This is a genomic window from Yersinia canariae (genome assembly GCF_009831415.1).
Taxonomy (GTDB): domain Bacteria; phylum Pseudomonadota; class Gammaproteobacteria; order Enterobacterales; family Enterobacteriaceae; genus Yersinia; species Yersinia canariae.
This window is the reverse complement of the sequence record NZ_CP043727.1, coordinates 4,376,311-4,433,981: the sequence shown is the minus strand read 5'-3', so window position 1 is coordinate 4,433,981 and position 57,671 is coordinate 4,376,311. Positions and strand designations below refer to the sequence as shown.

The following is a 57,671-nucleotide window of genomic DNA, read 5'->3' as shown; positions in this document are numbered from 1 at the left end:
ACAAAGCGAACTTGTAGACGGGTATCAGCATTTGCGCCGCAGAATGTATCAACCACAAATAAGCGTTTGCCGGACAGTTGTTGGGTAACCAACCCTTTCAGGTGGGCCCAGGTTTCTTGGCTCAGTGGTTTATTGTCATTCTTGCCTTTGCCCTGATCAGCCCACCACACGGTATCCTGAGTGATAGCATCACGGACAATATATTTATCTTTTGGTGAGCGGCCGGTAAAGATACCGGTATCTACCGCAATTGCTCCTGTGGTGGTGAGGGTTCCGCGCTCGTATCCTTCGAGTGTGGGTTTAGTCTCTTCCTGGAACAGTAAATCATAGCTTGGGTTGTAAACAATCTCGCTGACGTTATGGATGCCATAGGCGGCGAGCTCCTGCGGGGTAATTCCTTTAACACTCATGTCATAACTCCTGGATCGTCAATTTTCTACCAGCGATTGTAATTACTCACCTCTGATTAACAGCGATAGCGTTCAAATATTTTAATATATGGCCTATTTTTCGCTAGGTTATGAGAGATAGGACACGGATTGTCGCAAGTATGAAACGGCAGAAGAAATGGCTGGGCACGAGTCAGCACCCAACCAAGTATTACGAGAATTAATGAATTTGTTCTGGTGACGGGCTATTTCCACTTTTTAATGCCGCAATATCGACCGCATCAAACAGGTAGTGAGTGCCGCAATACTCACAGTTCATATCAATATTACCATCCTGCTCAAGCATCTCTTTAACGTCATCTTCAGATAGCGTGACTAATGCATCGGCACAACGTTCACGAGAACAGGTACAGCGGAAACTGACATTTTGTGGTTCATAAAGTGTCACTTCTTCCTGATGATATAAACGATACAGCACCTCATTGGCCGGCAGGGTAAATAACTCCTCGGCTTTAATGGTGGTCGTCAGTTGTGCCAGATGATTAAACTCATCTTCGTTGCGCTCTTGTGCGGGCAGAACTTGCAGCAGCATACCGCCCGCCGCCGGTTTACCTTCCACATTACCGGTGCGGATAAACAGGCGGGTAGGGAGCTGTTCAGACTGCATAAAGTAATTTTCCAGGCAGGCGGCGATGGTCTCACCTTCCAATGCCACAACGCCTTGATAGCGTTCACCCTGCGCAGGTGTGATGGTTATCACCAGATAACCACTGTTGCCCATCATTTCTTTCAGTGTGCTTTCATCACCGATTTCGCCGGTTAAGCGGGCGACACCGCGCATTTCTTGTTGGTTATTACCATTAATGACCGCCAGTGATAGCGGGCCTTCGCCGCCCTGCAATTGCACAGTGATATCACCATCAAATTTGAGGGTAGCGGTCAGTAGACTGGTCGCGACCAACATTTCGCCCAACAGCTTTTGCACCGCAGGTGGGTAGTCATGATTGGCCAGTACCTGCTGATAGGTTTCATTGACTGAAACCAGTTCGCCGCGCACAGCATGGTTAGCGAACAGATAGCGGTGTAATTGGTCGTGATTAGACATAGGTTTCTCTCATATGGGCAGCCTCCAAACCCGTCATATTTCATGTTGCAGGTGTGCTGGCTGATTTCGTTCATCCCAGTGACTTACCTCTGTAAGCTCCAAGGGATTCGCGCTGTTGCCACCTTCCTACACGTTGAAATTGATAGGTTTTACTCAGACTCGCCTTGTTTAAATTTAATCAGGTTGCGACGCTCTTTTTTATCCGGCCGCCGATCCGGATGTGGCATGGTCAGGGCATTTAGCTTGCGGGCTTGGGCTACTTTCTCGCGGTTAGCCATGCTAGCTTCGGTCTCTTCATACAATGCTTGTGCTTCACTTGCCCCTCGGCGCTGATGGTGTAGCGCCAAAACCCGCACCGTGCGTTCGTCGTTACCTTGGCGCAGACGGATTTCCGCATTGATTTCAACTAGCTTGCTCGGTTTACCTCGCTGCCCGTTGTAATGGACTTTGCCGCCATCCACCATTTCCCGTGCTATTGCTCTGGTCTTGTAAAACCGGGCAGCCCAAAGCCATTTATCCAGCCGAACCGATTCGTCCGAGACTGTTTTATCCTTCATGGAACCTCCTGCCATTCGGCTGATTTATTCCCATGCCATGTGACTTACTTACGTAATTTCAATGCAGGCAATAGCTTACGGTAGTCATTAATTGCAGGGTGGCTGTGAAATACCTTATTAGCACAGCTGGAGTCCGGGTTTTCTATCCCCAAACAGTAGCGGATACCAAAGGTGCGCGCGGCATCCAGAATCTTTTCGCTGTCATCGACAAATAAGGTTCTGGCAGGATTCAGTCCGGTATGCTGCGTGACAGCTTGCCACAGTCGTTGATCTTCCTTGGGATAACCAAATGTATGGGTGGAAAGTAATAAATCAAGGTGTTGGTCGAGAGTGGTATGCTCAATTTTTACCGTCAGGCTGTGCGGGTGGGCGTTGGTAAGCAAAATAGTGTGCAAGCCGCGCTCACGCAAACCGGCTAAAAAGGGCTTGGTATCCTGGCGTAACCGCACCCGATGGCCAGCTTGCGTGGTCATCGCGTAGATATCTAAATCTAGCCGTTCGCTCCAGTAATCGAAGCAATACCAATTCAATGTGTGCTGTACTGCCAGATACTCATCATGGATAATTTTATGCGCTTGATCCAGTGAGATCCCCCGGCGTTGGCTGAGCATTTCTGGCACCTGTTTTAGCCAGAAATGGCTATCGAACTCTAAATCCAGCAAGGTGCCATCCATATCCAGCAGCACAGTATCAATGTCTTGCCAATTAAACTCAGGGGGCATAGTGACTCCACAATCACAATAGTGGTGATAACCCGTCATACGTAGCGCGAATTATTTAGGGTATAAACAATAGTTATAATAAACGAAAAAGGGCTAGCGTAGGAAAGGTGCTGGAGTGAGGGGTTGGTTGAAGCAATTATCATAATAGCGCTGAATGTTATCCATACGGCTACGGTTTTTCAGTATCCGCCGAATTAATAAGGTCGTATTCACCACTAAACACACAATCAGAATCAGCAGTAACAGGCTGGTACCCAAATAGCGCCCGAGCGTCACGATATCCGGCTCACTGTGCAATGCAATGTGGCGAGTACCATTGGCGTCGGTGGTGATATTGGTAATGATCCCTTCCGCCTTAAATGGGGTGTTGAGTAGCAACCCAGAGAGGCGTTGCAATTCTCGCCACTGCTCAAGCGCGCTGTAATCAAACAGAGGGGCTGATGGCGCGGGGTGATTGACCAACTGCTTGCCTTCATCACTGGTTATCAGGAACCCACCTGGTGGCGGGCTGTTTAAAGCTTCTGTCGCCAGATGTGTTTCACGGTAAACAAATGATGACGTTGCCGTTTTAACCAAATTTTCCAGCGTATCGGCACTGACAGGGCGTAGCAACACATTCATGCCTTTCAATGTGCCCGATTGCGCCCGTTTGACCAACCCCGGCCAATTCTTGGCATTACCCAAATTAACCAAGGCATTCTTCAGACGGATACAATCGGCATCACCACCACATAATGCCTGAGTCTTTAGGACTATATCAGCGAAATTATCCAGCAAAATCATGCCCGACTTTTCAATAGCCGTTGCCAACTGTGGGTTAACGTTGGTGTCCGCGCCCTGTGGGTGTAGCTGCTGGTTGACAGTAGCAACCAGGGCGGCGGCTTTTTCAATGGTTTCAGATTCCGGCTGTGGCAAGGGAGCCGCATTATTCCAATAGATTCCGGAGCAATCAAAAGGCGTAAAAACAAAACTGTGTGGCGTTTGGGTATTCGGCGGCACGTAGCACATTCCCATTCCCTGTGCTTTCAGAATATCGCCAATACGCAGGGGCATTTTTTCTAATGCCTCGACACTGGTCACCTGCTGGCTTTGCACACCTTGTAACCACGCGACACTCAGTTTCAGTGGCAACCCCAGTGGGACATAAATCAGTAATAACGCCATCACCAACAGTGAGCCGGCCATTAGCGTCAGGTTTTTCCCCCAGCGCTGTAGAGGAAAGTGCTTCATTTCATCGTGTAATGATAAGAAAGCGCCCTGACGAACAACCTGACGATTGAGGTAGATATCGATATTGGTTTTCTTGCCCAAGTCATGGGCAAAATAAGGCCCCCAATGCGCTGGATAAATCAGATCGACAATTCCGAGCGAAATATTGTTCATTTGCCCCTGATTTGACTCCCCAAACAGGCCCCAGCGTTTTGGTGTGCCACTCAAGCAATGAACTTCCCGCAAATCTTTTTCAGATAGCGGGCGGAATATATTCCAACAGGCCCAGCCGGTTAATACAGCCGCTACAATAACGAGCCAAGGCAGTGTTACCGCAGGGCCTGTCAGGGCGAAGAACAGTAATAATAATGCCAAACAAATAGCCCCAGCTTCTTTTAAGCCATTGGCACCATGCAGAGCATATTCCTCCGGTGTTTCTTTCCGGATATTCAGTAGTTCAATATGTTCACTATCTGCTTTGCGAATTGACGCATTCTGCGCCGCAGAGGGCAAAATCGGCTGGTATGTGTTCTCAGGCTGATGATTTTTAAGCGAATGTCCGTTAAGAGAGATAACCAAGGGCATTGTCTGAGTTTGGATAAGTTCGACATCATTATCCTGAGCAATATATTGCTCCCATGAAGCGGGCAGGTGAACTTCAATGGAATCAAGATAATAGCGCCACTTGTTGGGTTCGTCAGTTGCTACCCCGTAGCGGGTTATCGCGCGGGTAACTGAATAAACATTGTCGCTTTGAGGTACTAGAATAAGCTTCGTTGGTGAAGGGGCACTGTTTGTCAGGGTACGGGTGTCAAAAGTCGACTGGGATTTGAACCCAATTTTATCTTGTTGGTTTAGCAGGTAGTTTTCAATACTGACACGTTCTTCTGGTGTCAGTTTGCGATGAGTTGGTTTCGCGAACGGCAGTGTTGCAGTTACGGGGGCAGAGCGGCGGAATCGGAACCACCACAAGCCGACTGCGATCAGACTGGTCAACAGTAAGGCCAATATTAAGACTATTGTGCTCATCCCATCCCCATCCGAGCGCCCCTGACTTACGCCAACTCTATGAAATAATGCATCATACCCGTAATACTTCAAGCTGCATGTGCGTTGACTGCTTTGATTATTCGGCCATTCCTGAGCCTCGCCTCTACGAGGCCGCTGTCAGCAGTGTTCAAATCTGCTCCCAGCCCATTTGTCACTCCAGTCACTTACTGATGTAAGCTCTTGGGGACTCACTCAATTGCCGCCTTCCTGCAACTCGAGTTATTTTGGGTATATTACGCATAAATACAGTACAGAGGCATATAACAGAGTTATTCATCAAATAACCTAATACAAGTGCTCTTAAGCTACCCGCAGACTGATAAGGATAGCAAGGCTAAAACATCGGTAATATCAGCATAATCCTATTTTCAAACACAAGTTTTTACGTGCATTGCGCTAGGGTAGGGTGAAAATTAACCGGTTGAATCTTGACTAAACTCGCCGCCATGTTAAAAACAGGTAAATTATATCTAACTGACATTGCGATAAAGGTTCTCATTAACGCACAATGTGATCAAGTTCTAATAAATTACACTATAAAGAGTCGGGTTAATCCGCGCGGGTAAAAATTGGCTTATTAAGTAACCATAATATGGGCCTGACTACCCTGATGCGCGTCCGACAAGCGGCGAGTTTTAATTTGGGGCCATTATGAAACACCTGCAAAAACCTAAAATACTTAAAATAGATACAATAGCCCGCTCCCGTTTATTTACTGTTGAAGCTGTGAGCTTGGAGTTCAGCAATGGCGTGCAGCGAGTCTATGAGCGGATGCGGCCATCTAATCGCGAAGCGGTGATGATTGTGCCAATTATTGGCAATGATTTATTGCTGATCCGCGAATATGCCGTGGGCATCGAAGAGTATGAATTGGGCTTTCCTAAAGGGCTGATTGATCCCGGCGAAGGTGTGTTGGACGCGGCGAATCGCGAATTGATGGAAGAAGTTGGATTCGGTGCTGAGCGCTTCGATTACCTCAATAAGCTGACGATGGCACCGTCCTATTTCTCTAGCAAAATGAATATTGTTGTCGCGCAAAATCTTTATCCGCAAAGCCTGGAAGGCGATGAGCCGGAACCGCTACCTCAAGTGCGTTGGCCGATTGCCAATATGATGGCTTTGCTTGATGAGCCGGGTTTTCGCGAAGCCCGGAATGTCAGTGCTCTGTTTTTGGCGCAGGCATTTCTGTCTAAAGCAGGCCTCTATTAATATTGAGTGACTCCATTAAAAAGCCGGGACAATCTTGCGATTTCCCGGCTTTTACTTGGGTTCTGATGCGCTATTGCTTTGCTGCCATCAGTGCTCACTTAACCCACAATCAGAACAACTCGTGCGTCTGACCATTATCCATCAATGTCGTACCCGCCTCATGTACTGAATACTCCGTGGGTTGTGTCCCCTCGATAAAGTATTCTGTGCGGCTGCCAGGCCCACCAGTAGAGAGTTTGCCAGTTTGTTTATCAATCACAACACTGACGATACCTGGTGGCGGTGACACTTGTTTTTCCGGCAAGCCTTCCAGGGCGACTTTCATAAAGTCATCCCAGGCGGGTTGTGCGCTTTTTGCCCCACCCTCAGCGCCAGAGATCTGATCAGGAATGGCGCCTGATGCGGTGCTACGGCCTAAGTCGCGGCGATGATCATCAAAGCCAATCCAGACTGATGTCACGGTATCCGAGCCATAACCGGAGAACCAGGCATCTTTTGAGTTGTTAGTTGTACCGGTTTTGCCGCCGATATCTTTACGTTTCAAGTCGCGCCCTGCTCGCCAGCCTGTCCCCATCCAGCCCGGTTCGCCGAAGATATTGGAGTTCAATGCATCACGAATCAGAAACGCCAGCGGTGTGCTTATCACATGGGGGGCATATTGCTCATCGCTATTGAGCTTCGCCTGGGCTGGCGTGACTTGTTCCAGTTCCGGCATTGGCACATTGCTGGCATTGTTCGTTTGTGATGTCGCGACGTTTTCAGTGTTATCGTCGGACAATACAACAGAACGCTGGGTATCGCCGTAAATGACCGGTAAGTTACATTCTTCACAGACAATCTTCGGCTTCGCTTCAAACAGCACATTGCCGACATCATCGGTAATTTTGGTGATGAAATACGGATCAACCAAATAGCCGCCGTTTGCCAACACGGCATAGCCACGAACCAACTGCAATGGTGTGAATGACGCAGAGCCCAACGCCAGTGATTCCGAATGCACAATGTTTTGTGCCGGGAAACCAAAGCGTTGTAAGTATTCAGCGGCATAATCCACGCCCATGGCACGCATTGCCCGCACCATAACCACGTTTTTCGACTGGCCTAAACCTTGACGTAAACGAATCGGGCCGTCATAAGTCGGTGGCGAGTTCTTTGGCCGCCAATCTGTTCCCGCACCGGCATCCCAACGGGTAATTGGCAAGTCGTTAAGGATGGTTGCCAGTGTCAGGCCTTTGTCCATCGCCGCGGTGTACAGGAATGGTTTGATATTCGAACCTACCTGACGCAGCGCTTGAGTCGCGCGGTTAAATTTACTTTGGTTAAAATCAAAACCGCCAACCAGTGCTTTAATCGCACCATTATTCGGGTCGATAGAAACCAAGGCTGAGTTGACGTCTGGCACTTGAGCCAACCACCAACTGTCATCCACTTTTCTGACCCAAATCTGCTGACCCGGCTGTACAACATCCGTGACTTTTTTAGGTGTTGGTCCCTGAGCATTATCAGATTTATACGGACGCGCCCAACGCATACCGGCCATCGGTAATGTAACGTTGCTGCCATCCGCCAACATCGCCGTCGCTTGGTCGGTATTTGCTTGCGTGACTACCGCAGGCAATAGCGGGCCATAAACAGGCAATGTTTTCAATGAATCAATGATTTTTTCATTACTCCACGCACTTTCACCCACTTTCCATAACACATTGGATGGGCCGCGATAGCCGTGGCGCATGTCATAAGCCAACACATTGGCACGTAAGGAATCAACCGCCGCTAACTGGAGCTTTCTGGTGATGGTGGTATAGACCTGATAGCCGTCGGTATAGGCATTTTCACCATAACGCTTAATCATTTCCTGACGCACCATTTCAGATAGATAAGGTGCTGAGAAAGCAATTTGCGGTGCATGGTAGTTGGCAACCAACTCTTCGCTACGCGCCTGATCGTACTGTGCTTGCGTGATGTATTTTTCATCCAGCATGCGCGTCAGCACAACATTGCGGCGAGCAACCGCCCGGTCATGTGAATAGAGCGGGTTGAAGGTTGATGGCGCTTTCGGCAAACCGGCAATCATCGCCATCTGACTGAGAGTCAACTCATTGACCTCTTTACCAAAATAAACCTGAGCGGCGGCCCCGACACCATAAGCGCGGTAACCCAGATAAATCTTGTTCAGATACAACTCAAGAATTTCATCTTTGGTCAGTAACTGTTCAATGCGAATAGCCAAAAAAGCTTCCTTGATTTTACGCATCAAGGTCCGTTCCGGGCTTAAGAAAAAGTTTCGTGCTAATTGCTGGGTGATGGTACTGGCCCCCTGAGAGGCACGGCCCGAAACCAGTGCAATAGATGCCGCACGTAGAATACCCACCGGATCCACACCGTGATGCTCATAGAATCGGCTATCTTCCGTCGCAATAAACGCATGCACCATTTCTGGTGGAATTTGTTTTAATGTCAACGGGATACGGCGTTTTTCACCGTATTGGGCGATCAATTCGCCTTCGGCGCTATACACCAACATGGGTGTTTGCAGCCGGACATCTTTCAGCGTGGCAACGTCGGGTAGCTGAGGCTCAATATATTTGTACAGGCCAAATATCGAGGCTGCTCCCAGTAAAATGCAACACACTGCAAGGATCAAAAAATACTTTACGAACTTCACCTGAGATTTCCCATTCAATGTCAATTGGGCAGTTTATAAACAACCGCGCCGTAGTATAAAGGCAAGCCCGTAACATGGATACGTTCTTTTATTCTCTCTCGACACGGAGGTCGACAAAGATGTACTCACAATATTGGCAGGTTGGGCTAGATATTCAAATGGAGGCTATACGCGCCTTGGCAGTTGTCAGGCGCCGTTATGGCTGGCAACTGCGCTATTGGTGGCATCAAACCTTACCTTCTGGGGTTTTGCGGGAGGGTATTTTACAACAGCCAGATGTTGTTAGCGACAAACTCAAATTATTACGCAAACAATTACCAAGACATATTTCATTACGTATTGCATTGCCCGCCCAGCGCATATTGCAACAGACCATTCCTGCCCCAGACCGGCGGCTACGCGAACCCGAACGTGAGGGATTTATTCACGCGGTGGCAAGCAAGGTTTTCCCGGTAAACAGTCAGGAATTGGCATTGGATTATCGGGCTGGGGCGATGTCTGGCAGTGAGTTATTAATCACTGCCGCTCGCCAGTCAGAAGTTCGTCAATGGCAAGAATGCTTACAGCAGGCTGACCTGCCAGCGCATATGATTGATATCACCCCTTGTGCCCTGCGCCAGATGGCCACGGCTGCGGGTTTATTGGGGCCTTATTGGTTAGTCCATCGACTGGCTAACGAGTGGTTATGGGTTTCCTCCAGTGATATGCCGTTTATCTTTGGTGTAGTTGCGATTGAAACTAACGATCTACAGGAGGATTGCAGCGCTAATGCACCTAATCCGTTATCTACGCTGCTAGCACAACTTCATGCCCATTATCCCGAGCAGGATGATAAGGCCGCAAAAGTGTATTACAGCAGCACGACGGAAGAGCCCCCACCGGAAGATACTACGCTCTGGTCACCCTTTACGGCGTTTGCCCAATATCAGCCACCGCTGCCCCCATTACCTTCGGCTTTCATCTTAGCCGGAGGGCTGGCATTACGACCGGCAGATTACTGATGTATCAGGTTAATTTCGCATTGTGGCGCATGGAGCGCCAGCTAACCCGTTACCGATTTTGGCGCAACTTAGGGCTATGCCAAGGGGGGGTGTTTATCATCGTTTTGATTGCTATGCAGATGCAATCACACTCAGCCCAAATCAGTCAGCAAAGCAGCCTGGCGGCACTTTTGCACCAACAGACGGTATTAAGTCAGCATCATCAACAAGTACAACAACGCATGGCCCAAAAACAGCATGTAGAGCAGCGAGTGAAAATATATCGGCAAATGCACCAATCCGCCCGTCGCTACGCAACATTATTGCAGTTATTAGCGCAACAAATTCCTGATAATTTCTGGTTAATCAGTTTGATACCTCAAGACGATAAGCTGGTTTTTGAGGCTGTCAGTCAGGACTACGCTGCCATTCATGACTTTTTGGCAAGATTGGGCCAACAGCCTCTGCTGACAGATGTGCGCTTACAAAAAATTGCTCAGCGAGATGATGGCCATTTTCGGTTTATGGTGCAGGCGAATTGGCAGGAAGAAAATATTAATGATGAATAAACAGCTTCAACGTTGGATGGACAGGCCCGGTTGGCAGCTTTGCTTATATCAATGGGGGCTACTGGCGCTGGTTGGTGCCAGTTTTTATAGCATGGTATTGCGGCCCATATGGCAGCAACAACAGCTAGCTGCTCAGGAGATTATTCAACATCAACAACAAATTGAACGCCAACAATTAGCTCTGGCACAGTTGCCATCGCTGCTTTCTCTTCAGCAGCAAATTGTTGTGTTGAGAGCCACAGAGGCATCATGGCAGCAGCCCGATGGCTCAATGGCACATTTAGTCGGCAAATGGATCACGCCGTTTGGTGGGCAGGTTATCAGCTGGCAGCGGCAATCAGGACAGCCAGTGGAGGCCGGAGCGCACTCATTCACATCGCAACAATGGAATGCAACCTTGCGAGTCAATTTTTATGGATTGCTCCATTTACTTCGTCAGTTAGCGGTCACCTCATCACCTGTCCAAATCCAGATAGTTGATATTGCGCGAGATAGTTCTGCGCTGGCAGTAAAACTAAATCTAAAAGAATATCTCGTGGAAGGTGAGCATGAGTAGTCATTGTCGCCATAGAGAATGGATTATCGGAGGGCTGTTGATAACAATATCACTGACTTCGGCCGTCAGCGCAGAACCTGTATGGGCGGTGATTGAGCGCAATCCTTTCCAGCGAATATCAACAGAGTCTTGTGATGATGACCGGAGAGAACTTACTAATTGGCAATTACAGGGCATTGTCCGTGGTGCTGATTACCATTCCGGTTGGGTACAGCGGCCAGAGGGTGAGTGGCGAAAACTGGTCATAGAAACACGCTTATTGCCCCATTGGCAGGTGACCCACATCAGTGAGCGGCAGGTCAGCCTACAGCATGTCAATCCTGACAAACCATGCTCAGGTTTGTCGGGATCGGTAGTGTTATCAATGCGCTAGCGATGAATAATCAGCATTAAAAGGAATTAGTCTGATGGTAATTTATACAATTAAAATGAAAAACAGGTTTTCTTCTGTCTGCCGCGCGACACGAGAGTCATTATATATTCTCTTGTTGTTCAGCATGTTACTGGCCAATCCCTTTTCAGCGAGTGCAAAAGGTGGCGTTCCAGTGACTCTGGAATTTCAAGATGCCCCTGTCTCCATTGTGCTACAAGCATTGGCGGATTATCAGCAATTGAATTTAGTGATTGCAACAGAAGTCAGCGGCAATCTTAGTTTAAAGTTGGTTGATGTCCCTTGGGAGCAAGCGCTTGCTATTGTTTTGCGCATGAGTCGCCTGAAAGTTGAACGTGAAGGTGTGGTGATGATGGTCTTCACTGAGCAGGATATCGAAGACCGGCGACAGCGGGCCGAACAAAAAGCAGCACCGGAATCTCTGAGTAATTTGAGCCTTGCCATGCAATATGCGGATGCTGAACAAGTCGCGGAGAGTTTGAATTTGGCTGAGGGGGGGCTGCTTTCCCCACTGGGCAGTGTTGTGGTAGATAAACGTACAAATACATTATTAATTCGCGATACTCCCGCATCATTAGCATTATTGAAAAGCTGGCTGACAGAGATGGATTTACCTTTACAGCAAGTACAAATTGCTGCGCATATTGTGACCATCAGTCGTGAAAATTTGCAGGAACTTGGCGTGCGTTGGGGAATGGGGGATGCGAAACAAGAGCCATCACTTCGAATGAGTGATTTTAATGTTAACTTGCCGCTGCCCAATAGCGCCGTCAATGTAGGATTTAATGTTGCCCGCATCGGAGGGCGTCTGCTAGAACTGGAGTTGAGCGCACTGGAACAAGAAAATCAGGTCGATATTATTGCCAGCCCGCGTTTAGTGACTTCACATCAGCAAACTGCCAGCATAAAGCAAGGTTCTGATATTCCTTATACCGTTTCGCAGGGTAAAAAAGGGGTTACGACGATTGAGTTCAAAGAGGCAGTATTAGGGATGGAAGTTACCCCCAAAATACTGCGTAATGGCAAAATTACTTTAAACTTAAAAATCAGCCAAAATATGCCAGGAATGGCGATGAAACGTGGCGATAGTGAAACTTTACTAATAGATAAGCAGGAAATAAAAACCCAAATAACCGTAAATGATGGTGAAACTATTGTGTTAGGTGGGATTTTTCAGCAAAAAAGCAGTCAGGGCATTAATAAAGTGCCCATACTGGCCGATATTCCTTGGCTGGGCGGGCTATTTAAACAGGATGCCCAGCAACAAAGTCGTCGGGAGTTAGTTATTTTCATCACACCAAGGTTAATCAGCGCATGAGTCTTATGAGGTGCTGATTTATGAAAACGGGTCAATCTTGGTGACTTTCTGCAACTTTTTGTGTGATAGGAGGCTTCTAAATTTGACGCTGCCTCCGATTTAGCTTACAAGGGTTACCGAATTGAGCTCCGAGGTTTTTAATAACGTTGATACGCCGATAAAAACGTATGGTTTCCCTCCCACGACGTGTACAACGATTTATTCGGTTGCCAAACTACCAGAAGTGCTGAGATAATTTTCCGTCTGATCTCGCACTATCGCTCATGAGGTTTCAGTTTAGGTCCCGTTGCTAATTTGATTGGCGGGGCGGGTTATCATTAACGAATAGTCTTAGTAATACCAAAAACATGGCAGAGAAACGCAATATCTTTCTGGTTGGGCCTATGGGTGCCGGCAAAAGCACTATTGGTCGTCAGTTAGCTCAGCAACTCAATATGGAGTTTTTCGACTCTGATCAAGAAATTGAGCGACGCACCGGAGCTGACGTGGGCTGGGTATTCGACGTGGAAGGCGAAGAAGGTTTCCGCGATCGTGAAGAAAAAGTTATTAATGAACTGACGGAAAAACAAGGCATTGTTCTGGCAACCGGTGGTGGCTCTGTTAAATCCAGAGAAACCCGTAACCGTTTGTCAGCCCGTGGCGTTGTGGTGTACTTGGAAACCACGATCGAAAAGCAGTTGGCCCGTACTCAGCGCGACAAAAAACGTCCGTTGTTGCAGGTTGATTCGCCTCCGCGTGAAGTGTTAGAAGCACTGGCAAAAGAACGTAATCCGTTATACGAAGAAATTGCAGATGTCACCATCCGCACTGACGATCAAAGCGCGAAAGTTGTTGCTAACCAGATTATCAACATGCTGGAAAGTAACTGATTTTAGCATTTTACTAATGCCCACGGGCGTAAGTTAAGAAGGTTACTGGGCGCGACATGGAGCAGATTACTGTCACGTTAGGGGAGCGTAGCTACCCGATTACGATTGCTGCTGGATTGTTCAATGATCCGGCCTCTTTTAAGCCGCTAAAGGCGGGTGACCAGGTTATGTTGGTCACTAACCAAACGCTAGCGCCGCTCTATCTGGATTCGCTCCGGGCAGTGCTGGAGCAAAGCGGCATTAAAGTCGATCAGGTGATTTTACCTGATGGTGAACAGTATAAATCTCTGAGTGTTCTGGAGCAGGTGTTTTCTGCCCTTCTGGAAAAACCGCACGGTCGTGATACTACGCTCGTCGCCTTAGGCGGCGGTGTAGTAGGCGACCTGACCGGTTTTGCCGCTGCTTGCTATCAGCGTGGCGTTCGCTTTATTCAAGTTCCTACCACCTTACTTTCTCAAGTGGATTCCTCTGTTGGTGGTAAAACCGCAGTGAATCACCCCTTGGGTAAAAACATGATTGGTGCTTTCTACCAGCCTGCATCGGTGGTGGTTGACCTTAATTGTCTCAAAACCCTCCCTCCACGTGAGCTTGCTTCCGGGCTGGCTGAAGTTATCAAATACGGCATTATTCTTGACGCCGCTTTCTTTGAGTGGCTGGAAGCTAATATCGACTCACTTCTCGCACTGGATATGTCAGCATTAGCTTACTGCATCCGCTGTTGCTGTGAATTGAAAGCTGATGTTGTTGCCGCCGATGAACGTGAAGAGAACGGGATGCGCGCTTTACTCAATTTGGGTCATACTTATGGCCATGCCATTGAGGCCGAAATGGGTTATGGCGTCTGGCTACATGGGGAAGCAGTTGCCGCCGGTATGGTGATGGCAGCACATACCTCCCGGCGATTGGGCCAGTTCTCCGACAAAGATGTTGAGCGTATTAAGGCACTACTCTTACGTGCTGGTCTGCCAGTTTGCGGGCCGCAGGAAATGACGCCAGAGTCTTATCTGCCGCACATGATGCGAGATAAAAAAGTGCTGGCCGGGGAGCTTCGTCTGGTGCTACCCACTGCGATAGGTAAATCAGAAGTCCGTGGTGGTATTGCACATGATATGGTGCTGGCTTCTATCGCTGATTGCCAGTCATCGAAAATAGCATAAAAGTGATATTTTATGCTTGATACTCAACGTCATTGGCGTTGCTGGTAGGTAGCAAGTGAAGGAAAAATGGGGCTGTAAACCTTTTTGATCAACACTTGTGTTAGCCCGCAGTCTGAGCTTCTGATGGGGCTTATTTCCTAGCTGAACTGATATAATTCAGTGAGTTGAGAGGCAAATCTGGCGGGAGCTGATTTGAACGCTGCTTGCAGCGGCTTTGTCGAGGTAAGGCCCAGGAATGACCGAGTAACAAGAGCGGCTAACTTCCCACAGTTTCAAGTTCGAAGAGTATGCTCATAAGTTCTATGATGTTGTATCATAGAAACATCATATTCCTTTGCTGCGGGCGGTTTAGCCTGTTAGCAGTCAGTAAAATCAATCAGCCGGATCGCAGTGATAAATGTGGTTGGCTTTTGCCTCTAGTTGGAGGGTTTAGATGGATGATTTAAAGCCGGAAGACGATCTGAAACCAGATAGCAGTGACCGTCGTCCTACACGTGCCCGCAAGTCCTCAACTGGGCCTAAGCTGGCTGTTTCACGCCAACATATGATGATTGGTATTGGCATTTTAGTGCTGCTGCTCATTATTATTGCCATCGGTTCAGCTCTCAAAGCCCCGACAGAGCATGAAGCATCACAGCAGAATCCTAATGTGGATGCTGCGAGAAACATTAATCTGTCTGATTCATCTTCATTGACCAGCGGTAATAATACTCAACCCGCCGTGGCGAATAACGCCACTGATGGTCATGATGCTAATGGCGTGAAAAACACGGCTCAGCCACAAGATATTAATGTTCCGCCGATTTCTCCGACACCGACTGAGGCCGCTGTGCAGCCTTCTGCAAACAGCCCAACTCAACGTGTTGAATTACCGGGCAATATGTCTGACGCGCTGTCTCAGACACAAGGCCAGGTCGATACGCTGTCTCAGAATATGAATGACGGCCAGACATCCACTTTACCGACAGCACCTGCTACCGTTTCAACCTCGAAAGGGGCGAAAGCGCCAGTGGCTCGGGAATCAATGACTCACCCGGCTCAGAAGCAGGCCACCGCAGCAACTAAACAACCTGCTGTTAGTCATAAAAATCCGACTACGGCAGTCTCTCCAGCCGCCTCTGCGGTAGTGAAATCAGGTTCGGCTGGCAGCAGCAGTGCATTGAAAAATGCCCCTGGTAGCCACTTCACGTTGCAACTGAGCAGTGCTTCGCGCTCAGATACCTTGAATGCCTATGCTAAGCAGCAAAAATTATCTGACTATCATGTTTATGAAACCAAACGTGATGGTCGGCCTTGGTACATCTTAGTGAGTGGCAACTACGCCTCTTCTGCTGATGCAAAAAGGGCTATAGCAACTTTACCCGCCGATGTTCAGGCGAAAAAACCGTGGGTTAAACCTGTACAACAAGTGCAGCAAGACCTTAAAAAATAAATCATTCTTATTTGTGCGCTGATGTGCTGTCTGAAACAGAGTACAATCTGCGGCTCTGAATTATTAAGTAGCTAACTGACGGCATGAAGAAAAACCGCGCTTTTTTAAAATGGGCTGGTGGGAAATACCCGCTGGTTGATGACATTCGACGCCATCTTCCAGCGGGAGACTGCTTGATAGAGCCATTCGTCGGTGCGGGTTCGGTGTTTCTTAACACTGAGTATGAGTCTTACATACTGGCCGATATCAACAGCGATCTTATCAACCTCTACAATATCGTGAAGGACCGCACTGATGATTTCGTGCGGGATGCTCGCGTTTTATTCACGGGTGATTTCAATAATTCCGAGCATTTTTACCAACTGCGTCAAGAATTTAACTCCAGTACCAATGCTTATCGCCGTGCATTATTGTTTCTCTATTTGAATCGCCATTGTTATAACGGTCTGTGTCGTTATAATTTGAGCGGTGAATTCAATGTGCCTTTTGGTCGTTACAAAAAGCCTTACTTCCCGGAAAATGAGCTGTATTGGTTTGCTGAAAAATCACAAAATGCAGTTTTTGTTTGTGAGCATTATCAGGAAACTTTGCTAAAAGCGGTGCACGGGGCGGTGGTTTACTGCGATCCTCCGTATGCGCCATTGTCAGCGACGGCTAATTTTACGGCATATCACACCAGTAACTTTGGTCTGGCGGATCAACAGAATCTGGCTCGCCTGGCTTATCAGTTGTCAGCAGAAAACCAGATCCCGGTTCTGATTTCTAATCACGACACAGAGCTGACGCGCGATTGGTATTACCAGGCGTCACTGCATGTGGTAAAAGCGCGCCGTACTATCAGCCGTAATATCCTTGGCCGTAGTAAAGTGAATGAGCTTTTGGCGCTGTATAGCTGAGCGGGAATTGCCGCTCGGTAAAGATTCAAACCCAGTGATTTATGAGATAGACAGTTTTCAACAAGGCTGATATCCCATAAAACAAAGAGATACGTTTGGAGAAGCGGATGAAAAAGTTTTTAATTGCCCCGTCTATTCTGTCAGCCGATTTTGCCCGTTTGGGTGAAGATACTGCTAAGGTGCTCGCCGCCGGTGCTGATGTTGTGCATTTTGATGTGATGGACAATCATTACGTTCCTAATCTGACTATCGGGCCGATGGTATGCAAGGCTCTGCGCGATTACGGTATCACTGCCCCTATTGATGTCCATCTGATGGTGAAACCGGTTGACCGCATTGTCCCGGACTTCGCCAAAGCGGGTGCCACCTATATTTCATTCCATCCTGAAGCTTCCGAGCATGTTGACCGCACTTTGCAACTCATTAAAGAAAGTGGTTGTAAAGCGGGCTTGGTGTTCAACCCCGCCACCCCTCTTAGCTACCTTGACTATGTGATGGATAAGCTGGATGTCATTTTGTTGATGTCGGTGAATCCAGGGTTCGGTGGGCAGTCTTTCATTCCCGAAACACTCAATAAATTGCGTCAGGTACGCAAACTGATTGATGACAGCGGCTATGATATTCGTCTGGAAGTGGATGGTGGCGTTAAAGTGGATAATATCCGCGCTATAGCCGCCGCAGGTGCTGATATGTTTGTGGCGGGGTCGGCTATTTTTAATCAGCCGGATTATGCCAAAGTCATTGATGCCATGCGCAGTGAATTGGCGATGTCTGCCAATGACTAAATTTGATTCTATCCGCGGTGTGGCTTTCGATCTCGACGGCACATTAGTTGATAGCGCTCCGGGGCTTGCCAGCGCGATTGATATGGCGTTACAGCATCAAAATTTACCCGCTGCGGGCCAAGATTTGGTGTCAACCTGGATTGGTAATGGTGCGGATGTGCTCGTCGAGCGCGCACTGCGCTGGGCAGGCCGTGAGGCTGATGCCCAATCTGTGGCGCATACCCGCGAACTATTTGACCACTATTATGCCCAGACGGTTGAACAGGGAAGCCAGTTATTCCCGCAAGTAAAAGTGACATTGGCGCAACTGGCCGCCAGTGGTTTGCCGATGGGGCTGATTACCAATAAGCCCACGCCATTTGTTGCCCCGCTGCTGGCGTCACTGGGTATTGCCGATTATTTCTCCGTCATCATTGGCGGTGATGATGTCGTGGTGAAGAAACCGCATCCAGCTCCATTGTATTTATTGTTGGCCAAACTTGGCTTACATGCCCATGAAATGCTGTTTGTTGGTGATTCACGCAATGACATTATGGCCGCGCAGGCGGCGGGTTGCCCCTGTGTTGGGCTGACCTATGGATATAACTACGGCGAAGCTATTGCCACCAGTCATCCCGACTGTGTGCTGGAGCACTTTGCCTGTCTGTTGCCCGCCATCGGGCTACCATCTTTAAAAGATCAGGAAGCATAAAATGAGTAAACCCACTGAATTAACGGCTGTATCCGATAAACCAATAAAACCTATCGTATTTAGCGGCGCGCAGCCGTCCGGCGAATTGACTATTGGCAATTACATGGGTGCGCTGCGTCAGTGGGTACAGATGCAAGATGACTATGATTGCATCTATTGCATTGTTGACCTGCACGCGATTACGGCTCGTCAGGATCCGGCGCTGTTACGTAAAAGAACTCTGGATACCTTAGCGCTGTATCTGGCTTGCGGGATTGATCCGAAGAAAAGCACCATTTTCGTCCAATCCCATGTACCAGAGCACTCTCAACTGGGCTGGGCGCTGAACTGTTACACCTATTTCGGCGAACTGAGCCGAATGACTCAGTTCAAAGACAAATCCGCCCGTTATGCTGAAAATATTAACGCCGGTTTGTTCGATTACCCGGTATTGATGGCAGCAGATATTTTGCTGTATCAGACCAATCAGGTGCCAGTGGGCGAAGATCAGAAGCAACATCTGGAACTGAGTCGCGATATTGCGAGCCGATTCAATAACTTGTATGGCGATATCTTCAAAATCCCTGAGCCGTTTATTCCTAAAGCCGGTGCGCGGGTCATGTCTTTGCAGGACCCGACCAAAAAGATGTCAAAATCGGATGACAATCGTAATAACGTCATTGAGCTGCTGGAAGACCCTAAATCGGTGGTTAAAAAGATTAAGCGCGCAATGACTGACTCTGATGAGCCAGCAGTGATCCGCTATGACACCGAAAAGAAAGCCGGTGTGTCAAACCTGCTGGATATTCTCTCTGGTGTGACAGGCAAATCAGTTCCTGAGCTGGAAGCGCAGTTTGAAGGCCAAATGTATGGCCATCTGAAAGGTGCTGTTGCTGATGCGGTTTCTGGCATGCTGAGTGAGCTGCAAGCGCGTTATCATAAATATCGTGAAGACGAAGCTTTCTTGCAGGAAGTGATGCGTGAGGGCGCGGCTAAAGCGCGTGGCCGCGCGCAAGAGACACTGGCCAAAGTGTATGAAGCAATTGGTTTTGTTGCTCATCCATAAGTGAATCAATAAGTTAGCCGAAGGGGGATTTCTCCCCCTTCAGAGCCAATTCAGTTTAACTCACTCGTTCAATTTGTTCCTTTACCCCAGCCTTGCCATGCTCAGCGCTGGAAAACCAATTCAGTTTTTCGCGCAAACTAACCACACTGCCGACGATGATCAAACTCGGGCTGCTGACCTGCTGGGAAAGTAGCGCCAACTGGCTCAGTTCGCCACTCACCACCTGTTGATGCCGCGAGGTGCCGTTCTCGACCAGAGCCACTGGTGTTGTGGCTGGCATGCCGTGCCGAATCAGTTGCTGTTGAATTTCACCGGCCTGCGATAGCCCCATATAGAATACCAGCGTCTGTTTTTCGGCTGCCAGATTGGCCCAATCTAACTGACTGTCTTGCTTGGCGTGGCCGGTAATCAGCCGTACACTTTGGGCGTGATCGCGGTGAGTCAGCGGAATTCCGCTGTAGGCTGAGCAGCCAGAAGCCGCTGTTATCCCCGGAACGACGGAAAACGGAATGTTGTAGTCTGCCAGTGTTTCCAATTCTTCGCCGCCACGGCCGAAAATAAATGGATCGCCACCTTTCAGACGCACGACACGTTTTCCCTGCCGCGCCTGCTGCAATAGAATCTGATTAATTTGTTCTTGCGGTACTGTGTGGCGGCCAGACTCTTTACCGACAAAAATTCGCTCGGCATCGCGGCGCACCAAATTCATGACTTCATCCGATACTAAGCGGTCATAAACCACTACGTCAGCTTGCTGAATTTGCTGCAAACCTTTCAATGTCAGTAAGCCGGCATCACCTGGCCCTGCGCCCACTAGCACCACTTCACCGCGATCAGCAAGTGGCGCATTGAACAGTTGCTCGACGTGCCGCTCGACTTGTACTCGGTCTTCATTAGCCAGCGATTGCGCCAGACGGTCGTGGGTCAGCAGTTTTTCCCAGAAGCGGCGGCGGTCAGTCATGGCGGCAAAATGCTGTTTCACCCGCTGGCGTAAATCACCCGCCAACTGTGCCAACTGCCCCAAATGCTGTGGCAGCATGGCCTCGAGTTTTTCGCGCAGCAATCGGGCCAAGACCGGGGCTTTACCGCCAGAAGAGATGGCAATCATGATAGGAGAGCGGTCGATGATTGATGGCATGATAAAACTAGTGCGTTTTGGGTCATCAACCACATTGCAAAATACCCGTTGTTGGTTGGCGCTTTGATAGACTAAAGCATTGACGGCCACCTGATCAGTTGCTGCAATCACCAGCCATTTTTCTGCTAACAGTTCCGGTGCGAATTCGCCGCTGACCAATGAAAGTTGCCCCTGTTCCGCCCAATCGTGAAACTGCGGCGTAAATTCACACGCATTGACGGTGACGAGTGCGCCAGCATCGAGCAATAAACGGGCTTTGCGTTCGGCCACTTCACCACCACCGACCAGCAGGCAGGCTTTGTTTTGCAGTTGGCAGAAAATCGGGAAGTAGTCCATGGGGCAATCCTTCAGGTTGAGGCCGCTAGGGGGTAAACCCTTTTGCCATTAATCTTGCAAAAATCACTCTTTTACGGCTTGGGGCGCATTGACTGGCGCAGGCTGTGGGCGTTGCTCCCGTGGCGTGGCATACCAGTAGCCCAGCCCCATAAATACTGCGCCTGACAAGGTATTCCCCAGTGTGACCCACAATAAATTGTGGCCGATGCCACTCAGGGTGTAAGCCTCGCTGTGATGACCAAACCAGGACAAAGCAAACAGCGTCATATTGGCCACGGAGTGCTCATAACCAGAGGCAATAAAGGCCAGTAAACACCACCAGATGGCGATAAACTTCGCCGCACCTTCAACACGAATTGCCATCCAGATCGCCAGACAAACCAGCCAGTTACATAATACACCCTTAAAGAATAAGGTCATAGCGGGCGCAGAGGTTTTTGCCAGCGCGGCGGTGTGTACCAAACTGGTGTCTACGGACAGCAAATTACCGCCGCCATAGTAATAGAGTAGGGCGACAAAAACAGAGCCCAGCAGATTCCCCAGCCAGGTTTGTGGTAATACCGCCCACATTTGACTGGATTTGATAGTGCCGGCTTTGACACCGAAGGTCAGGAACATGGTGTGGCCGGTAAACAGCTCAGAACCGGCGATAATCACCAAGGTCAGTGCCAGGCCAAAGGTGGCTCCCATGACTAATGGACGATATGCCGGGTCAATCAGATTACCCAGAGTAAAAATCAGAATAATGCCAAGGCCGACATAGGCACCGGCCATGGCTGAACCAATCCAAAAACCCAGTGGGCTTTCTTTGGCCAACTTGACGATGCGGGCGGCATTGGCAGCGCATTTGTTAATTGTGTCTGTATACATACTCATACCTGTGATCGAGAGTTATTTTATGGTCATCCGGCGCTGACCGGATAACTGTTATTTATTACGCTTTGACTTGCACAATACCGTCACGTACCCGCACGTCATAATGGGTAACCGAGCGTGTTTCATCTTCCAGGCAGAAGCCATCATGTAGGCGGAAATGTTGTTTCTTCAGGGGGCTAGCCACCCACAAATCACCTTGATGTTCTGCAATTAACCCGCGCGACAGCACACTGGCCTGAGCAAAAGGGTCAATGTTGCTGATGGCAAAAACCTGGTCGTCAGCATAAGGCCGAAAGACCGCGATTTGATGCTCACCAATCAGACCGCATACACCGCTACCGGGCAAAATATCGTTTAATGGGCAAAGTGGGATCCACTGGCTCATAGGTTTTCCTCCAGCACCCGGACAAGAATGCGTTCTTCCGGACGAGCCGGACGATGTTGTTCGCGTTCACGCACCACCTGTACATTCGGGTCGCGCAGCGGGCTGTTAATAAAGTGGGCGAAACGGACTTGTGCCGCCGGGTTCTCAACAGTGGCTTTCCATTCGCAGGTGACTTTGTCGCGCAGACGGGCAATATCTGTTTCGAGTTGGTCATTGATGCCCAACTTGTCGTCGAGAATGACGGCGCGCAGGTAGTTAATGCCACCGTCCAGACTCTCCAGCCACACCGAGGTGCGTTGCAACTTATCGGCAGTGCGGATGTAGAACATCATAAAGCGATCGAGGTAGCGCATCAGGGTGTCTTCATCCAGATCTGCTGCCAGTAAATCTGCATGACGTGGTTTCATCCCGCCGTTACCGCAGACATACAGGTTCCAGCCGTTTTCGGTGGCGATTATCCCGACATCTTTACCCTGTGCTTCAGAACATTCACGGGTGCAGCCGGAGACACCAAATTTCATTTTATGTGGTGTGCGGATGCCCTTGTAACGATGCTCCAGCGCAACACCAAACCCGACACTATCGCCTACCCCAAAGCGGCACCAGGTGCTACCGACACAGGTTTTCGCCATGCGCAGTGCTTTGGCATAGGCATGCCCGGTCTCAAAACCTGCTTCAATCAATTGCGCCCAGATAGCCGGCAAGTCGTCTTTTTGCGCGCCAAACATCCCGACGCGCTGTGAGCCAGTCAGTTTGGTGTAGAGATTATATTGCTTGGCGATCCGGCCAATGGTCAGCAGGCCATCAGGGGTGATTTCACCGCCCGGTGAGCGCGGGATAACCGAGTAAGTGCCGTCTTTTTGAATGTTGCCGAGGAAGTTGTCATTGGTATCCTGCAACGGCGTATGTTGCGGCTCCAATATATATTCATTCCAGCACGAGGCCAGCAGCGAACCGACAGTCGGTTTACACACTTCACAGCCGTAACCTTTGCCATATTTCTCCAGCAAAGCGTCGAAGGTTTTAATCTGTTCAACACGAATCAGGTGGTACAGCTCTTGGCGGGAATAAGCAAAGTGTTCGCACAAATGATGATTAACTTCAATGCCTTGCTTGCTGAGTTCGGCATTCAATACTTGAGTTACCAGCGGAATGCAGCCGCCACAGCCGGTGCCGGCTTTAGTGGCCGATTTCAGCGCTGCTACGGTATGGCAGCCCTGGCTAATCGCCTGAATAATATCGCCCTTGGTGACATCAAAACAGGAGCAGATTTGAGCCGTATCGGGCAGTGAATCCACCCCAATTGCCGGTTTACTGCCTGCATGAGCAGGTAAAATCAGGCTATCGGGGTTTTCCGGTAACTCAATATTGTTCAGCGCCAGTTGCAGTAGATTGCCGTAATCACTGGTATCCCCTACCAGCACTGCTCCGAGCAGGGTTTTGTTATCGGCACTGACCACCAAGCGCTTGTAAATCTCTTTATTTTCATCGAGATAGACATAGCTGCGCGCGCCTTCGGTGCGGCAATGGGCATCACCAATCCCACCCACGTCCACACCCAGCAGCTTGAGTTTGGCACTCATATCCGCGCCCCGGAAGGTGTTTTCGCGGCCTAATAAATGGTCGGCGGTGACCTGCGCCATTTTGTAACCCGGTGCGACCAACCCGAAAGTCCGCTCCTGCCATGACGCACATTCGCCAATAGCGTACACATCGGGATCAGAGGTCTGGCAATAATCATTGATAGCAATACCACCACGGCGAGCTGTGGCTAAACCGCATTGATGGGCCAGTTTGTCTTGCGGGCGGATACCGGTTGAGAACACAATAAAATCGACTTCCAACTGCGTGCCATCGGCAAACAGCATAGTTTTGCGGTTTTTTTGTCCAGTATGAACAATCTCTTGGGTATTTTTGCCGGTGTGAACTTTGACGCCCATGCGCTCAATCTTTTGGCGCAGTTGGTCACCGCCCATCGGATCGAGCTGCTCAGCCATTAATACCGGAGCAAATTCAATAACATGGGTTTCAACGCCAAGGTTTTTCAGTGCGCCCGCCGCTTCCAACCCTAATAATCCGCCGCCAATCACTGCCCCGCGTTTGCTGCGGCGGGTACAGGCTTCGATGGCATTCAAGTCTTCAATGGTGCGGTAAACAAAGCAGTCTTGCCCTTCGCTGCCTTTAATGGGCGGGATCCATGGATAAGATCCTGTCGCCATAATCAGCTTGTCGTAATACAGGGTACGGCCGCTGTTGGAGTGAATGACTTTCTCTTTGCGATTGATGGTAATGGCGCGTTCACCGACCAACACGTTAACGCCGTGCTTTTCATAGAAACCTTCACGAACCAGTGAGAGTTCTTCCGCAGTGTGGTGAGAGAAGTAAGAAGAAAGATGGACCCGGTCATAAGCGATGCGCGGCTCTTCGCAAAATACGGTTATCTCAAATTGGTCTTTATCTGCTTTATCCAGTAAGTCTTCAATAAAGCGGTGGCCGACCATACCGTTGCCGATGATGGCAAGTTTGACTTTGCTCATTTTTGCCTCAATTTTTAATTTTCTACCCTCACCTTAATCTTCCGCACCGCGTACTTATTGATGTAAATCAATTTGCTCTCCATATACCTCTAAGGTGGTAGATGGCTGATTTTTAACGTTTTTTATAAGTTGTGGATTTCATTCATGTTTAGCTGAATGGTTTCAGTTTCGCTTTTTTTATTCATTAAATTAAAACAGTGTTTTATTAAAAGAAAATCGGGCGAGTGGCAGCGGGTCGGGTAAGCTAAAGCGTAATAACCAAAAGCAATCATGGGGTATTTATGGCGGGCCAATCTTTACCGAATCATTTATTAACCACTATCAATAATGTCCGTCTGGCCGGGCAGACCGGGTTGTGGCAGATAGCAATTGCGGATGGCAAAATCACGACGATTTTAGCTCAACCGGAGCAGACTGCCAGCGGTTCTGGGGGATTGGATGCGCAAGGTGGGTTGGCATTGCCGCCATTTGTTGAGCCGCATATTCATCTGGATACCACTCAAACCGCCGGTCAGCCCAGTTGGAATCAGTCAGGCACCTTGTTTGAGGGGATTGAGCGCTGGGCTGAACGCAAAGCGCTACTGACTCGTGAGGATGTTAAACAGCGCGCCTGGCAAACTCTGAAATGGCAAATAGCCAATGGAATTCAGCATGTTCGCACCCATGTGGATGTTTCTGACCCCAGCTTGACGGCATTGAGTGCCATGCTGGAGGTCAAAGAAGAAGTCAGCCCGTGGGTGGATATGCAGATTGTGGCCTTCCCGCAAGAGGGAATTCTCTCCTACCCGGAGGGGGCCGCACTTCTGGAAGAGGCGCTGCGGCTAGGGGCTGATGTGGTCGGTGCCATTCCTCATTTTGAATTTACTCGCGAATATGGCGTTGAATCGCTGCATATTGCTTTTGCATTGGCGCAGAAATATCAACGGCTGGTGGATGTGCATTGTGATGAAATTGATGATGAACAGTCGCGCTTTGTCGAAACCGTGGCGGCATTGGCACACCGGGAAAACATGGGTGCGCGCGTGACTGCGAGTCATACCACGGCGATGCACTCCTATAATGGCGCTTATGCTTCGCGGCTATTTCGCCTGCTAAAAATGTCCGGTATTAACTTTGTAGCTAATCCACTGGTGAATATTCATCTGCAAGGCCGCTTTGACACCTATCCAAAGCGGCGGGGCATTACGCGGGTAAAAGAGATGCTAGCGGCAGAGATTAATGTCTGTTTCGGTCATGACGATGTGTTCGATCCGTGGTATCCGCTGGGCACTGCCAATATGTTGCAGGTATTGCATATGGGATTACATATTTGCCAACTGATGGGATACGGTCAAATCAATGATGGGCTGAATTTGATAACCACTCACAGTGCCAGAACCCTGAATTTATCGGATTATGGTTTGCAGCCGGGTAATAGCGCCAATCTGGTTATTCTACCCGCTGACAATGGTTTTGATGCGGTACGGCGGCAGGTACCAGTACATTATTCTATTCGCCATGGTGTGGTGATAGCGAAGACGCAGCCAGCAGAGAGCCGGATATATTTAGGGCAGGAAGAAGTGGTGAGTTTTAAATAGAAAGTGCCCGCCATCTTCACGTTGCAGATGTGTTGGCTGCGCTGGGGCATAGAAATGGTATTGCCCTGCCACCGTGAGGGTGGCAGGGGAAACAGCAGCTAAATCAATGGGTCACGTGACCATGACTGCGGTGCTTGGTGAAAAAGCCCAGAATCAGACACATCACAAACACTGTTAGGTACAAGCCGTTGGCCGTTGCCAGCGCCGCATGAACACCACTGTTTGCCACAATCGGCCCTGTTACCACGAAAGTTAGCATGGTGCCAACGGTGCCACAGGTCAGAATGAAGTTCACCAGTTTTGGCGAGGACACTTTGGTTTGCAGTGAGCCCAATGTAATCAGAGTGGTGTAAATGGCACTGGAGACAAAACCCAAGGCCAGAATGTAGTAACTCAGGTGCTCTGCGTTATCAGTGCTGACAAACATATACATCGACAAAGTTGCCAGCGCTGCTAACACCGTGACGATGCGTTGCAAGTCAAAGAAGCGCAGGATAAAGCTGAATACCCACATCCCAATCATGTAAGAAATCCAGAAGTTACTGACCAATTGACCTGCCTGGCTGATATTCATATTGAAGGTTTTGGTCGCGTATTCCGGTACCCATTGGATGAAACCGAGTTGGCCGAGGATGTAGCACAGCGCGGCAATCGCCAGGAACAAAACACCGACGCCCCATTTCTCTTTGGCTACGGGCTTGCTCTGGTCAGTGGCTTTATGGCCCAGAACCGGGAATTCAGAGCATAATGTCAGTACGAAAATCCCGACATACAACAGGCCGATGCAAGCATAAACCCAGTACCATTCAATATGGCGCGCCAGCAGCATTGCCGCGGCGACGGGGAAAATCATCCCGGCCATGCTGAAGAAGGAGTCGGTGAACAGCAGGCGTGAACCGCGCTGACGCCCTTCATACATATGGGTAATCAGGAAAGTCCCAATTGACATGGTTATCCCGCTAACGACCCCGAGGATGAACATGCTGATGGAGAAGACCATCAAGTTATGCCCGACCATTAGTCCGGCAATCGCAATCAACATCAGAATAAAGCCAAATACCAACTGGCGTTTTAACGGAATGATTTCCATCAACCAAGCATTCAAGAAGATAGAGATCAAGATACCGGCGTTAAGGAAAGTAAATGTGTTACTCATACTGGCAATGGGCAGATTGAAATACTCTGCGATATTTCCCATCACCATCCCGGTGACAATAACTAACGCACCGGTCAGCGCGTATGAAAAGTAACTGATCCAAGTGAGTCGAAGGCGATTGCTGTTATTCATAGATGGGCCTGTGTCAGCATAATATTTAAACAATAATAGTAAGAACATTTATAAAAAGCGTTCAAACCAGTTTCACTACTGAGGCCGCGGATCCTAGCACAGGCATGGCTATTTTTTGTGATATACATTCAATTTCATATGCAATTAAGGTGGCCTTATTGCAAATAACAGTGATCTATCACAAATCCAAACTCAGATAAAATAAGAAATAACCTTAATTTAAGGATGTTTAATGCCGTTTTAACGCGGGTTTAGATATGATCTTCCCCACTCATTCGGCCGGTCAGAGCCAATGAAAACAATTAATAAAATAGGGAATTATCACTCGTATTTTTGGTTATTGAGATAAAGGAACTATCGTAATGAACAGTGGGATGGTCACAGCAATATTATTCGCGCCGGTGGGCGAATGCCATTAGGCCAAATTCTTTATCGTAGAAGGCGCTATACCGCCTGGCTGGGGATAGTTGCGATTCTAATGCTCTTTATCGCGCCGGTGATCTCCGCCTCACTTGCGCTTTCGTATGAGCAAAATACCTTATCTATGACGATGGCCGACGATGTCATGGATATGGCCCATCATGACATCCAAACCGCTCATGTCGGGCAGCCTACCGCCAATCATAATGACATGGCGATGGAGCATGCTGCTTGTGGATATTGTGTATTACTGACTCACCTGCCGGTGCTCAATACGGCTTTTAAAGCCGATATACACTCTGTATTACAGCGAGTTGAAATATCACCCACGCTATTTATCTATTCAACAATCATTGACGATACTTATTCCGAAAACCACCCGCGCGCGCCGCCACCGACACTCTTTTATTCCTGATAACCCGATAAAAAAACACTTTTTTGGCGTGGATAAATCCCCGCTGGAGCGATTTGTATTGCCCTAGGAATAGTTATGTCTGGTAAGAATAAAACCTTTAGAAGAACATTATTAGCATGCGCGGTAACCTCGACCCTGTCTGTATTGGCCTTAAATGTGGTGGCGGCAGAACAGGAGCATTTGGTGACTCCTCATTCAGCAAATCACGCAATGAGTGATGGTATAGATCAAAAAACCCATGATGCGGATGTCATTACGGTGACAGCTCCGCTGTATTCACCGCTGATTGTCGTCACATCCCCTAAAACACCGCGCCAGCCGGTGCCAGCCAGTGACGGCGCGGACTATCTCAAGACCATCCCCGGTTTCTCACAAATTCGCAATGGGGGAACTAATGGTGACGTGGTATTCCGCGGCATGTTTGGTTCGCGCATGAAAATTCTGACTGATGATGCGGAAATTTTGGGGACTTGCGGGTCGCGCATGGATGCGCCGACCTCGTATATTTCACCGGAGAGTTTTGACCTGCTGACTCTGGTAAAAGGGCCGCAATCAGTATTGTGGGGGGCGGGAGCCTCTGCCGGTACCATTTTGTTTGAACGCGAGCCGCCCCAGTTTACCGAGGCGGGCATCAAAGGAAATGCCAGCTTGTTGGTCGGCTCTAATGGCCGCTGGGATAAAAATATGGATACCAGCTTGGGCAATGAGCAAGGCTATTTGCGAATGATGGGTAATCAGTCTCAGGCCGGTGATTATAAGGACGGTAATGGGGATCGGGTGCCATCACAGTGGGATAAATGGAATGCTGATATTGCCCTGGGCTGGACACCGGATGCGGAGACTTTGCTTGAGCTGACGGCGGGCAAAGGTGACGGCGAAGCACGCTATGCTGGGCGCGGCATGGACGGTTCTCAGTTCCTGCGGGAAAGTCTGGGGGCGCGCTTTGAAAAAACCAATATTGGTGACGTGCTGGATAAAATCGAAGCTAAAGTCTATTACAGCTACGTCAATCATATTATGGATAACCACACGTTACGTACCCCGCCAATGATGGCAATGAGCAGTAATCTGGACCGGCTCACCATCGGCGGCAGAGCTATGGGCACTTGGTTATGGCAAGATTTCAAGCTGGAGGCGGGTACTGACCTGCAAACCAATACCCATCGTAAAAATAAACAAGGCAATTGGAGTAAAAATGCCCGTTTTGCAAACTATGGGGTGTTTAGTGAACTGACTTGGGACGCCAGCGAGCAAGATAAGGTGATTACCGGCGTGCGTATTGACCATCACCACGTGACAAATTATACCCGTGCGGATGAACTGACACGTTCTGCTGTGCTGCCCGCCGGTTTCATGCGCTTTGAACATAATCTGGCTGACCTCCCGGTCATGTGGTATGCCGGCTTAGGCCACACTGAGCGTTTCCCTGATTATTGGGAGCTATTTTCACCGAAGCTCGGGCCTGCGGGTTCCTCCAGTGCTTTTGAGGGGGTGAAAAGTGAGAAAACTACCCAGCTTGATATCGGTGCGCAATATAATGGTAAGCAGCTAAACGGTTGGATGTCTGCGTATTTAGGGCGGGTTAATGATTTCATCTTGTTCAAATATGATCCGAACAATCTGCGTATCAGTCAGGCGGATAATATCAACGCGACTATCATGGGTGGCGAGATGGGGGCTGGATATGCCTTCAATGACAACTGGAAAGCGGATGCCAGTTTGGCTTACTCATGGGGAGAAAACACCAGTAATCATCGCCCATTGCCGCAAATGCCCCCACTCGAAGCGCGGCTGGGATTGACGTTTGAGACAGGTGACTGGAGCAGCACTGCATTATGGCGTCTGGTCAGTAGTCAGCATCGAATTGCCATGAACGAAGGGAATGTGGTGGGTAAAGATTTCGCTGACAGTGCGGGCTTCGGCGTGCTGTCTGCGAATGTGGCCTACAAAGTGACGCCGCAGGTGAAAATCAGCAGTGGTGTCGATAATCTGCTGAATAAAGCATATAGCGAGCACCTCAATATGGCCGGTAACAGTGGATTCGGCTACTCCGCCAATACGCAGTTGAATGAGCCGGGTCGGACTCTTTGGGCAAAACTGAATGTGACATTCTAAGCGTCATTTTCAAGTGAAATAATAAGTGTGGCAGGCATTTGCTTGCCACCTTGTTTGTGATTAATCATTGCGTTTTAAAGGTGCTTTTTAGGCGGCATAACCGATTCGCGCATGATAATCGCAGGGGGGAAACTGGCATTTGGGATCAGTGGGTTAATCAATAACTGAGTCGCATAGCGCGCCATATCTACAATGGGGAAATGCAAGCTGGTTAATGCCGGGCTAACAAAAGGTGCGCGTTCGCCACTGTCATAACACAACAATGAAATATCCTGAGGGACTTGCAAGTGATGCTTATTGATAGCTAGCAGCGCACCAATGGCCATTTCTTCGTTACAACAATAAATAGCCGTGGGTAACTGAGGGCGGTTGAGGATCTCATCCGCGCGTTGATAGCCACTTTCCAGGTCATAAACCCCTTCCACACAGGCAACCGGTTCTAAATCAGCTAATTGCATTGCATCGATAAATCCCTGACGGCGCAATTCGCTGGACTGGCGCTGTGCAGAACCACTGATGCATGCAATACGGCGATGGCCGGCATCAATAAGTACCTGAGTTGCTATTTGGCTGGCGCGGCGGTGATCAAAAGTGACACAGCGGGCTTCCAGACCGGGAACCAGTCTATCCAATAGCACGAATGAGCGGCCTGCCGCCGCCAACTGATGCAGCCTTTCATCACTGAGAAAACGGACATGCAGGATTAGGCCGTCACAGCGTAAATTATACAGGCGCTGAATTGCCTGCCATTCTTTATCTGCATTATCTCGGCCCTGAGTGACTAAAAGCTGTTTACCTTGAGATTCAGCTTCAGTTTGTATGAAATCCATCAATGCACCAAAAAAGCCCCCGCGATAAGAGGTGGTCACTAGCCCCAGTGTATTGCTTTGGCTGGAGGCCAGTGCCCGCGCAGCAGGATTTGGGGTATAGCCCAATACCGCTACCGCTTGCTCTACTTTTTCGCGAGTTTGTGCTTTGACATTGGTATCACCGTTGACCACGCGGGATACCGTAGCGCGGGAAACCCCGGCTAATACCGCGACGTCTTCCAGTGTGACCATTATCTGCTCCAATCCCCTGAGTACTTGAAGCTGCAGAGGGGAGCTGCAACTCCAATTACCGTGAGTATAAAATAAATGAATATTACAAATCTGCGAACTGCGGCAAGTAAAGTTTATTTACCTGTAGAACATCTTCCAGCAGTGGCTGGGCGATACTGGCGTTCCCAATCAATGGGTTAGTTACTAATGCCAATAAGGCACTGCGCCGGTCACCATGCACGGCAGCTTCAATAGTCAGGCGCTCGTAAGCTTTGACCTGCTGGGTTAGCCCATGCATTGAAACCGGCAAAGGACCAAAAGTGAGTGGGTGAGCGCCTTGCGCATCAACAATACAGTTGGTTTCTACCACTGAGCCATCAGACAAACCGCGAATCGCGCCGCGGTTGGTTGTATTCACAACTAGTTGCGTACCTAAATTATTATGAATTGCACGAATAAGTTCCAGTGCTACTTCAGAATAAAATGATCCGCCCCGGAAACTGAGTTGCTCCGGTTTGCTATCCAGATGGGGGTCAGCGTACAGATCAAACAGCTCTTTTTCTACCTGCATGACTTGCTCTGCGCGGGTGCCACGTTCAGCCGCGGCGGCCATTTCTTCTGCCAGCATATCTTGTGTCTGGTAGAAATAGCGATGATATGGGCAAGGAATTGCACCCATTGCTCGCAGGAATTCTGGCGGCCATGGTGCTTCTTTAATGTTGTTCATGGTCAGTGAAGCACCGTCACACAACATGTTCAGCACATCTGCGGTAACATTTTTACCTTGCTGGAGAACCTCATGCACCCAAACCATATGATTTAGACCCGCAAAGCGCAGCTGGATATCTTCATATGGCGCATCCAATAATTTCGCAATCATATGGTGCATGCTGATTGGAACATTACACAGGCCAATAATTTTCGCTTTGCTATAACGGGTAACGGCCTCAGTGACGATACCGGCTGGGTTGGTAAAGTTAATTATCCAAGCATCCGGTGCCAGTTTCTCAACTTTAGCCGCAATATCCAGCATCACGGGAATGGTGCGTAGCGCTTTAGCAAAACCACCAACGCCAGTCGTTTCCTGCCCGAGCAAGTTATATTTCAGACCCAAGCGCTCGTCCGCCGCCCGGGCTGGCAGTTGGCCGACACGGAATTGTGTTAGAACAAAATTGGCACCCTCGATAGCGGTGTCCAGTGAGAAGTGAACACTAACTTTCACGTGTTCCAGCCCATGGCGGTCCAGCATTCTGCGGGTCAGCGCGGCAATAATCTCCACTTTTTGACGGCCTAACTCGACATCAGCCAGCGCCAGTTCAGTGACGGGTAACTGGTCAATACGCTGAATTAATCCGTCAACTAGCTCAGGGGTATAGCTACTGCCGCCACCAATAATGGCAATTTTAAAGGTTTTCATCTTTGGCCTCCAAATGGGTAAATTAGAAATGAGAGCGCTCTCATTTGAGTGAGAAGACTAACGATTAACCAAAAACAAAATGGGATAGTGCTCACAAGAATGGCAGTTTGGGGTCAAGAAAATAGGCAAGACGTGATCCCGGTTGCAGAATTTCACTGTTGCCTGAGATCTGGTAGATGGTTTAGTTTGGCTAATTAATCTCTATTGCGCTGTTTCTCTGCCGCTGCGGCGAGTTTTCAGCGAAAATGCGCATTCTGTTACGTAAATAACCGTAAATGGGTGGCATTGCGCGGGTCAGCTCTCTAGAATCAAAGCGCTTTTCCGTTGTTCGCATCCTACAGAAAGGAACCGTTAATGTTCAAACGTACTTTAGTGACTTTCATCGCACTTTGCTCCCTAAGCGCCGTCACGCCCGCGGCTTTAGCTGCCGGTGAACCTCATGTGTTGTTAACAACGTCGGCTGGGAATATTGAGTTAGAACTCAATAGCCAGAAGGCACCGGTTTCAACACAGAATTTCGTTGATTATGTCAACAACGGCTATTACAACAACACCATCTTCCACCGCGTTATCCCCGGTTTTATGATTCAGGGCGGGGGTTTTACTGCCGATTTTAAACAGAAAACGGCTAAAACACCGATCAAGAATGAAGCGGATAACGGCTTGCGTAACCTGCGTGGCACCATCTCTATGGCCCGCACCGCAGATAAAGACAGCGCCACCAGCCAATTTTTCCTCAACGTAGCAGACAATGCTTTCCTCGATCATGGCCAGCGTGACTTTGGCTATGCTGTGTTCGGCAAAGTGGTTAAGGGTATGGATGTGGTAGAAAAAATCTCCCAGGTTCAGACAGAAAACGTTGGCCCGTATCAGAATGTGCCGGTTAAACCGATTACAATTCTGTCAGCAAAAGTTCTACCTTAATCATCTCGCCATCAGCCTTCTTCCCGGAAGGCTGATTAACCCGCCTAAAATCCCATTTCTGCCAGAAATTAATCAACAGGTTGCATATAATCAATTATCTGTCTCAGTGTGGGGTAAAGGTTCATGAGTGAAGCATTGCTTATCGCGAAAGCGCAGCCGGCACAGGATTTAGTGATTTTATCGGCATTGGCAAACCGCCATGGGCTGATTACAGGCGCGACCGGGACCGGAAAAACGGTCACATTACAAAAAATGGCCGAGCAATTCTCCCGCATTGGTGTTCCGGTATTTCTGGCCGATGTAAAAGGCGATTTATCCGGTATTGGTGCTGAAGGTGTCGAATCGGAAAAGCTGCAAGCAAGGTTGGCGGCGATAGGGGTAACTGACTGGCAACCCCAAGCATGCCCGATTGTCCCTTGGGATATTTTTGCTGAAAAAGGTCACCCAATCCGAGCAACCATTTCTGATCTTGGCCCACTGCTGCTGGGGCGCTTGCTTGATCTCAATGACGTGCAAAGTGGTGTGCTGCAATTAGTCTTTAAAATTGCGGACGACAACAATTTGCTGCTGCTGGACATGAAAGATTTACGCGCTATCGTGCAATTCGTCGGCGATAATGCCAAACAGTTCCGCACGCAATACGGCAATATCACTCCAGCCTCGATTGGTGCCATCCAGCGCGGTTTATTGACCTTAGAAGAGCAGGGAGCTAATCAATTCTTTGGTGAGCCAATGCTGGATATTCACGATTTGATGCGAACTGGCAGCAATGGGCAAGGTGTTATCAACCTGCTGGCTGCTGACCGACTGATTAATCAACCTAAACTCTATGCCATTTTCCTGCTGTGGTTATTGGCCGAGCTTTTCGAGCAATTACCGGAAGTGGGGGATGTGGATAAACCTAAATTGGTCTTTTTCTTTGATGAAGCCCATTTATTGTTTACCGATGCTCCGACGGCGCTGGTGGATAAAGTTGAACAAGTTGTGCGCCTGATTCGTTCAAAAGGGGTGGGTATCTATTTTGTGACACAAAACCCGCTAGATATTCCGGATAAGATCCTCGGCCAATTGGGGAATCGGGTGCAACATGCATTACGCGCTTTTACCCCTCGCGATCAAAAAGCGGTTAAATCCGCCGCGCAAACTATGCGGGCGAACCCGGCATTCAGTGCCGAACAGGTGATTACCGAACTGGGCGTGGGCGAAGCACTTATTTCTTTTCTTGATGAGAAAGGGCGGCCCAATATTGTTGAGCGCGCCATGGTGATTGCTCCGCAATCCAAAATGGGGGCGCTGGATGTCGCTGCACGCAATCACGCCATCAATCATTCGCCATTGTATGGCCGCTACGAAGAGATGGTGGACCGAGAATCGGCCTATGAGAAATTGTCTGCTGATGGCTCATCCACCTTGGGGGACGCGGCGTCTGGCGGGGCGAAAGCACCTGAGCAGCCGAATGGTCACGGCGGTGGTCTGATGGATGGGCTGAATGATTTGCTGTTTGGTTCTACCGGCCCGCGTGGTGGTAAACGTGATGGTATGGTGCAAACTGCCGCCAAAAGTATGGCGCGCGATCTGGGCCGACAAATTTTGCGCGGTGTTCTGGGGTCTATTACCGGTGGGCGCAAGCGTTAACTCGATGTTTTGGATATGAAATGCTGTTATTGATCGATAATTACGATTCATTTACCTACAACCTTTACCAGTATTTTTGTGAACTGGGCGCGGAGGTGGTGGTTAAACGTAATGATGAAGTGCAACTGACTGATATTGAAAAATTATCACCGTCTCATTTGGTCATTTCTCCCGGCCCCTGCACACCGAATGAGGCCGGGATCTCTTTGGCCGCTATTCGCCACTTCGCCGGTCAGTTGCCAATCTTGGGCGTCTGTCTTGGTCATCAGGCGCTAGGGCAGGCTTTTGGCGCGCGGATTGTGCGGGCGCGGCAAGTGATGCACGGCAAAACAACCGCTATTCGCCATACTGGTGAGGGGGTTTTTCGTGGGCTTAATCAACCGCTGACCGTGACGCGTTATCACTCTTTAGTCATTGCCGCCGACTCACTGCCTGATTGTTTTGAGCTGACTGCGTGGACGGAGCAGGGCGGTGTAATGGATGAGATTATGGGTATCCGCCATCGTAGTTTGCCGCTGGAAGGCGTGCAGTTCCATCCGGAGAGTATCCTCAGTGAGCAAGGTCATCAATTATTAGATAATTTCCTTAGAAATTAATTAGTTGATTTGTATGTCGTCAATTAAATAATTTTTCATTTGCCTGATTGTGATTTTTTATGCATATTTTGTGATTATATTTTCACATATCAGTAATGGGTAGTTTAATGGTTTATCAGGGTGGGCAGCGTAATGGCAGATAAATTAGCAGTGAATCGCAGTACATTCGATCAGGTTATTTTGCCTGTTTATGCACCAGCGCAGTTTATCCCGGTAAAAGGGAAAGGTAGCCGGGTGTGGGATCAGCAAGGCACGGAATACATTGATTTTGCAGGTGGAATTGCAGTCACAGCACTGGGGCATTGCCATCCGGCATTGGTGGCGGCATTGCATCAGCAAGGTGAAATGCTATGGCATACCAGTAATGTATTCACCAATGAGCCAGCGCTACGTTTAGCGCAAAAACTGATTGCCGCGACCTTTGCTGACCGGGTGTTTTTCGCCAACTCTGGCGGCGAAGCAAATGAGGCCGCATTTAAGTTAGCCCGCCATTACGCTATTGAACGCCATAGTCCTTATAAAACTAAAATCATTGCCTTCCACAATGCATTCCATGGCCGCACCCTATTTACTGTATCAGTCGGGGGGCAGCCAAAATACTCCGATGGTTTTGGTCCGAAACCCGCTGATATTATCCATGTGCCTTTTAATGATTTGGCAGCGGTAAAAGCAGTAATGGATGACCACACTTGCGCAGTCGTGCTGGAGCCGATCCAAGGGGAAGGGGGCATTACCTCTGCGACGCCAGAGTTTCTGCAAGGGGTGCGTGCGCTCTGCTCCCAACATAAAGCGCTGTTGGTGTTTGATGAAGTTCAAAGCGGCATGGGGCGCAGCGGTAAGCTGTTTACCTATATGCATTATGGTGTCACGCCAGATATCCTCACTACGGCTAAAGCATTGGGCGGCGGGTTCCCTGTCAGTGCGATGCTGACAACAGAAGAAATTGCATCAGTGATGGCCGTCGGAACACACGGTACCACTTATGGTGGCAATCCTCTGGCCTGTGCGGTAGCAGAAGCCGCATTGGATGTGATTAACACCCCTGAGGTACTTGATGGTATTGAACAGCGTCACGGCGTGTTTGTGCAGGCTCTGCAAGAAATTAACAGCAAGTATCATGTGTTTAGTGATATTCGCGGCATGGGGTTGTTGATTGGGGCAGAATTAACACCGCAATATCATGGTCGTGCGCGGGAGTTCCTGACCGAGGCGGCAGCGCAGGGTTTGATGATTCTCAATGCGGGGCCAGACGTACTGCGGTTGGCACCTTCACTGGTGATTGAGCAAGAAGATATTCAGCTAGGTATGGCGCGTTTGGAACAAGCCATCGCCAACCTGGTAAAAGGCTAAGTGGCCTCATGGAGAGGGCTTAACCTCTCCATTTTACGCCTTACTCTGCAATCTATGGCTGCGCCAAATACCGTGGTGCGGCTGTTGTTGCCATGCTAGGGATGAAACGGTATGCATTACGCTAAGATGCGACAAGATGCGGCGTAAATTGCGTTCCAATTCAGAGATTTGGGTGTCGGGATCGATATCCGGCATTTGCACAAAATCGTTATTCCCCTCACTGCTATCCGACTCCAGCCGTTGCTGGCATTGCTGTATCGCCATTTCACATAGCTGTAAATAATCTTCCGCCAATTTAACGGTTAACCGGACGTGGCGTTTATCTGCATCTGCGGGCGATTCTCCCAGTGGATAGGCCCGGGTCAGGATAGTCATCTCGTTGATATGCCCGACAATAAGTTCGCTATGTGTGGCCCATAGGCGCATGTCTGATAAATATTTGGAGTTGAATCCCGGCTCCTGCATGGCCTGATTCAGTGAGTTAAGAACAGCATTGCTGGCTTTGTTCACCTGAATGCGCTCATAGGACAGTTCCCCAACATCTGGCTTAGGTTTCAGTAGGATACGCAGGATACTCTGATAACTCTCTAGCGCCTGATGCGCATTTTTACGCAGTAAACCGCTTTGCCACTGAGGCCATAACCAGAGTGCACTGGCAAAGGCCAATGCGCAGCCGATTAACGTATCCAGCAACCGCGGGATCAAAAAGTCCGCCCCTTCTCCGGTCAATAGCTGCAAGATATACACCGTAGTGATAGTTCTAAAAATGACTGACAAGCCATAGTTTTTGCGTTGAACCAGATAGGCTACCAATGTGATGAGTAACATGATGCTCAGCGTGGTGCCTTCCGGCATTTTAAAGTGCAGTAAAGCTGCCGCGAGTAACAGCCCTATCAGGGTGCCAAGGGCGCGGTGATGAATACGGATCTTCGTGGCGTTATAGCCGTTTTGTGTCACCAACATGATGGTGAGTAAAATCCAGTAAGGTTTAGGCAGGTGGATCAGGTTGCCGATATAACTGCCAGCAGCCAGGGTGACGCCAATCCGGCCAGCATCACGTAATGCACTGGATTTAAAAGATAAGTAGCCGACAAGCGCCGGCCAGAACGGTTGGGATATCTGGCTGGACATCAAATCACGGTCATACTGCGGGCGCTGGTCGCTCAGAATTTGGGTAATATGACTGATATGGTAATAGCAAAATTGCGCCACTGGATTATTAGGATGTTGCTGGGCAATCTCTTCCAGTTCTACCAGTGCATCACCGGCGCTAAAGCCGGTTTTCGCGCGGTGGTGGTAGAGAATATCATCGGCAATGGTGCGCATTTGCGTTGAGATAATCTGTATATTGCGCTCAAGGACCTTTTCTATAGGTGTCTGCTCAATCAGCTCTTGCGTTTTTTCTGACTGATTCATTGCCGCAGTGATGTGTTCTTGCAAATCGAGGGCCATCTGAAATAGTGTCAGTAACCGTTTTTGCTCTTTCTTGGTGGTGTTAGGAAGCAGGTTAAATTGTTGATAAAGTTGATTAATTTCATCCATGATACCTTGCTGTTTATCCAACAACTGCGGTATTGCCTTTTCCGTTTCCCGGCGCTGGCCAAATAAACGGAATGTCGCATCGCAATAATTGGCCAACAGATGGTAAAGCTGGCTCAATGGCTCACGGATGGGCTGGTCCTTACATAACCGGAACCACAGCCAGGTAAATACGCCGTACCAGAGAGTCCCCACGGCACACATCAATGGGGCTTGCCAGATGGGCGCGCGACCTATCATGCTGAGACTGAAAATCGCGGCAATCAGTGCGGCCGGGAGCAAACGGCCATTGAGCTGACTGATGGCACCACTTATCCCCAATGTTAATGCGAGGCCAAGCAGCACCACTGGCAATGGGATATCCCACAGCAACAGTTGTTGAGTTAGATAGCTACTGAAGGTAAAGAGAGCCCCGCCGACAATCAGTCGCCGGAAGAAATGTTGATGAGGGGTATCTAGCGAAGCAATGTTACAGCAAGCGGGTATCAGGGAGAACATCAACCCCAATCGTAAATCGCCAATAGCAAACCCCAATGCCGCGGGTATGCACAGAACCAGCGTTTGGCGGAGAGCATAGTTAACTTCAGGATGATAAATAAGCCGTTGCCAATTCATGTAGGCCCCAGGAGTTTATTAATCACACAGATGAAGAAAACCAGTGCCGGGTTAGCGGCACTGGTTTATAGGGAACTAACGGGTGCCGTAAACGACAATCGTTTTACCGTGTGCGGAGATCAGATTTTGATCTTCCAGCATTTTTAGTATCCGCCCCACCGTTTCGCGGGAGCAGCCAACGATTTGACCAATTTCCTGGCGGGTAATCTTTATCTGCATCCCATCTGGGTGGGTCATGGCATCGGGTTGTTTTGCCAGATTAAGCAGTGTTTGTGCAATGCGCCCAGTGACATCAAGGAAAGCAAGGTTACCCACTTTCTCAGATGTTATCTGTAAGCGATTCGCCATTTGTGAAGACAGGCGCATCAAGATATCTGGATTTACCTGAATCAACTGACGGAATTTTTTGTAAGAAATTTCAGCCACTTCACAGGCGGTTTTTGCTCTAACCCAGGCACTACGTTCTTGGCCTTCTTCAAATAATCCAAGCTCGCCGATGAAATCTCCCTGGTTTAGATAGGAGAGAATCATCTCTTTACCTTCTTCATCTTTGATAAGCACCGCAACGGAGCCTTTCACGATGTAGTAAAGCGTTTCGGCCTTTTCACCTTGGTGAATTAGCGTACTTTTCGATGGATATTTGTGGATATGGCAATGAGACAGGAACCATTCGAGAGTCGGGTCTGTTTGTGGCTTGCCGAGAACCATTCGCTGTTATCCTCTGTTGTTATCGCTGCCTAATTAACAGGGCTCAGAGTTCCCTGTACGGCGTGCTTATAAAATACACTTTCATTTAGCATATTAATTTGCTCAACTGCCGAAAGGTATAGCCAAGATACGTACCGGGTAGAAACCCTTCACTGAGTATTGAGAAGCTACCCTATTTAATTCTAGAAACAACACTTTCGATTCTGTTTGTAGCACAGGATGAGGCCAGTGTCTTGTGTTGTATCGCTTCAGCATGATGAACATCGGGTTACATTGCCAGTTTGTAAATGAAAGGGTAGTCTGAACCAGAAAATTTAACCGGGAGCAAGAGTTATGCAGGCACGTGTAAAGTGGGTTGAGGGACTGACATTTTTGGGTGAGTCGGCTTCAGGCCATCAAGTTTTAATGGATGGGAATGCGGGCGATAAAGCACCAAGCCCGATGGAAATGTTGTTAATGTCGGCAGGCGGCTGTAGTGCAATTGACGTTGTTTCCATTTTGCAAAAAGGCCGTAACGATGTGCGCGATTGCGAAGTGACGTTAACTTCGCAGCGCCGAGAAGAGGCACCGCGCCTGTTTACGCAAATTAACTTGCATTTTATTGTCAGCGGCAAGGGCTTGACCGATAAAATTGTTGAGCGCGCGGTTGAACTTTCGGCTGAGAAATATTGCTCGGTTTCTCTGATGCTGGGCAAAGCGGCGACCATTACCCACAGTTTTGAAATCCGCGAAGTCGCCTAAGCAAACCCTTCGTCCTTGAAGCTGCGGGGCTGTTAGCTGTGCTCGCTCACCCGAATCACTGACTTATGTAAGCTCATCGGGATGAGTTCGCTTGCCGCCTACCCGCAGCTCCAATGACTTTGGATTGGGATAGTGTTAACCAATTTTTTTCCCTTCCAGCAATTGCTGCACCAATGGCGCCATAATCAACTCCATCGCCAGCCCCATCTTCCCGCCTGGGACTACCAATGTATTGATATTTGAAATAAATGATCCCTGTAGCATCGCCAGTAAGTAGGGAAAATCGATTTGATCCAAACCCCGGAAATGAATGACGACAAAACTTTCATCCAGTGACGGAATGGCTTTGGCGGCAAATGGGTTAGAGGTATCGACGGTCGGTACCCGCTGGAAGTTAATATGGGTGCGCGAGAACTGGGGGGTGATGTAGTTAATATAGTCATCCATGGAGCGCACCACGGAATCCATGACCGCTTCACGGGAATGGCCGCGCTCGCCGGTATCCCGGACTAATTTCTGAATCCACTCCAGGTTAACGATGGGGACTACGCCAACCAGCAAATCTACATGTTTCGCGACATCATGATGTTCAGTCACGACCCCGCCGTGCAGGCCTTCATAAAACAGCACATCAGTCGGCTCGGGTAGCGACTCCCAAGGAGTGAATGTGCCGGGAATCTGGTTATAGGGCACGGCTTCATCATAGGTATGCAAATACTTACGTGAGCGCCCGGTTCCGTGCTCACCGTATTGGGACACACTTTCTTCCAACTGACCAAAATCATTGGCTTCTGGGCCAAAATAGCTGATATGTCGGCCTTGATCCCGCGCTTTACGGATGGCGGCATCCATTTCCGGGCGAGTGTAGCGGTGGAAACTGTCACCTTCAATTTGTGCCGCGCGAATATTCAATTGCTGGAAAATTTTGCGAAACGCCAAACTGGTGGTCGTGGTTCCTGCGCCACTTGAGCCGGTAACGGCTATAACCGGATGTTTAATTGACATATTAGCTGTAACTCCATGGGGTTAGATCCTCAGTGGACAGGCTGAAATTGGCTGTTTTTTTATCGTTAATGGCTATTTTTAGGGCAAAGTGTCCAGCTTGTCACTCTGATTTTACTCGAAGAGTGTGGCGACAACGCGAGGGTTATGGCAACTCTTCTGCCCCGGCACGAAATGCACCACGCGGCATAATATTGATGGTTTCGTGTAGTTCAGACCACACTAATACCGCCTCACGACTCACTAATTGGCGGCGCACATCTTCGACTTTTTGTGCCAATGAGCGCTCTTGCTCGCCGTAATCGGTGCCTTCACGTAACACAAAGGTTTCAAGCAGATTATCCAGTGTTTCACTATCGACTTGCTGCCAGGGGATAATCATGACTGTTGCTCCAAATAGGGGGAAAGCCAGGCTGGAATACGTTGTTCCAACCACATTTGTGGGTGTTTTAATGAGCCGCCGACAAATCCGACATGGCCGCCATGCTCAGTTAACTGATAATCAATGTTACTTGGTAATTCCTGCCGGTTGGGGATAACGTCGGCCGTCATGAATGGGTCATCATTAGCATGAATGATAAGCAATGGCGTTGTAATTTGCGGTAGCAGTGGCAAAGCGCTGCAACGCCGATAGTAATCCAGTGCATCATTGAAGCCATGTATTTTCGCCGTTATGACATCATCAAACTCTTTGATTCGCCGCAGCCCTTTCAATTGCGCCAGATTCAACGGCAGGCTTCCGGGGTAATGCAACAGCTTACGAGTGGCATTTAACTTGAGCTGATTCAACAAATAGCGCTGATAAACACGTGAGAAACCTTGATCCATTCGATTCGCGCAAGGTTCGAGCATCAGGGGGGCAGAAACCACCACGGCGGCCTCTAATAAACTATCGCGCCCTTGCTGTGCCAGATAGCAAGCTAACATATTGCCCCCCAAAGAGACGCCGACAGCGGCCGTTGGCACCTGACCATAGTTTTCCCGCAGCCAGCGCAGGAAGAAACGCGCATCTTCTGTTTCACCGGAGTGATAAATGCGAGACTTGCGATTAGGTTCTCCACTGCATCCACGAAAATGCATGACTACCCCCAACCACCCTTTGGCTTGCCAAGCGTGCAGTAAACCATGGGCATAAGGGCTGTAAAAATTTCCTTCCAACCCGTGGAATAGCACCACTCTGGGTTTATCGCGCGCCAGCTCAGGATTTTCACTCCAGGCCAGGTCGACAAAGTCCCCATCGGGCAATTCCAGCCGTTGCCAAAACGGCCGCAGTTGCACACGTCGCCTCACAAGCCGTGGCAGCAGTGTTTGAAGGTGTGGGTTGCTGGCACCGGCCAGCGGGCGAAATATTTCATACATATGATGAATGGAAATCATGTCGTTGCTCTTGTGTGATCAATAGCACACTGTTAGCTTCATGGGTATATCGCGCATCATTTTGGGTGAGAGGCACCCGTCTCATGGAACTGAGTTTATTTCTTTCAATGGTAGGTTTTCTCTGGGTTGCTGCAATTACCCCCGGCCCAAACAATATGTTATTAACCTCAGCCGGAGCCAATTTCGGCTTTATGCGGTCTATCTGGTTGATGTTAGGCATTATGTTAGGCATGCAGAGTATGCTGTTACTGGTGGCATTTGGGGTCGGTGGCCTGATTTTGATCTATCCCTCTTTGCACTTAATTCTGAAAATTCTCGGGAGTCTTTATCTACTGTGGCTGGCATGGAAAATTGCCACTTCGGCCTATGAAAAATTAGAAACCAATATTGCACCGCCAAAACCGCTGCGTTTGTATCAGGGATGGTTATTACAGTTTCTTAATCCAAAAGCATGGCTGATGGGATTAGGCTCCGTTGCCAGCTTCAGCATGGCGGGTGTGGCTTATAATCATTCCATCTTAATGATAAGTCTTGGCATGTTTATGGTGAATCTGGTGGCCGGTATTATTTGGCTGGGTTTTGGCTCTTTGATTGGCCGCTTGCTGCGCAGCCGCCGGGCTTGGTTCACATTTAATATCTCGATGGGTTTGCTGACCGCGGCCTGTGTGCTATTGATTTGGCACTAATTAATGATTTTACATTGATTAATCACCGGAGCTAATTGATGGCTTATAACTATTTTCATGTTGATGCATTTATCGGCACAGGATTATCCGGTAATCCGGCCGGGGTGTATTTGCTGAAAAAGCCGCTGTCGACAGAACAAATGCAACGTATTGCCGCTGAGATTAATTTGCCGGAAACCAGTTTTGTCTGGGATGAAGGGGATAAGTCGGCGATTCGGTGGTTTACCCCAGAACGTGAAGTGGATTTATGTGGTCACGGCACTTTGGCGGCGGCGCATGTGATGTTCAATTTGGTGAACCCCGGTTTGCATGATATTTGCTTTCGCAGCGCCAGCGGCGATTTACATGTGAAGCGCGATGCGGATAACTTTGGCCGATTGTCACTGGATTTCCCTGCATTGCCCCCAGAGCAAATCGCGATTTCGGCTGAACTGAAAATCTTGCTCGGTGTGGATATTCAACAGGTATGGCAGGCGAAGTCTCTGCTGGTGGTGCTGGACAATGAGCAGCAGGTTCGCCAGTTACAGCCGGATTTGGTGGCACTGATTGCCTATACTGGCCGGGGTGTGATTGTGACGGCACCGGGTGATGAGGTGGATTTTGTTTCGCGCTATTTCACCTTGAGCAGTAATGAAGATCCGGTTACCGGTTCGGCCCATTGCACATTAATGCCGTATTGGGTGGCGCGATTGGGCAGGGCATCGCTCCATGCTCGCCAGATCTCCGTGCGAGGCGGAGAGTTATTCTGCACGTTAGCGGGAGATCGCACTTTTATTTCCGGTGAATCCCGCATTTTCCTCAAAGGCGAAATATCCCTTTAGTTAACTGTTTGTTGCAGATAAGGATTCAGTTCTTAGCGGATTTGTTATTTCCTAAAGGAATAAAGAATAATTTTTTATTCCTTTTGCCATGTTACTCCTTCAGGTATCACTGTCATCTCAGCGCCCCGAGTGTGCTGAGGGTCGCAATAATAGCGAATGACACTGTTAACTGAGCGGAGTGAACCCATGGCGACAACCTTTTCTTCTGTGAATCTTGCCAGCGCAGCACACGGCTTTTTGCGATCCGGTGGGGCACTGCTGGCCCTGTCATTGGTGATGGCCAATGCACACGCGGTTGATGTGACCGTCGCCTACCAAACCTCTGCCGAGCCGGCCAAGGTCGCCCAAGCGGATAACAGCTTTGCTAAGCTTTCCGGTGCCAATGTGGACTGGCGCAAATTTGATAGCGGCTCCAGTGTCGTCAGGGCACTGGCTTCGGGTGATGTGCAGATTGGTAACATCGGCTCCAGCCCATTAGCGGTTGCCGCCAGCCAGAATGTCCCGATTGAAGTGTTTTTACTGGCCTCCCAGCTGGGTAGCTCTGAAGCATTAGTCGTCAAAAAAGAGATCAAAACTCCTCAGGATTTAATCGGTAAACGCATTGCGGTGCCGTTTATCTCCACCACGCATTACAGCTTACTGGCTGCCCTAAAGCATTGGGACATCAAGCCGGATCAGGTCACTATTGTGAACTTACAACCCCCCGCTATCGCGGCGGCCTGGCAACGTGGTGATATTGACGGCGCGTATGTTTGGGCGCCCGCTGTTAACGAATTAGCCAAAACCGGCACTGTCCTGACTGATTCCGCGCAAGTAGGGCAATGGGGCGCACCAACACTGGATGTTTGGGTGGTACGCAAAGATTTTGCCCAAGCGCATCCTGAAGTGGTGACGGCCTTTGCCCGCAGTGCTCTGGCTGCTCAAGGGGCTTATCTGGCACAACCTGAACAATGGCTTAAAAACCCACAGCATCTGAGCCAGCTTGCGCGCTTAAGTGGGGTGCCGGCCGAGCAGGTGCCGGAATTGGTAAAAGGCAATACTTACCTGCCGGTTGCTGACCAGATAACCCAGTTGGGCCAGCCGGTGGATCAAGCTATCCGTGATACCGCAGCATTCCTGAAAGAGCAGGGCAAGATCCCGCAGGTCGCCAGTGATTATCGTGATTTTGTTACTGACCGCTTTGTGAAAGACGTTCAGGCCGCGCCGCAGTCCTAGGAGACATCATGCTAAACGTCAGCGGCCTGTGGGCTGAATATCAGGGCAAACCGGCCTTACAGGATGTGTCATTGCAAATCGCATCCGGACAGTTGGTCGTGGTATTGGGGCCATCAGGTTGCGGCAAAACCACTTTGCTAAATTTAATTGCAGGATTTATGGAGCCTTCAGCTGGCAGCATCACTCTGGATAATATTCCGGTTCACGGCCCCAGCGCCGAGCGGGGAGTGGTGTTCCAGCATGAGGGTTTACTGCCGTGGCGCGATGTGGTCAGTAATGTCGAGTTTGGCCTGCAACTGGCCGGGTTAAGCAAGCAACAGCGGCGGGCAACTGCACTGAAAATGCTTAATCGGGTGGGATTGGCCGGTTTTGAACATCATTTTATTTGGCAGCTCTCCGGAGGGATGCGCCAGCGAGTGGGGATTGCTCGTGCGCTGGCCGTGGACCCGCGTTTATTACTGCTCGATGAGCCGTTCGGCGCACTGGATGCTTTTACCCGCGAACAGATGCAAGAGTTGTTGCTGACTATCTGGCGCGATACTGGCAAACAAATTCTATTGATTACCCACGATATTGAAGAGGCGGTATTCCTGGCCAGCGAACTGCTGTTGCTGTCGCCGGGGCCGGGTCAGGTCGTGGAGCGGTTATCACTGAACTTTGGCCAGCGCTATGCCGATGGCGAAGCTTGCCGCAGCATTAAGTCTGACCCTGAATTTATCGCCCGCCGCGAATATGTGCTGGGTAAAGTCTTCCAACAGCGGGAGGCCCTGATATGAGCCTGCACAGTACATTACGTAACGGCAATTTACGCCCGCAAGTGGCCCCCGTGCTGGCGTCAGATACCGCGCGCACCGCGACGAAAAAGATAACCCGCCGATCACCGGCTAAAGGGTTATGGCTCAGCATCGCCACACTGGTGAGTGTGGTGGCGCTCTGGTGGGCTATCACGGCTCTCCAGCTTATCAGCCCACTATTTCTACCCGCGCCACAGCAGGTTTTGCAGCAGTTACTGGTGATTGCCAGCCCGCAGGGGTTTATGGATGCCACGCTATGGCAGCATTTGGCGGCCAGTTTAGGGCGGATTTTAATTGCGCTGTTAGCGGCTGTCGCACTTGGTGTCCCCACTGGGATTGCCATGGGGCTGAGTAGCACGGTGCGCGGCGTGCTGGACCCGCTTATTGAAATTTATCGGCCGGTGCCGCCTTTGGCCTATTTACCATTGATGGTCATTTGGTTCGGTATCGGCGAAACCTCAAAAATCCTGTTGATTTATCTGGCAATATTCGCACCGATAACCTTGGCTGCGGTGGCGGGAGTGCGCAGTGTCGCACAGGTGCGAGTGAGAGCTGCCCGGGCATTGGGGGCCAGCCGTTGGCAGGTTTTATGGTTTGTCATCCTGCCCAGCGCATTACCGGAAATCCTAACCGGTGTTCGCATTGGTTTGGGTGTCGGTTGGTCGACACTGGTGGCTGCTGAGTTAATTGCCGCCACTCGGGGATTGGGCTTTATGGTGCAATCTGCCGGTGAGTTTCTGGCGACCGATGTCGTGATTGCGGGCATCAGTGTGATTGCCATCATCGCTTTTGGTATGGAATTAAGTTTACGGGCGATTCAACGCCGGTTAACGCCTTGGTATGGAGCACAACAATGAATGAACGTTTAGTCGTGACCCCGTTGGGGCCGTATATTGGCGCGCTGGTTGAGAACATTAATATCGCCCGCCCATTGGGAGACAGTCAGTTTGAGCAGCTTTATCATGCGCTGCTCAAACATCAGGTGCTGTTTTTCCGCAATCAGCCGATTACGCCCTTACAGCAGCGCGATTTAGCCGGGCGCTTTGGCGATTTACACATTCACCCGGTTTATCCTCATGCTAAAGAGTGCGAAGAAATTATTGTGTTGGACACTCACGATAATAATCCGCCGGATAATGATAACTGGCACACCGATGTCACCTTTATCGAGAACCCGCCGTTAGGCGCGATACTGGCGGCCAAGCACTTGCCGACAACGGGGGGCGATACCTTGTGGAGCAGTGGAATTGCGGCTTATGACGCACTTTCAGCGCCGTTTAAGCAGCTATTGGCGGGGTTACGGGCCGAGCACGATTTCACCCATTCTTTCCCCGAGCATAAACACCGCGCGACACCGGAAGATCATCAGCGCTGGTTGCTGGCAAAAGAGAAGAATCCTCCGCTGCTCCATCCGGTGGTGCGGACTCATCCGGTGAGTGGGCGTCAGGCATTATTTGTTAATGAAGGGTTTACCACCAGAATCGTTGATTTGAATGATAAAGAGAGTGATGCCTTACTGCGTTTTCTGTTTGCGCACACCACCAAACCTGAGTTCCAGGTGCGCTGGCGCTGGCAGGAGAATGACGTGGCTATCTGGGATAACCGCGTCACTCAACACTATGCCAATGCAGATTATCTCCCGCAGCGGCGGATTATGCACCGGGCGACGATTTTGGGGGATAAACCGGTGTTTCGACCTTAATGGGCTTGGGCAGCATCCAAACTAACGGCAATGATTACGCCCATTTAGCTCTCTTCTTTTTTGATCAATAGTGTGCGGGCGGCGGTTTCGACGGCCTCGACGGTGATATCGTCGACTTGCAGCCCCTCATGCAACAAAATGTGGCGCGTTAGCGGATACCAGCGCAGATATTTCTCTGGTCGGGATTCAAACAACGCCACCACTGGGATTTGCAGTGCGGAGCTGATATGTATCGGCGCACTGTCGGCTGAAATGACCACGTCCAGTTGGCTTGCTGCGGCCACAAATTCATCGACAGAAGGGGTTAATAAAGACTGCCCTTTGATACTCGCCAGCTGTTGTTCACTCGGGGGATCATTGGGGTCATAGAGAATCACTATCTCAGCCTGGTCGCTGAGTTTTAGCGCCAACTGCTGCCACTTTTCCCAACTCCAACGCCGTTGCGGGGCTTTGTTAGAGACAAACAAACCAACCCGTGGCCGGTCGCTTTTACCTAACTCTGTCTGCCATTTTGCCTGTAATTCGGGGTCAGGATAGATATGTAACTTGAGCGTATTGATATCCACTGAGTTTAATTCGGGCAGCAGTGCAAAACCGGAGAGCGCTTCGTGGCGTATAGGCCGGTTAATCACATGGTCAGGATTGCGGTCATCAAACTCACTGGCTGGGGTGTGCCAGCGGCTATCAACCACATTAAGTTGTTTAGCAAACTGAATACTATTTTTATTCATGCCGCCATTAGGAATAATCAGCAAATCAAAGCGCAAACGGCGTAATTGCCAAATCAGGGCTAAGCGGTCAAGAAGCCCCTTAAGCCTGCCAGGTTGTTGATTTCGTTCACATTGCTTGCTGTAAACGTAAGTGTGTACTGTGCTGACATCAGGATTACGTGCCAGTGCTGCCCGATTATATTTGTTAGCTAATACATGAATCTCAGCCGAGGGCCAGCGCTGTTTTAGTGCATGTAATAAAGCAGTGGTGCATATCATATCGCCAAGGAAATCAATTCGAATGACCAAAATGCGCTGCATCTATACTTCTTCCCAGAAATAGTTTTATAGCTTATTAGACATTAAAATCTGCTGAGTAATAACAAAAATAAGCGCTAATTTAATATCTATTTATCTGATAGACACTTTCACCGCGCATAGCACACGAAAGTCAGTGTGCAGTGCGGTGCTTAAGCTTAATTAAGTCGGATGAAAAACCGGTTACCCCGCGTCAAATTGCTTGGTGATGTTCTCCACCTGCTCTTGGGCATCCAACCAATGCATTTCAGTGTCTTCCAGCTTGGATTTAACTTGCGTCTGCTGCTGTAGACATTGGGTCAGGTCGGCCTTGCGAGTGATGTCGTACAGTGTGGAATCAGCGAGTTGCTCTTCAATTGCTGCTAATTCGGCACTTAACTTATCCATTTGTTTTTCCAGCGTCATAATTTGCTTGCGCAAAGGTTGAGTCTGGCTGCGGAACTCAGCATCACGGCGCTTTTGATCTTTGCGTTGTTGTGCGCTGTTGCCGGATAACTCTTTGGCCGGATTATCCTGCTGGCTTTGTTGGCGCTGTAAATCGACCAAAAATTGCTGATAATCTTCCAGATCACCATCAAATTGCTCTACTTTGCCATCATGTACCAGATAGAGGTCATCGGTAGTCGAACGCAATAAGTGGCGGTCATGTGAAACCACCACCAATGCGCCCTCGAAATCAATCAGGGCTTCGGTCAGTGCCTGACGCATATCAAGGTCTAAATGGTTGGTCGGTTCATCAAGCAGCAATAGGTTAGGGCGCTGCCAGATAATCAGTGCCAGCACCAAACGCGCCTTCTCACCACCGGAGAAACGGGCCGTTGGGTCGGTCACCTGATCGCCCTGAAAACCATAACCCCCGAGATAATCGCGTAGCTGTTGCTCCGGCTCCTTGGGGGCCAGTCGGCTCATATGCTGTAGTGGAGATTCATCTGCTCGTAAGAATTCAAGCTGATGCTGGGCGAAGTAACCCAGTTTAATGCCTTTGGATAGACCAATTTCGCCGCTTTGCGGCTCCAGTGTTCCGGCCAACAATTTAATCAGGGTGGATTTACCCGCCCCATTACGGCCTAACAAACCAATGCGCGAGCCAGGTACCAGATTGAGTTTTATAGACTCTAAAACAGTGCGATCGCCATAGCCAGCACTGACTTTATCCATCCGTAACAACGGGTCAGGGAGGCTTTCTGGTGTACGGAAACTGAAGTGGAATGGGTTATCCACATGGGCTGGGGCAATCAGCTCCATCCGCTCAAGCATTTTAATGCGGCTTTGGGCCTGCTTGGCTTTCGTCGCTTGGGCGCGGAAGCGGTCAATGTAACTTTGCAGATGCGCGACTTTCTCTTGTTGATGCTGATACATTGACTGTTGCTGTGACAGCTTGGTAGCGCGCTGGCGTTCGAAGGATGAATAGTTACCGGTATATTCATTCAGCGTCTGCTGTTCAATATGTAAAATTTTATCAATAATAGGATCAAGGAAATCGCGGTCATGGGAAATTAGCACCAGTGTACCGGTGTAGCTTTTCAGCCATTTTTCCAACCAGATGACGGCATCCAAATCCAAGTGGTTAGTCGGCTCATCCAGTAACAGTAAATCAGAGCGGCAAACCAGTGCTTGTGCCAGGTTAAGGCGCATCCGCCAGCCACCTGAAAATGAACGCACTGGTTGCTGTAATTGATCTTGAGAAAAGCCCAGCCCGTGTAGCAAACTGGCGGCACGAGATTGAATGGTCCATGCGTGGATGGCATCGAGCTTGCCGTGTACCGTGGCAATGGCATGACCATCATTTTTTTCATTGGCGGCCTGAAGTTCGGCCTCCAATTGGCGATATTCGCGGTCGCCGTCGATAACATACTCTATCGCCGGCACATCCAGTGCAGGGGTTTCTTGGTTTACCCAAGCCAGTGCCCAATTACCAGGAAACGTGACATTGCCGCCATCGGCGCTCAGTTCGCCTTTGAGTAACGCCAGCAGAGTGGATTTACCACAGCCGTTTTTACCAACCAGCCCGACTTTTTGTCCAGGGTTAATCGTTGCCGTTGCATTATCCAGCAATACACGAGTACCACGTCGAATTTGTAGCGAGGAAAAAACAATCATAGAGTGCCGTATGTTTAGAGTATGTTAAATTATTATCCCCGTGGTTCTTGCCGCTACCTACTGGCAACGCCAATGACTGTGGGTACAAATCTTAGTCTTTTTTGGTCTTTGCGAAGCATGGTAACGGAAAAACCGGACCCTGACGACGCTTTGGAGGGGAATGATGTCGCAGCTACCGAAGGTTTTGCTGTTGTATGCCCATCCGGAATCACAAGACTCGGTGGCAAATCGGGTTTTACTGCAACCGGTGCAGCAATTAGAACATGTCACTGTGCACGATCTTTATGCACATTATCCGGATTTCTTTATTGATATTCACCATGAGCAGCAGTTGCTGCGCGAACATCAAATTATCGTCTTTCAGCACCCTCTCTATACCTACAGTTGCCCGGCTTTACTAAAAGAATGGCTGGATCGTGTTCTGGCGCGTGGCTTTGCCAATGGTGTGGGCGGTCATGCACTGACCGGTAAATACTGGCGTTCGGTGATTACCACGGGTGAACCGGAAGGTGCTTATCGGACAGGGGGATATAACCGTTATCCGATGGAAGATATTCTGCGGCCTTTCGAATTGACAGCAGCTATGTGCCATATGCATTGGATGAATCCGATGGTTATTTACTGGGCGCGGCGTCAAAAGCCGGAAGTTTTAGCCAGCCATGCACAAGCTTATGCGCAGTGGTTGCAGTCACCGCTACCGACGGGAGGGTACTGAATATGGAAGGCTCGGCGCTACTGACCGCGATTTTATTATTTTTATTTGCCGCTGTGGTGGCGGTTCCCATTGCCCAACGCTTGGGTATCGGCGCGGTATTGGGCTATTTGATAGCGGGTATTGCCATTGGCCCTTGGGGGTTGGGGTTTATTCGTGATGTTGACGAAATACTCCATTTTTCAGAGTTGGGTGTTGTTTTCCTGATGTTTATCATTGGTTTGGAGTTAAATCCGGCCAAGCTTTGGCAATTGCGCCGCTCGATTTTTGGTGTCGGTGCCGGTCAGGTGGTGATAACGGCGGCGGTGCTGGGAGCATTGCTCTATTTCACCCAATTCGCCTGGCAGGCGGCGCTTATCGGCGGTGTCGGTCTGGCGATGTCCTCAACGGCCATGGCATTGCAATTAATGCGGGAAAAGGGCATGAACCGCAACGAAGGCGGCCAGCTCGGTTTCTCCGTCTTGCTGTTCCAGGATATGGCGGTTATTCCAGCATTGGCCCTGATTCCTATTTTGGCTGGCGGCGGCGGTGGTGCTAATGACTGGGTTAAGATTGGAGTCAAGGTCGCGGCTTTTGCTGGCATGCTGATTGGGGGCCGGTATTTGCTGCGCCCGCTGTTTCGCTACATTGTGGCCTCTGGCGTGCGGGAAGTCTTTACTGCCGCGGCTTTGCTTGTGGTTTTAGGTTCTGCGCTGTTTATGGATGCCCTGGGTTTGTCGATGGCATTAGGGACATTTATTGCGGGCATCTTACTGGCCGAAAGTGAATTCCAGCATGAATTGGAAATCGCCATCGAACCCTTTAAAGGGTTGTTACTTGGGTTGTTTTTCATCTCGGTCGGGATGGCCTTGAACCTCGGTGTCCTGTTCACTCATCTGTTGGATGTGCTGCTAGGTGTTCTGGTGCTGGTCTTTATCAAAGGCACCGTGCTGTATGGTTTAGCGCGGACATTTGGCTTGCGTCGTTCGGTGCGGTTGCAATTTGCTGGAGTGCTAAGTCAGGGCGGTGAGTTCGCTTTTGTGCTGTTCTCGGCGGCATTTTCTCAGCACGTTTTAGATGCTGAACAACTGGCACTGCTGCTGGTGGTGGTCACACTCTCAATGATGACAACCCCGTTACTGATGCAGGGGATTGACCGTATTTTGGTTCGCCGTTACAACGCACAAGAAGAAAGTGATGAAAAACCGTTTGTTGAAGACAATGACCCGCAGGTGATTATTGTTGGTTTTGGGCGCTTTGGTCAGGTGATTGGCCGCTTACTGATGGCGAACAAAATGCGCATTACCGTGTTGGAGCGCGATGTCAGTGCTGTCAGTGTTATGCGCAAATATGGCTATAAAGTTTACTATGGTGATGCCACTGAGCTAGAACTGCTGCGGGCCGCTGGGGCAGAAAAAGCCAAAGCTATCGTGATTACCTGTAATGAGCCGGAAGACACCATGACTTTGGTGCATTTGTGCCAGCAACATTTCCCCAATCTGCACATTTTGGCCCGTGCCAGAGGGCGCGTTGAAGCACATGAGTTACTGCAAAACGGTGTTAAAGATTTTACTCGCGAAACCTTTTCCAGTGCGCTGGAACTGGGGCGCAAAACATTGCTGGGGTTAGGTATGCATCCGCATCAGGCCTACCGGGCGCAACAACATTTCCGTCGTCTTGATATGCGAATGTTACGTGAATTGGTGCCACAGCATCATGGTGATGTCGCGCAAATTTCCAGAGTTAAAGAAGCCCGCCGTGAACTGGAAGATATTTTCCAACGAGAAATGCTGCATGAAAGTCGGCAGTTAGATGGCTGGGATGAATACGAATAATGCCGGAGAAAACGATGACAACGACGTCAAATAGCAAGACGAAAACACGTAAAAGATTCATTGCTGGAGCAGTTTGTCCACAATGTAAAGCATTGGATACTCTGGCTTTATGGCGTGAAGATCACGTTGAAGTGGTGGAGTGCGTGAAGTGCGGTCACCATCAGCGTCAGACGGATGAGCAGGTTAATAAACACGTTCGGCCGCATGAACAAGTGATCGGTATTTTCCATCCGGAGTAGCGTTATCCTTCGCGATTTTTTATGCTGGTGAGTACAGCGGTGCAGATTTCCGCTACAATCTGTGCCAATTTTTGTTCCAAGGGTAGGAGATATCATGAAAGTAGCAAAAGACTTGGTGGTCAGCCTGGCTTACCAGGTACGTACAGAAGACGGTGTTTTAGTTGATGAGTCTCCGGTGAGCGCGCCGTTGGACTACCTGCACGGACACGGTTCCCTGATCGCTGGTTTGGAAAAAGCGCTCGAAGGCCACGAAGCTGGTGACAGCTTTGATGTGCGTGTGAATGCTGACGAAGGTTACGGCAGCTATGATGAAAATCTGGTGCAGCGCGTACCGAAAGACGTCTTCATGGGTGTTGACGAGTTGGAAGTCGGCATGCGTTTCCTGGCAGATACTGATCAAGGTCCAGTGCCGGTCGAAATCACTGCTGTTGAAGACGAGCATGTTGTGGTTGACGGCAACCATATGTTGGCAGGCCAGGATTTGAACTTCCACGTTGAAGTGGTTGCAATCCGTGAAGCAACAGAAGAAGAACTGCAGCATGGCCACGTACATGGTGAGCATGATCATCACCATGAACACGGTGACGGTTGCTGCGGCGGCCACGGCCATGATGAAGGTGAGCACGGTCATGAGCACGGTAAAGGCGGTTGTGGTAAAGGCGGCGGCTGCGGCTGTCACTAAAATCTGACATTGCTCAGTCAAAAGCCAGCCTTGCGGCTGGCTTTTTGCTATCTGCGCTACGGTATCTTAACCGCTGGCGTTAATAGTGCGGAGGCGGTGTCTCTTCTGCTGGCGAGGCCATCATTGAAGACTGAGATTCTCGCAGTTTATCGGTCAATAAACGCAGATGCTCCCGCAGTTTGGTCATTTCCATCTGGTGCTCCGTCACGATCAAATTGAGTTCTTCAATCGTCACCTCCTGAAATGCCAGACGGCTTTCTAGCATTTCCAGCCGTTGTTCAAACAGGGATTGTTCCATTTTAGTTACCTCTCATGACTGCAAACCATGCCCTTAGGCCACTTTCTATCCGGTAATAATAGGCTATCCGGTGATAATAGGGGATAAGGCAGGGAGGATTGATTCTACCTGTAAAACTCCATGATTACCCCGCGAGGGTCAAGATATCGATAAAACGAAACTTCTTGTAGTAAAAAAAGTCTTAATATCACTTAATAGCATTAGCATAGAGATTGTTTTGTGTTCGCACAGACAGTTATAGTACAAGTTACACTTATAATCGTTGCTTGGGGTAAGTGTCCTTAAGCCAATGGAGAAATGGATGAAATCACTGTTTAAAGTAACGCTACTGGCTACGACCATGGCGCTGACCCTGAATACCTCTGCTACTTTTGCTGCTGAAACAGCTAAAACTGCTGACGCGGCAGCAACGACAAATAGCGCATTTAAGAATGATGACCAGCAATCAGCGTATGCATTAGGTGCTTCCTTAGGGCGTTACATGGATAACTCCCTGAAAGAGCAAGAAAAGTTGGGCATTAAGCTGGATAAAGACCAGTTGATCGCCGGTGTTCAGGATGCTTTTGCCAGCAAAAGTAAACTGACTGACGAAGAAATCGAAAAAACTTTGCAAGGTTTTGAAGCGCGCGTAAAAGCTTCTGCTCAGGCCAAAATGGAGCAGGATGCTAAAGAAAACGCCGATAAAGGCGCTAAGTACCGCGAAACCTTCGCAAAAGAAAAAGATGTGAAGAAAACTGAATCTGGCTTGCTGTACAAAGTAGAGAAAGCCGGTGCAGGTGATGCGCCAAAAGACAGCGACACCGTCGTCGTTAACTACAAAGGGACACTGACCGACGGCACTGAGTTTGATAACTCTTACAAACGTGGCGAGCCGCTGTCTTTCCGTCTTGATGGTGTTATCCCAGGCTGGACCGAAGGCCTGAAACAAATCAAGAAAGGCGGCAAGATAACTCTGGTTATCCCACCAGAACTGGCTTACGGCAAAACTGGCGTCCCAGGCATCCCTGCAAACTCTACTCTGGTATTTGATGTTGAGTTATTGGATGTGAAAGCCGCGCCTAAAGCTGATGCTCAAGAAGCACAACCTGCTGCTGCGGATACAAAAGCTAAGAAGTAATTTAGCGTATTGGTTGTCGTAGAGTAGTGCCCGGTGATACTCATAACCGTCGCGATAATTGTCGTGGCGGTTTTTTTTGCGGTATATCAATTCGCACTTCTGCTCGTTGATAACTTGACGATTTATAGCTTGTGGGCTTAACGTCAATATCACGCGCGAACGCAAGGATTTTATCTCGGCATATTTGCTAGACTTAAAATTCAAGATATTGAGTTATGAGTCTGCCAACGATATTGAGACAGGCTTTACGTAGAGGATGGTGTCTTCGATGTCTAATTCGCTTCTCAGTAGCGAAACCAGTGAACTGGATTTACTGGATGAACGTCCGTTCAGTCAGACGGACCATGAAATACTCAAATCATATGAAGCTATCGTTGATGGTTTGGCGATGCTTATTGGCAACCACTGTGAGATTGTCCTGCATTCACTGGAAGACCTGAAAAGCTCTGCGGTAAGAATTGCGAATGGTGAACATACCGGCCGGCAGATTGGTTCCCCAATAACAGATCTGGCCCTGCGGATGCTGCACGACATGGCGGGCGCTGACAGCAGTGTTTCAAAAGCTTATTTCACGAGAGCCAAAAGCGGCGTGCTGATGAAATCAGTCACTATCGCTATCCGTAACCGCGACCAGCGCGTCATTGGTTTGCTGTGCATCAACATGAATCTGGATGTACCTTTCTCACAAATTATTCAGACGTTTATGCCGCCGGAAACACAAGAAGTTCCTTCCTCAGTAAACTTTGCCTCATCAGTTGATGACTTGGTGGCGCAGACATTGGAGTTCACCATTGAGGAAGTGAATGCCGACCGCAATGTTTCTAACAATGCTAAGAA

Annotated in this window: 54 protein-coding genes (2 of these 54 only partly in view); 33 read left to right on the top strand and 21 right to left on the bottom strand. The window is 49.3% G+C overall.

Features of this window, described 5'->3' with window-relative positions; genetic code table 11:
- The 5 genes from pckA to F0T03_RS20370 form a co-directional block, all read right to left on the bottom strand.
- Positions 1–410, bottom strand: the 5' end (the start) of a protein-coding gene (gene pckA, locus F0T03_RS20390) for a phosphoenolpyruvate carboxykinase (ATP) (RefSeq protein ID WP_145555411.1). It extends 1,210 nt beyond the left edge of the window; only the first 410 of its 1,620 coding nucleotides appear in the window; its start codon is at positions 408–410; its stop codon lies beyond the left edge, outside the window.
- 199 nt (positions 411–609) lie between these two features.
- On the bottom strand, positions 610–1,494 hold the full coding sequence (hslO, locus tag F0T03_RS20385; RefSeq protein WP_159680345.1) for an Hsp33 family molecular chaperone HslO: 885 nt from the start codon (positions 1,492–1,494) through the stop codon (positions 610–612).
- A 149-nt stretch (positions 1,495–1,643) separates the two neighbouring features.
- Positions 1,644–2,051 (bottom strand): ribosome-associated heat shock protein Hsp15, encoded by a 408-nt coding sequence (gene hslR, locus F0T03_RS20380; protein ID WP_145555413.1) that lies wholly within the window; start codon positions 2,049–2,051, stop codon positions 1,644–1,646.
- 44 nt (positions 2,052–2,095) lie between these two features.
- Entirely contained in the window at positions 2,096–2,773 is a 678-nt protein-coding gene (yrfG, locus tag F0T03_RS20375; RefSeq protein WP_159680343.1) for a GMP/IMP nucleotidase, read from the bottom strand.
- Positions 2,774–2,866: 93 nt separating this feature from the next.
- Positions 2,867–5,011, bottom strand: coding sequence for an intracellular growth attenuator family protein (locus F0T03_RS20370; RefSeq protein WP_159680341.1), 2,145 nt, complete (start codon positions 5,009–5,011; stop codon positions 2,867–2,869).
- Between the two features lie 672 nt (positions 5,012–5,683).
- Here F0T03_RS20370 and nudE point away from each other — a divergent pair.
- Entirely contained in the window at positions 5,684–6,241 is a 558-nt protein-coding gene (gene nudE, locus F0T03_RS20365; protein WP_145555415.1) for an ADP compounds hydrolase NudE, read from the top strand.
- 109 nt (positions 6,242–6,350) lie between these two features.
- Here the strand turns inward: nudE and mrcA are convergent, their stop codons facing one another.
- A complete protein-coding gene (mrcA, locus tag F0T03_RS20360; protein ID WP_159680338.1) occupies positions 6,351–8,906 on the bottom strand; it encodes a peptidoglycan glycosyltransferase/peptidoglycan DD-transpeptidase MrcA in 2,556 nt (851 codons plus the stop codon).
- Positions 8,907–9,025: 119 nt separating this feature from the next.
- On the opposite strand from mrcA, the gene pilM reads away from it, so the two are divergent.
- The 12 genes from pilM (at position 9,026) to trpS (ending at position 19,595) form a co-directional block, all read left to right on the top strand.
- Positions 9,026–9,907 (top strand): type IV pilus biogenesis protein PilM, encoded by an 882-nt coding sequence (gene pilM, locus F0T03_RS20355; protein ID WP_145555417.1) that lies wholly within the window; start codon positions 9,026–9,028, stop codon positions 9,905–9,907.
- Positions 9,907–10,455, top strand: coding sequence for a PilN domain-containing protein (locus tag F0T03_RS20350; protein WP_159680323.1), 549 nt, complete (start codon positions 9,907–9,909; stop codon positions 10,453–10,455). The genes pilM and F0T03_RS20350 overlap by 1 nt, the downstream gene beginning before the upstream one ends.
- Positions 10,448–11,011, top strand: coding sequence for a pilus assembly protein PilO (locus F0T03_RS20345; protein ID WP_145555475.1), 564 nt, complete (start codon positions 10,448–10,450; stop codon positions 11,009–11,011). Before F0T03_RS20350 ends, F0T03_RS20345 begins: the two co-directional genes overlap by 8 nt.
- Positions 11,012–11,033: 22 nt before the next feature.
- Positions 11,034–11,384, top strand: a complete 351-nt coding sequence (locus tag F0T03_RS20340; RefSeq protein ID WP_162527065.1) for a DNA utilization family protein — start codon at positions 11,034–11,036, stop codon at positions 11,382–11,384.
- 124 nt (positions 11,385–11,508) lie between these two features.
- Positions 11,509–12,720: a DNA uptake porin HofQ gene (gene hofQ, locus F0T03_RS20335; RefSeq protein WP_145555476.1), complete on the top strand. Its 1,212-nt coding sequence runs from the start codon at positions 11,509–11,511 to the stop codon at positions 12,718–12,720.
- A gap of 347 nt (positions 12,721–13,067) precedes the next feature.
- Positions 13,068–13,589, top strand: coding sequence for a shikimate kinase AroK (gene aroK, locus F0T03_RS20330; protein WP_004391482.1), 522 nt, complete (start codon positions 13,068–13,070; stop codon positions 13,587–13,589).
- A gap of 56 nt (positions 13,590–13,645) precedes the next feature.
- Positions 13,646–14,746: a 3-dehydroquinate synthase gene (gene aroB, locus F0T03_RS20325; RefSeq protein ID WP_159680318.1), complete on the top strand. Its 1,101-nt coding sequence runs from the start codon at positions 13,646–13,648 to the stop codon at positions 14,744–14,746.
- Positions 14,747–15,179: 433 nt separating this feature from the next.
- On the top strand, positions 15,180–16,178 hold the full coding sequence (locus F0T03_RS20320; RefSeq protein ID WP_145555421.1) for an SPOR domain-containing protein: 999 nt from the start codon (positions 15,180–15,182) through the stop codon (positions 16,176–16,178).
- An 83-nt stretch (positions 16,179–16,261) separates the two neighbouring features.
- Positions 16,262–17,074: an adenine-specific DNA-methyltransferase gene (gene dam, locus F0T03_RS20315; protein WP_145555422.1), complete on the top strand. Its 813-nt coding sequence runs from the start codon at positions 16,262–16,264 to the stop codon at positions 17,072–17,074.
- A gap of 107 nt (positions 17,075–17,181) precedes the next feature.
- Entirely contained in the window at positions 17,182–17,859 is a 678-nt protein-coding gene (rpe, locus tag F0T03_RS20310) for a ribulose-phosphate 3-epimerase (RefSeq protein ID WP_145555423.1), read from the top strand.
- A complete protein-coding gene (locus F0T03_RS20305) occupies positions 17,852–18,550 on the top strand; it encodes a phosphoglycolate phosphatase (protein ID WP_159680316.1) in 699 nt (232 codons plus the stop codon). Before rpe ends, F0T03_RS20305 begins: the two co-directional genes overlap by 8 nt.
- A gap of 1 nt (position 18,551) precedes the next feature.
- Positions 18,552–19,595, top strand: a complete 1,044-nt coding sequence (trpS, locus tag F0T03_RS20300) for a tryptophan--tRNA ligase (RefSeq protein WP_145555425.1) — start codon at positions 18,552–18,554, stop codon at positions 19,593–19,595.
- Positions 19,596–19,650: 55 nt separating this feature from the next.
- Here the strand turns inward: trpS and cysG are convergent, their stop codons facing one another.
- The 4 genes from cysG to nirB form a co-directional block, all read right to left on the bottom strand.
- Positions 19,651–21,069, bottom strand: a complete 1,419-nt coding sequence (gene cysG / locus F0T03_RS20295; protein ID WP_145555426.1) for a siroheme synthase CysG — start codon at positions 21,067–21,069, stop codon at positions 19,651–19,653.
- Positions 21,070–21,132: 63 nt separating this feature from the next.
- Complete coding sequence (gene nirC / locus F0T03_RS20290) at positions 21,133–21,939, bottom strand: nitrite transporter NirC (RefSeq protein ID WP_145555427.1); 807 nt, start codon at positions 21,937–21,939, stop codon at positions 21,133–21,135.
- Positions 21,940–22,003: 64 nt separating this feature from the next.
- A complete protein-coding gene (nirD, locus tag F0T03_RS20285; RefSeq protein WP_159680313.1) occupies positions 22,004–22,330 on the bottom strand; it encodes a nitrite reductase small subunit NirD in 327 nt (108 codons plus the stop codon).
- A complete protein-coding gene (nirB, locus tag F0T03_RS20280) occupies positions 22,327–24,867 on the bottom strand; it encodes a nitrite reductase large subunit NirB (RefSeq protein ID WP_159680311.1) in 2,541 nt (846 codons plus the stop codon). Before nirB ends, nirD begins: the two co-directional genes overlap by 4 nt.
- A gap of 281 nt (positions 24,868–25,148) precedes the next feature.
- Here nirB and F0T03_RS20275 point away from each other — a divergent pair, with 281 nt between their 5' ends.
- Positions 25,149–26,444, top strand: a complete 1,296-nt coding sequence (locus tag F0T03_RS20275; RefSeq protein WP_145555430.1) for a cytosine deaminase — start codon at positions 25,149–25,151, stop codon at positions 26,442–26,444.
- A 103-nt stretch (positions 26,445–26,547) separates the two neighbouring features.
- Here F0T03_RS20275 and tsgA read toward each other — a convergent pair whose 3' ends face one another.
- Complete coding sequence (gene tsgA, locus F0T03_RS20270; RefSeq protein ID WP_145555431.1) at positions 26,548–27,732, bottom strand: MFS transporter TsgA; 1,185 nt, start codon at positions 27,730–27,732, stop codon at positions 26,548–26,550.
- Between the two features lie 409 nt (positions 27,733–28,141).
- On the opposite strand from tsgA, the gene F0T03_RS20265 reads away from it, so the two are divergent.
- Together F0T03_RS20265 and F0T03_RS20260 are read left to right on the top strand one after the other, a co-directional pair.
- Entirely contained in the window at positions 28,142–28,567 is a 426-nt protein-coding gene (locus F0T03_RS20265) for a DUF2946 domain-containing protein (protein ID WP_159680308.1), read from the top strand.
- Positions 28,568–28,747: 180 nt separating this feature from the next.
- On the top strand, positions 28,748–30,682 hold the full coding sequence (locus tag F0T03_RS20260; protein WP_425511057.1) for a TonB-dependent copper receptor: 1,935 nt from the start codon (positions 28,748–28,750) through the stop codon (positions 30,680–30,682).
- 74 nt (positions 30,683–30,756) lie between these two features.
- Here F0T03_RS20260 and F0T03_RS20255 read toward each other — a convergent pair whose 3' ends face one another.
- Positions 30,757–31,743: a LacI family DNA-binding transcriptional regulator gene (locus F0T03_RS20255; protein ID WP_145555434.1), complete on the bottom strand. Its 987-nt coding sequence runs from the start codon at positions 31,741–31,743 to the stop codon at positions 30,757–30,759.
- 82 nt (positions 31,744–31,825) lie between these two features.
- Positions 31,826–33,139 carry a 6-phospho-beta-glucosidase gene (locus tag F0T03_RS20250; RefSeq protein ID WP_145555435.1) on the bottom strand — a complete coding sequence of 438 codons (1,314 nt, stop codon included), beginning with the start codon at positions 33,137–33,139 and terminating at the stop codon, positions 31,826–31,828.
- Between the two features lie 354 nt (positions 33,140–33,493).
- Here F0T03_RS20250 and ppiA point away from each other — a divergent pair, with 354 nt between their 5' ends.
- The 4 genes from ppiA (at position 33,494) to argD (ending at position 37,644) form a co-directional block, all read left to right on the top strand.
- Positions 33,494–34,063, top strand: coding sequence for a peptidylprolyl isomerase A (ppiA, locus tag F0T03_RS20245; RefSeq protein ID WP_145555436.1), 570 nt, complete (start codon positions 33,494–33,496; stop codon positions 34,061–34,063).
- Positions 34,064–34,186: 123 nt separating this feature from the next.
- Positions 34,187–35,698, top strand: a complete 1,512-nt coding sequence (locus F0T03_RS20240) for a helicase HerA-like domain-containing protein (RefSeq protein ID WP_159680301.1) — start codon at positions 34,187–34,189, stop codon at positions 35,696–35,698.
- 20 nt (positions 35,699–35,718) lie between these two features.
- On the top strand, positions 35,719–36,294 hold the full coding sequence (locus F0T03_RS20235) for an aminodeoxychorismate synthase component II (RefSeq protein ID WP_159680299.1): 576 nt from the start codon (positions 35,719–35,721) through the stop codon (positions 36,292–36,294).
- 132 nt (positions 36,295–36,426) lie between these two features.
- Positions 36,427–37,644, top strand: coding sequence for a bifunctional acetylornithine/succinyldiaminopimelate transaminase (gene argD, locus F0T03_RS20230; protein ID WP_159680296.1), 1,218 nt, complete (start codon positions 36,427–36,429; stop codon positions 37,642–37,644).
- A 33-nt stretch (positions 37,645–37,677) separates the two neighbouring features.
- Here the strand turns inward: argD and F0T03_RS20225 are convergent, their stop codons facing one another.
- Both F0T03_RS20225 and crp read right to left on the bottom strand, forming a co-directional pair.
- The gene (locus F0T03_RS20225) at positions 37,678–39,798 is read right to left on the bottom strand and encodes a YccS/YhfK family putative transporter (RefSeq protein WP_159680291.1); all 2,121 of its coding nucleotides are present in this window, start codon (positions 39,796–39,798) and stop codon (positions 37,678–37,680) included.
- Positions 39,799–39,873: 75 nt separating this feature from the next.
- The gene (gene crp, locus F0T03_RS20220; protein WP_002212297.1) at positions 39,874–40,506 is read right to left on the bottom strand and encodes a cAMP-activated global transcriptional regulator CRP; all 633 of its coding nucleotides are present in this window, start codon (positions 40,504–40,506) and stop codon (positions 39,874–39,876) included.
- A 333-nt stretch (positions 40,507–40,839) separates the two neighbouring features.
- Here crp and F0T03_RS20215 point away from each other — a divergent pair, with 333 nt between their 5' ends.
- Positions 40,840–41,247, top strand: coding sequence for an OsmC family protein (locus F0T03_RS20215; RefSeq protein ID WP_145555441.1), 408 nt, complete (start codon positions 40,840–40,842; stop codon positions 41,245–41,247).
- 135 nt (positions 41,248–41,382) lie between these two features.
- On the opposite strand, the gene F0T03_RS20210 is transcribed toward F0T03_RS20215, so the two are convergent.
- The 3 genes from F0T03_RS20210 to F0T03_RS20200 form a co-directional block, all read right to left on the bottom strand.
- Positions 41,383–42,252, bottom strand: a complete 870-nt coding sequence (locus tag F0T03_RS20210) for a phosphoribulokinase (RefSeq protein ID WP_145555442.1) — start codon at positions 42,250–42,252, stop codon at positions 41,383–41,385.
- Positions 42,253–42,394: 142 nt separating this feature from the next.
- A complete protein-coding gene (locus tag F0T03_RS20205; RefSeq protein ID WP_159680287.1) occupies positions 42,395–42,631 on the bottom strand; it encodes a YheU family protein in 237 nt (78 codons plus the stop codon).
- Positions 42,628–43,608: a hydrolase gene (locus tag F0T03_RS20200; RefSeq protein WP_159681028.1), complete on the bottom strand. Its 981-nt coding sequence runs from the start codon at positions 43,606–43,608 to the stop codon at positions 42,628–42,630. The genes F0T03_RS20205 and F0T03_RS20200 overlap by 4 nt, the downstream gene beginning before the upstream one ends.
- 101 nt (positions 43,609–43,709) lie before the next feature.
- Here F0T03_RS20200 and F0T03_RS20195 point away from each other — a divergent pair, with 101 nt between their 5' ends.
- The 6 genes from F0T03_RS20195 (at position 43,710) to tauD (ending at position 48,844) form a co-directional block, all read left to right on the top strand.
- Entirely contained in the window at positions 43,710–44,312 is a 603-nt protein-coding gene (locus F0T03_RS20195; protein WP_145555444.1) for a LysE family translocator, read from the top strand.
- Between the two features lie 38 nt (positions 44,313–44,350).
- Positions 44,351–45,133: a PhzF family phenazine biosynthesis protein gene (locus tag F0T03_RS20190; protein WP_159680283.1), complete on the top strand. Its 783-nt coding sequence runs from the start codon at positions 44,351–44,353 to the stop codon at positions 45,131–45,133.
- Positions 45,134–45,319: 186 nt separating this feature from the next.
- The gene (gene tauA / locus F0T03_RS20185; protein WP_162526992.1) at positions 45,320–46,348 is read left to right on the top strand and encodes a taurine ABC transporter substrate-binding protein; all 1,029 of its coding nucleotides are present in this window, start codon (positions 45,320–45,322) and stop codon (positions 46,346–46,348) included.
- A gap of 8 nt (positions 46,349–46,356) precedes the next feature.
- Positions 46,357–47,124 carry a taurine ABC transporter ATP-binding subunit gene (gene tauB, locus F0T03_RS20180; protein ID WP_159680279.1) on the top strand — a complete coding sequence of 256 codons (768 nt, stop codon included), beginning with the start codon at positions 46,357–46,359 and terminating at the stop codon, positions 47,122–47,124.
- 89 nt (positions 47,125–47,213) lie between these two features.
- Positions 47,214–47,999, top strand: a complete 786-nt coding sequence (gene tauC / locus F0T03_RS20175) for a taurine ABC transporter permease TauC (protein ID WP_425511056.1) — start codon at positions 47,214–47,216, stop codon at positions 47,997–47,999.
- Entirely contained in the window at positions 47,996–48,844 is an 849-nt protein-coding gene (gene tauD, locus F0T03_RS20170; RefSeq protein WP_159680274.1) for a taurine dioxygenase, read from the top strand. The genes tauC and tauD overlap by 4 nt, the downstream gene beginning before the upstream one ends.
- A gap of 44 nt (positions 48,845–48,888) precedes the next feature.
- On the opposite strand, the gene F0T03_RS20165 is transcribed toward tauD, so the two are convergent.
- The gene (locus F0T03_RS20165; RefSeq protein ID WP_159680269.1) at positions 48,889–49,875 is read right to left on the bottom strand and encodes a glycosyltransferase family 9 protein; all 987 of its coding nucleotides are present in this window, start codon (positions 49,873–49,875) and stop codon (positions 48,889–48,891) included.
- 180 nt (positions 49,876–50,055) lie between these two features.
- Positions 50,056–51,972 (bottom strand): ABC transporter ATP-binding protein, encoded by a 1,917-nt coding sequence (locus F0T03_RS20160; RefSeq protein ID WP_159680264.1) that lies wholly within the window; start codon positions 51,970–51,972, stop codon positions 50,056–50,058.
- A 163-nt stretch (positions 51,973–52,135) separates the two neighbouring features.
- Here F0T03_RS20160 and kefG point away from each other — a divergent pair, with 163 nt between their 5' ends.
- The 4 genes from kefG (at position 52,136) to slyD (ending at position 55,419) form a co-directional block, all read left to right on the top strand.
- Positions 52,136–52,687, top strand: a complete 552-nt coding sequence (kefG, locus tag F0T03_RS20155; protein ID WP_162527063.1) for a glutathione-regulated potassium-efflux system ancillary protein KefG — start codon at positions 52,136–52,138, stop codon at positions 52,685–52,687.
- Between the two features lie 2 nt (positions 52,688–52,689).
- Complete coding sequence (gene kefB / locus F0T03_RS20150) at positions 52,690–54,498, top strand: glutathione-regulated potassium-efflux system protein KefB (protein ID WP_159680261.1); 1,809 nt, start codon at positions 52,690–52,692, stop codon at positions 54,496–54,498.
- Between the two features lie 14 nt (positions 54,499–54,512).
- Entirely contained in the window at positions 54,513–54,737 is a 225-nt protein-coding gene (locus F0T03_RS20145) for a YheV family putative zinc ribbon protein (protein WP_145555453.1), read from the top strand.
- 94 nt (positions 54,738–54,831) lie between these two features.
- Positions 54,832–55,419 (top strand): peptidylprolyl isomerase, encoded by a 588-nt coding sequence (gene slyD, locus F0T03_RS20140; RefSeq protein ID WP_004709267.1) that lies wholly within the window; start codon positions 54,832–54,834, stop codon positions 55,417–55,419.
- 79 nt (positions 55,420–55,498) lie between these two features.
- On the opposite strand, the gene F0T03_RS20135 is transcribed toward slyD, so the two are convergent.
- Positions 55,499–55,717 (bottom strand): protein SlyX, encoded by a 219-nt coding sequence (locus F0T03_RS20135; RefSeq protein WP_005186209.1) that lies wholly within the window; start codon positions 55,715–55,717, stop codon positions 55,499–55,501.
- Between the two features lie 301 nt (positions 55,718–56,018).
- On the opposite strand from F0T03_RS20135, the gene fkpA reads away from it, so the two are divergent.
- On the top strand, positions 56,019–56,834 hold the full coding sequence (gene fkpA / locus F0T03_RS20130) for an FKBP-type peptidyl-prolyl cis-trans isomerase (RefSeq protein ID WP_159680257.1): 816 nt from the start codon (positions 56,019–56,021) through the stop codon (positions 56,832–56,834).
- A 268-nt stretch (positions 56,835–57,102) separates the two neighbouring features.
- On the top strand, positions 57,103–57,671 hold the 5' portion of the coding sequence (locus F0T03_RS20125; protein WP_162526991.1) for a helix-turn-helix transcriptional regulator. 154 nt of this gene lie beyond the right edge of the window; the window shows 569 of its 723 coding nt (coding positions 1–569); its start codon is at positions 57,103–57,105; the stop codon falls past the right edge of the window.

What these genes read in the sequence shown, in the direction of transcription:
- F0T03_RS20215 (WP_145555441.1), top strand. Translation starts at nt 40,840, where the DNA reads ATGCAGGCACGTGTAAAGTGGGTTGAGGGACTGACATTTTTGGGTGAG.
- hofQ (WP_145555476.1), top strand. Translation starts at nt 11,509, where the DNA reads ATGTTACTGGCCAATCCCTTTTCAGCGAGTGCAAAAGGTGGCGTTCCA.
- aroK (WP_004391482.1), top strand. Translation starts at nt 13,068, where the DNA reads ATGGCAGAGAAACGCAATATCTTTCTGGTTGGGCCTATGGGTGCCGGC.
- ppiA (WP_145555436.1), top strand. Translation starts at nt 33,494, where the DNA reads ATGTTCAAACGTACTTTAGTGACTTTCATCGCACTTTGCTCCCTAAGC.
- nudE (WP_145555415.1), top strand. Translation starts at nt 5,684, where the DNA reads ATGAAACACCTGCAAAAACCTAAAATACTTAAAATAGATACAATAGCC.
- argD (WP_159680296.1), top strand. Translation starts at nt 36,427, where the DNA reads ATGGCAGATAAATTAGCAGTGAATCGCAGTACATTCGATCAGGTTATT.
- nirD (WP_159680313.1), bottom strand. Translation starts at nt 22,330, where the DNA reads ATGAGCCAGTGGATCCCACTTTGCCCATTAAACGATATTTTGCCCGGT.
- F0T03_RS20195 (WP_145555444.1), top strand. Translation starts at nt 43,710, where the DNA reads ATGGAACTGAGTTTATTTCTTTCAATGGTAGGTTTTCTCTGGGTTGCT.
- cysG (WP_145555426.1), bottom strand. Translation starts at nt 21,069, where the DNA reads ATGGACTACTTCCCGATTTTCTGCCAACTGCAAAACAAAGCCTGCCTG.
- hslO (WP_159680345.1), bottom strand. Translation starts at nt 1,494, where the DNA reads ATGTCTAATCACGACCAATTACACCGCTATCTGTTCGCTAACCATGCT.
- F0T03_RS20350 (WP_159680323.1), top strand. Translation starts at nt 9,907, where the DNA reads ATGTATCAGGTTAATTTCGCATTGTGGCGCATGGAGCGCCAGCTAACC.
- tauD (WP_159680274.1), top strand. Translation starts at nt 47,996, where the DNA reads ATGAATGAACGTTTAGTCGTGACCCCGTTGGGGCCGTATATTGGCGCG.
- F0T03_RS20240 (WP_159680301.1), top strand. Translation starts at nt 34,187, where the DNA reads ATGAGTGAAGCATTGCTTATCGCGAAAGCGCAGCCGGCACAGGATTTA.
- kefG (WP_162527063.1), top strand. Translation starts at nt 52,136, where the DNA reads ATGTCGCAGCTACCGAAGGTTTTGCTGTTGTATGCCCATCCGGAATCA.
- F0T03_RS20345 (WP_145555475.1), top strand. Translation starts at nt 10,448, where the DNA reads ATGAATAAACAGCTTCAACGTTGGATGGACAGGCCCGGTTGGCAGCTT.
- hslR (WP_145555413.1), bottom strand. Translation starts at nt 2,051, where the DNA reads ATGAAGGATAAAACAGTCTCGGACGAATCGGTTCGGCTGGATAAATGG.
- nirB (WP_159680311.1), bottom strand. Translation starts at nt 24,867, where the DNA reads ATGAGCAAAGTCAAACTTGCCATCATCGGCAACGGTATGGTCGGCCAC.
- F0T03_RS20225 (WP_159680291.1), bottom strand. Translation starts at nt 39,798, where the DNA reads ATGAATTGGCAACGGCTTATTTATCATCCTGAAGTTAACTATGCTCTC.
- slyD (WP_004709267.1), top strand. Translation starts at nt 54,832, where the DNA reads ATGAAAGTAGCAAAAGACTTGGTGGTCAGCCTGGCTTACCAGGTACGT.
- nirC (WP_145555427.1), bottom strand. Translation starts at nt 21,939, where the DNA reads ATGTATACAGACACAATTAACAAATGCGCTGCCAATGCCGCCCGCATC.
- yrfG (WP_159680343.1), bottom strand. Translation starts at nt 2,773, where the DNA reads ATGCCCCCTGAGTTTAATTGGCAAGACATTGATACTGTGCTGCTGGAT.
- F0T03_RS20255 (WP_145555434.1), bottom strand. Translation starts at nt 31,743, where the DNA reads ATGGTCACACTGGAAGACGTCGCGGTATTAGCCGGGGTTTCCCGCGCT.
- fkpA (WP_159680257.1), top strand. Translation starts at nt 56,019, where the DNA reads ATGAAATCACTGTTTAAAGTAACGCTACTGGCTACGACCATGGCGCTG.
- F0T03_RS20200 (WP_159681028.1), bottom strand. Translation starts at nt 43,608, where the DNA reads ATGTATGAAATATTTCGCCCGCTGGCCGGTGCCAGCAACCCACACCTT.
- F0T03_RS20190 (WP_159680283.1), top strand. Translation starts at nt 44,351, where the DNA reads ATGGCTTATAACTATTTTCATGTTGATGCATTTATCGGCACAGGATTA.
- F0T03_RS20265 (WP_159680308.1), top strand. Translation starts at nt 28,142, where the DNA reads ATGCCATTAGGCCAAATTCTTTATCGTAGAAGGCGCTATACCGCCTGG.
- rpe (WP_145555423.1), top strand. Translation starts at nt 17,182, where the DNA reads ATGAAAAAGTTTTTAATTGCCCCGTCTATTCTGTCAGCCGATTTTGCC.
- kefB (WP_159680261.1), top strand. Translation starts at nt 52,690, where the DNA reads ATGGAAGGCTCGGCGCTACTGACCGCGATTTTATTATTTTTATTTGCC.
- aroB (WP_159680318.1), top strand. Translation starts at nt 13,646, where the DNA reads ATGGAGCAGATTACTGTCACGTTAGGGGAGCGTAGCTACCCGATTACG.
- F0T03_RS20320 (WP_145555421.1), top strand. Translation starts at nt 15,180, where the DNA reads ATGGATGATTTAAAGCCGGAAGACGATCTGAAACCAGATAGCAGTGAC.
- F0T03_RS20235 (WP_159680299.1), top strand. Translation starts at nt 35,719, where the DNA reads ATGCTGTTATTGATCGATAATTACGATTCATTTACCTACAACCTTTAC.
- crp (WP_002212297.1), bottom strand. Translation starts at nt 40,506, where the DNA reads ATGGTTCTCGGCAAGCCACAAACAGACCCGACTCTCGAATGGTTCCTG.
- dam (WP_145555422.1), top strand. Translation starts at nt 16,262, where the DNA reads ATGAAGAAAAACCGCGCTTTTTTAAAATGGGCTGGTGGGAAATACCCG.
- F0T03_RS20370 (WP_159680341.1), bottom strand. Translation starts at nt 5,011, where the DNA reads ATGAGCACAATAGTCTTAATATTGGCCTTACTGTTGACCAGTCTGATC.
- F0T03_RS20205 (WP_159680287.1), bottom strand. Translation starts at nt 42,631, where the DNA reads ATGATTATCCCCTGGCAGCAAGTCGATAGTGAAACACTGGATAATCTG.
- pilM (WP_145555417.1), top strand. Translation starts at nt 9,026, where the DNA reads ATGTACTCACAATATTGGCAGGTTGGGCTAGATATTCAAATGGAGGCT.
- tauB (WP_159680279.1), top strand. Translation starts at nt 46,357, where the DNA reads ATGCTAAACGTCAGCGGCCTGTGGGCTGAATATCAGGGCAAACCGGCC.
- F0T03_RS20160 (WP_159680264.1), bottom strand. Translation starts at nt 51,972, where the DNA reads ATGATTGTTTTTTCCTCGCTACAAATTCGACGTGGTACTCGTGTATTG.
- tsgA (WP_145555431.1), bottom strand. Translation starts at nt 27,732, where the DNA reads ATGAATAACAGCAATCGCCTTCGACTCACTTGGATCAGTTACTTTTCA.
- F0T03_RS20165 (WP_159680269.1), bottom strand. Translation starts at nt 49,875, where the DNA reads ATGCAGCGCATTTTGGTCATTCGAATTGATTTCCTTGGCGATATGATA.
- trpS (WP_145555425.1), top strand. Translation starts at nt 18,552, where the DNA reads ATGAGTAAACCCACTGAATTAACGGCTGTATCCGATAAACCAATAAAA.
- F0T03_RS20135 (WP_005186209.1), bottom strand. Translation starts at nt 55,717, where the DNA reads ATGGAACAATCCCTGTTTGAACAACGGCTGGAAATGCTAGAAAGCCGT.
- F0T03_RS20145 (WP_145555453.1), top strand. Translation starts at nt 54,513, where the DNA reads ATGACAACGACGTCAAATAGCAAGACGAAAACACGTAAAAGATTCATT.
- F0T03_RS20305 (WP_159680316.1), top strand. Translation starts at nt 17,852, where the DNA reads ATGACTAAATTTGATTCTATCCGCGGTGTGGCTTTCGATCTCGACGGC.
- F0T03_RS20250 (WP_145555435.1), bottom strand. Translation starts at nt 33,139, where the DNA reads ATGAAAACCTTTAAAATTGCCATTATTGGTGGCGGCAGTAGCTATACC.
- F0T03_RS20275 (WP_145555430.1), top strand. Translation starts at nt 25,149, where the DNA reads ATGGCGGGCCAATCTTTACCGAATCATTTATTAACCACTATCAATAAT.
- tauA (WP_162526992.1), top strand. Translation starts at nt 45,320, where the DNA reads ATGGCGACAACCTTTTCTTCTGTGAATCTTGCCAGCGCAGCACACGGC.
- F0T03_RS20210 (WP_145555442.1), bottom strand. Translation starts at nt 42,252, where the DNA reads ATGTCAATTAAACATCCGGTTATAGCCGTTACCGGCTCAAGTGGCGCA.